The organism is Leptothrix mechoopdaensis (SeqCode) (assembly GCF_053893855.1).
Genome location: NZ_CM132699.1, coordinates 2,499,569 through 2,555,854 on the forward strand (window position 1 = coordinate 2,499,569; position 56,286 = coordinate 2,555,854).

General features: G+C 70.6%; 50 protein-coding genes and 1 tRNA gene (2 of these 51 only partly in view). 12 read left to right on the top strand and 39 right to left on the bottom strand.

What is annotated here, in order from left to right; all coding sequences use genetic code 11:
* The 5 genes in view from ACWA7K_RS10910 to ACWA7K_RS10930 are tightly spaced (at most 40 nt apart) and all read right to left on the bottom strand, a layout consistent with a single transcriptional unit that may run on beyond the window.
* Positions 1–294, bottom strand: partial view of a ligand-binding sensor domain-containing protein gene (locus tag ACWA7K_RS10910; RefSeq protein WP_456168430.1) — the start only. Its footprint begins 888 nt before the window's first position; only the first 294 of its 1,182 coding nucleotides appear in the window; its start codon is at positions 292–294; its stop codon lies off the left edge, out of view.
* Positions 291–1,367 (bottom strand): ligand-binding sensor domain-containing protein, encoded by a 1,077-nt coding sequence (locus ACWA7K_RS10915; RefSeq protein ID WP_456168432.1) that lies wholly within the window; start codon positions 1,365–1,367, stop codon positions 291–293. The genes ACWA7K_RS10910 and ACWA7K_RS10915 overlap by 4 nt, the downstream gene beginning before the upstream one ends.
* Positions 1,364–1,732 (bottom strand): c-type cytochrome, encoded by a 369-nt coding sequence (locus tag ACWA7K_RS10920; RefSeq protein WP_456168434.1) that lies wholly within the window; start codon positions 1,730–1,732, stop codon positions 1,364–1,366. The genes ACWA7K_RS10915 and ACWA7K_RS10920 overlap by 4 nt, the downstream gene beginning before the upstream one ends.
* Before the next feature lie 40 nt (positions 1,733–1,772).
* Positions 1,773–3,260 (bottom strand): sigma-54-dependent transcriptional regulator, encoded by a 1,488-nt coding sequence (locus ACWA7K_RS10925; protein WP_456168436.1) that lies wholly within the window; start codon positions 3,258–3,260, stop codon positions 1,773–1,775.
* A 16-nt stretch (positions 3,261–3,276) separates the two neighbouring features.
* Positions 3,277–4,824: a sensor histidine kinase gene (locus ACWA7K_RS10930; protein ID WP_456168438.1), complete on the bottom strand. Its 1,548-nt coding sequence runs from the start codon at positions 4,822–4,824 to the stop codon at positions 3,277–3,279.
* Here ACWA7K_RS10930 and ACWA7K_RS10935 point away from each other — a divergent pair.
* Positions 4,823–5,371 carry a tetratricopeptide repeat protein gene (locus ACWA7K_RS10935; protein WP_456168440.1) on the top strand — a complete coding sequence of 183 codons (549 nt, stop codon included), beginning with the start codon at positions 4,823–4,825 and terminating at the stop codon, positions 5,369–5,371. The two genes, ACWA7K_RS10930 and ACWA7K_RS10935, sit on opposite strands and share 2 nt — an antisense overlap.
* A gap of 470 nt (positions 5,372–5,841) precedes the next feature.
* Here ACWA7K_RS10935 and ccsA read toward each other — a convergent pair whose 3' ends face one another.
* From ccsA to ACWA7K_RS11010, 15 genes are all read right to left on the bottom strand, one after another.
* Positions 5,842–6,705, bottom strand: a complete 864-nt coding sequence (gene ccsA / locus ACWA7K_RS10940) for a cytochrome c biogenesis protein CcsA (RefSeq protein WP_456168442.1) — start codon at positions 6,703–6,705, stop codon at positions 5,842–5,844.
* Positions 6,702–7,706, bottom strand: a complete 1,005-nt coding sequence (locus ACWA7K_RS10945) for a hypothetical protein (protein WP_456168444.1) — start codon at positions 7,704–7,706, stop codon at positions 6,702–6,704. Before ACWA7K_RS10945 ends, ccsA begins: the two co-directional genes overlap by 4 nt.
* Entirely contained in the window at positions 7,703–10,339 is a 2,637-nt protein-coding gene (locus ACWA7K_RS10950; protein WP_456168446.1) for a cytochrome c3 family protein, read from the bottom strand. The genes ACWA7K_RS10945 and ACWA7K_RS10950 overlap by 4 nt, the downstream gene beginning before the upstream one ends.
* On the bottom strand, positions 10,336–11,487 hold the full coding sequence (locus ACWA7K_RS10955) for a 6-bladed beta-propeller (protein WP_456168448.1): 1,152 nt from the start codon (positions 11,485–11,487) through the stop codon (positions 10,336–10,338). Before ACWA7K_RS10955 ends, ACWA7K_RS10950 begins: the two co-directional genes overlap by 4 nt.
* Positions 11,484–12,518 carry a hypothetical protein gene (locus tag ACWA7K_RS10960; RefSeq protein ID WP_456168450.1) on the bottom strand — a complete coding sequence of 345 codons (1,035 nt, stop codon included), beginning with the start codon at positions 12,516–12,518 and terminating at the stop codon, positions 11,484–11,486. Before ACWA7K_RS10960 ends, ACWA7K_RS10955 begins: the two co-directional genes overlap by 4 nt.
* A gap of 11 nt (positions 12,519–12,529) precedes the next feature.
* Positions 12,530–12,913 carry a c(7)-type cytochrome triheme domain-containing protein gene (locus ACWA7K_RS10965; protein WP_456168452.1) on the bottom strand — a complete coding sequence of 128 codons (384 nt, stop codon included), beginning with the start codon at positions 12,911–12,913 and terminating at the stop codon, positions 12,530–12,532.
* Positions 12,910–13,527, bottom strand: coding sequence for a c(7)-type cytochrome triheme domain-containing protein (locus tag ACWA7K_RS10970; protein ID WP_456168454.1), 618 nt, complete (start codon positions 13,525–13,527; stop codon positions 12,910–12,912). The genes ACWA7K_RS10965 and ACWA7K_RS10970 overlap by 4 nt, the downstream gene beginning before the upstream one ends.
* Positions 13,528–13,537: 10 nt before the next feature.
* Positions 13,538–14,509 carry a hypothetical protein gene (locus tag ACWA7K_RS10975; protein WP_456210449.1) on the bottom strand — a complete coding sequence of 324 codons (972 nt, stop codon included), beginning with the start codon at positions 14,507–14,509 and terminating at the stop codon, positions 13,538–13,540.
* Entirely contained in the window at positions 14,506–15,447 is a 942-nt protein-coding gene (locus ACWA7K_RS10980; RefSeq protein WP_456168458.1) for a hypothetical protein, read from the bottom strand. The genes ACWA7K_RS10975 and ACWA7K_RS10980 overlap by 4 nt, the downstream gene beginning before the upstream one ends.
* On the bottom strand, positions 15,444–16,616 hold the full coding sequence (locus tag ACWA7K_RS10985; RefSeq protein WP_456168460.1) for a c(7)-type cytochrome triheme domain-containing protein: 1,173 nt from the start codon (positions 16,614–16,616) through the stop codon (positions 15,444–15,446). Before ACWA7K_RS10985 ends, ACWA7K_RS10980 begins: the two co-directional genes overlap by 4 nt.
* 10 nt (positions 16,617–16,626) lie before the next feature.
* The gene (locus ACWA7K_RS10990) at positions 16,627–17,106 is read right to left on the bottom strand and encodes a c(7)-type cytochrome triheme domain-containing protein (RefSeq protein WP_456168462.1); all 480 of its coding nucleotides are present in this window, start codon (positions 17,104–17,106) and stop codon (positions 16,627–16,629) included.
* A 65-nt stretch (positions 17,107–17,171) separates the two neighbouring features.
* A complete protein-coding gene (locus tag ACWA7K_RS10995; protein WP_456168464.1) occupies positions 17,172–19,292 on the bottom strand; it encodes a hypothetical protein in 2,121 nt (706 codons plus the stop codon).
* Positions 19,293–19,335: 43 nt separating this feature from the next.
* Positions 19,336–20,406 (bottom strand): peptidylprolyl isomerase, encoded by a 1,071-nt coding sequence (locus ACWA7K_RS11000; protein ID WP_456168466.1) that lies wholly within the window; start codon positions 20,404–20,406, stop codon positions 19,336–19,338.
* Positions 20,407–20,416: 10 nt separating this feature from the next.
* Positions 20,417–21,337, bottom strand: a complete 921-nt coding sequence (locus ACWA7K_RS11005; protein ID WP_456168468.1) for a hypothetical protein — start codon at positions 21,335–21,337, stop codon at positions 20,417–20,419.
* A 211-nt stretch (positions 21,338–21,548) separates the two neighbouring features.
* Entirely contained in the window at positions 21,549–22,694 is a 1,146-nt protein-coding gene (locus tag ACWA7K_RS11010; RefSeq protein WP_456168470.1) for a 6-bladed beta-propeller, read from the bottom strand.
* A 90-nt stretch (positions 22,695–22,784) separates the two neighbouring features.
* Here ACWA7K_RS11010 and ACWA7K_RS11015 point away from each other — a divergent pair, with 90 nt between their 5' ends.
* Both ACWA7K_RS11015 and ACWA7K_RS11020 read left to right on the top strand, forming a co-directional pair.
* On the top strand, positions 22,785–23,603 hold the full coding sequence (locus ACWA7K_RS11015; RefSeq protein WP_456168472.1) for a c-type cytochrome: 819 nt from the start codon (positions 22,785–22,787) through the stop codon (positions 23,601–23,603).
* Entirely contained in the window at positions 23,600–24,607 is a 1,008-nt protein-coding gene (locus tag ACWA7K_RS11020; protein ID WP_456168474.1) for a c-type cytochrome, read from the top strand. Before ACWA7K_RS11015 ends, ACWA7K_RS11020 begins: the two co-directional genes overlap by 4 nt.
* A gap of 25 nt (positions 24,608–24,632) precedes the next feature.
* On the opposite strand, the gene gudD is transcribed toward ACWA7K_RS11020, so the two are convergent.
* From gudD to ACWA7K_RS11045, 5 genes are all read right to left on the bottom strand, one after another.
* Positions 24,633–25,979: a glucarate dehydratase gene (gene gudD, locus ACWA7K_RS11025; RefSeq protein ID WP_456168476.1), complete on the bottom strand. Its 1,347-nt coding sequence runs from the start codon at positions 25,977–25,979 to the stop codon at positions 24,633–24,635.
* A gap of 6 nt (positions 25,980–25,985) precedes the next feature.
* Positions 25,986–26,972 carry a Bug family tripartite tricarboxylate transporter substrate binding protein gene (locus ACWA7K_RS11030; protein ID WP_456168478.1) on the bottom strand — a complete coding sequence of 329 codons (987 nt, stop codon included), beginning with the start codon at positions 26,970–26,972 and terminating at the stop codon, positions 25,986–25,988.
* 96 nt (positions 26,973–27,068) lie between these two features.
* Positions 27,069–28,100, bottom strand: coding sequence for a LacI family DNA-binding transcriptional regulator (locus tag ACWA7K_RS11035; RefSeq protein WP_456168480.1), 1,032 nt, complete (start codon positions 28,098–28,100; stop codon positions 27,069–27,071).
* A gap of 58 nt (positions 28,101–28,158) precedes the next feature.
* A complete protein-coding gene (locus ACWA7K_RS11040) occupies positions 28,159–28,860 on the bottom strand; it encodes a response regulator (protein WP_456168482.1) in 702 nt (233 codons plus the stop codon).
* The gene (locus ACWA7K_RS11045; RefSeq protein WP_456168484.1) at positions 28,857–30,344 is read right to left on the bottom strand and encodes an ATP-binding protein; all 1,488 of its coding nucleotides are present in this window, start codon (positions 30,342–30,344) and stop codon (positions 28,857–28,859) included. Before ACWA7K_RS11045 ends, ACWA7K_RS11040 begins: the two co-directional genes overlap by 4 nt.
* 118 nt (positions 30,345–30,462) lie before the next feature.
* On the opposite strand from ACWA7K_RS11045, the gene ACWA7K_RS11050 reads away from it, so the two are divergent.
* Entirely contained in the window at positions 30,463–31,686 is a 1,224-nt protein-coding gene (locus ACWA7K_RS11050; RefSeq protein WP_456168486.1) for a cytochrome-c peroxidase, read from the top strand.
* Positions 31,687–31,707: 21 nt separating this feature from the next.
* Positions 31,708–32,337 carry a tRNA-uridine aminocarboxypropyltransferase gene (locus ACWA7K_RS11055; protein ID WP_456168488.1) on the top strand — a complete coding sequence of 210 codons (630 nt, stop codon included), beginning with the start codon at positions 31,708–31,710 and terminating at the stop codon, positions 32,335–32,337.
* Positions 32,338–32,350: 13 nt separating this feature from the next.
* On the opposite strand, the gene ACWA7K_RS11060 is transcribed toward ACWA7K_RS11055, so the two are convergent.
* A complete protein-coding gene (locus ACWA7K_RS11060) occupies positions 32,351–33,742 on the bottom strand; it encodes an L-serine ammonia-lyase (protein ID WP_456168490.1) in 1,392 nt (463 codons plus the stop codon).
* 671 nt (positions 33,743–34,413) lie between these two features.
* Here ACWA7K_RS11060 and ACWA7K_RS11065 point away from each other — a divergent pair.
* Complete coding sequence (locus ACWA7K_RS11065) at positions 34,414–36,036, top strand: hypothetical protein (protein WP_456168492.1); 1,623 nt, start codon at positions 34,414–34,416, stop codon at positions 36,034–36,036.
* Positions 36,037–36,631: 595 nt separating this feature from the next.
* Here the strand turns inward: ACWA7K_RS11065 and ACWA7K_RS11070 are convergent.
* The 12 genes from ACWA7K_RS11070 to aceA form a co-directional block, all read right to left on the bottom strand.
* A complete protein-coding gene (locus ACWA7K_RS11070; protein ID WP_456210106.1) occupies positions 36,632–37,639 on the bottom strand; it encodes a hypothetical protein in 1,008 nt (335 codons plus the stop codon).
* A 623-nt stretch (positions 37,640–38,262) separates the two neighbouring features.
* The gene (locus tag ACWA7K_RS11075) at positions 38,263–40,098 is read right to left on the bottom strand and encodes a DEAD/DEAH box helicase (protein WP_456168496.1); all 1,836 of its coding nucleotides are present in this window, start codon (positions 40,096–40,098) and stop codon (positions 38,263–38,265) included.
* Positions 40,099–40,337: 239 nt separating this feature from the next.
* A tRNA-Pro gene (locus tag ACWA7K_RS11080) sits at positions 40,338–40,414 on the bottom strand.
* An 89-nt stretch (positions 40,415–40,503) separates the two neighbouring features.
* Positions 40,504–41,022 (bottom strand): MerR family transcriptional regulator, encoded by a 519-nt coding sequence (locus tag ACWA7K_RS11085; protein WP_456168498.1) that lies wholly within the window; start codon positions 41,020–41,022, stop codon positions 40,504–40,506.
* 34 nt (positions 41,023–41,056) lie between these two features.
* A complete protein-coding gene (locus tag ACWA7K_RS11090) occupies positions 41,057–41,422 on the bottom strand; it encodes an integration host factor subunit alpha (RefSeq protein WP_456168500.1) in 366 nt (121 codons plus the stop codon).
* 24 nt (positions 41,423–41,446) lie between these two features.
* A complete protein-coding gene (pheT, locus tag ACWA7K_RS11095; protein ID WP_456168502.1) occupies positions 41,447–43,897 on the bottom strand; it encodes a phenylalanine--tRNA ligase subunit beta in 2,451 nt (816 codons plus the stop codon).
* A gap of 48 nt (positions 43,898–43,945) precedes the next feature.
* Positions 43,946–44,989: a phenylalanine--tRNA ligase subunit alpha gene (pheS, locus tag ACWA7K_RS11100; protein ID WP_456168504.1), complete on the bottom strand. Its 1,044-nt coding sequence runs from the start codon at positions 44,987–44,989 to the stop codon at positions 43,946–43,948.
* Positions 44,990–45,122: 133 nt separating this feature from the next.
* Complete coding sequence (gene rplT, locus ACWA7K_RS11105; protein ID WP_456168506.1) at positions 45,123–45,479, bottom strand: 50S ribosomal protein L20; 357 nt, start codon at positions 45,477–45,479, stop codon at positions 45,123–45,125.
* Positions 45,480–45,506: 27 nt separating this feature from the next.
* Positions 45,507–45,710, bottom strand: coding sequence for a 50S ribosomal protein L35 (rpmI, locus tag ACWA7K_RS11110; RefSeq protein ID WP_009517525.1), 204 nt, complete (start codon positions 45,708–45,710; stop codon positions 45,507–45,509).
* Between the two features lie 116 nt (positions 45,711–45,826).
* Positions 45,827–46,351 (bottom strand): translation initiation factor IF-3, encoded by a 525-nt coding sequence (gene infC, locus ACWA7K_RS11115; RefSeq protein WP_305749229.1) that lies wholly within the window; start codon positions 46,349–46,351, stop codon positions 45,827–45,829.
* 97 nt (positions 46,352–46,448) lie between these two features.
* On the bottom strand, positions 46,449–48,368 hold the full coding sequence (gene thrS, locus ACWA7K_RS11120; protein WP_456168509.1) for a threonine--tRNA ligase: 1,920 nt from the start codon (positions 48,366–48,368) through the stop codon (positions 46,449–46,451).
* 236 nt (positions 48,369–48,604) lie between these two features.
* Positions 48,605–49,921: an isocitrate lyase gene (aceA, locus tag ACWA7K_RS11125; RefSeq protein WP_456168511.1), complete on the bottom strand. Its 1,317-nt coding sequence runs from the start codon at positions 49,919–49,921 to the stop codon at positions 48,605–48,607.
* A 319-nt stretch (positions 49,922–50,240) separates the two neighbouring features.
* On the opposite strand from aceA, the gene speB reads away from it, so the two are divergent.
* Together speB and ACWA7K_RS11135 are read left to right on the top strand one after the other, a co-directional pair.
* Positions 50,241–51,236: an agmatinase gene (gene speB, locus ACWA7K_RS11130; RefSeq protein WP_456168513.1), complete on the top strand. Its 996-nt coding sequence runs from the start codon at positions 50,241–50,243 to the stop codon at positions 51,234–51,236.
* A gap of 86 nt (positions 51,237–51,322) precedes the next feature.
* The gene (locus ACWA7K_RS11135; RefSeq protein WP_456168515.1) at positions 51,323–51,853 is read left to right on the top strand and encodes a hemerythrin domain-containing protein; all 531 of its coding nucleotides are present in this window, start codon (positions 51,323–51,325) and stop codon (positions 51,851–51,853) included.
* Positions 51,854–51,869: 16 nt separating this feature from the next.
* On the opposite strand, the gene ACWA7K_RS11140 is transcribed toward ACWA7K_RS11135, so the two are convergent.
* The gene (locus ACWA7K_RS11140) at positions 51,870–52,328 is read right to left on the bottom strand and encodes an Lrp/AsnC family transcriptional regulator (RefSeq protein WP_456168517.1); all 459 of its coding nucleotides are present in this window, start codon (positions 52,326–52,328) and stop codon (positions 51,870–51,872) included.
* A 147-nt stretch (positions 52,329–52,475) separates the two neighbouring features.
* Here ACWA7K_RS11140 and ACWA7K_RS11145 point away from each other — a divergent pair, with 147 nt between their 5' ends.
* The 4 genes from ACWA7K_RS11145 to ACWA7K_RS11160 all read left to right on the top strand — a co-directional run.
* Positions 52,476–53,804: an aminotransferase class III-fold pyridoxal phosphate-dependent enzyme gene (locus ACWA7K_RS11145; protein WP_456168519.1), complete on the top strand. Its 1,329-nt coding sequence runs from the start codon at positions 52,476–52,478 to the stop codon at positions 53,802–53,804.
* A gap of 17 nt (positions 53,805–53,821) precedes the next feature.
* Positions 53,822–55,138, top strand: a complete 1,317-nt coding sequence (locus tag ACWA7K_RS11150; protein WP_456168521.1) for an NAD(P)/FAD-dependent oxidoreductase — start codon at positions 53,822–53,824, stop codon at positions 55,136–55,138.
* Between the two features lie 145 nt (positions 55,139–55,283).
* Entirely contained in the window at positions 55,284–56,090 is an 807-nt protein-coding gene (locus ACWA7K_RS11155) for a gamma-glutamyl-gamma-aminobutyrate hydrolase family protein (RefSeq protein ID WP_456168523.1), read from the top strand.
* 91 nt (positions 56,091–56,181) lie between these two features.
* Positions 56,182–56,286: the 5' portion of a glutamine synthetase family protein gene (locus ACWA7K_RS11160; RefSeq protein WP_456168525.1), read on the top strand. The gene runs 1,263 nt beyond the window's last position; the window shows 105 of its 1,368 coding nt (coding positions 1–105); it begins with the start codon at positions 56,182–56,184; its stop codon lies beyond the right edge, outside the window.

The window sequence follows — 56,286 nt, forward strand, 5'->3', positions numbered from 1 at the left end:
GACGTGGAAGATGCCGTTCGACAGCAGCCCGGCCTTGGTGTCGTACAGCCGCACCGAGCCGTCGCGCGGGTCATGCCGCACGGCGCCGCCGGAGGTGCCGGCCCACAGCACCTCGCCGTCGAGGAACAGCCGCTTGACGTTCTTGTTGCCGACGCGGAAGTGGTTGAAGTGGCGCACCGCGAGCCTGGCCGGCGCACCCTGGGCCTGAGCCTGCGCCGCCGGCCACATCGCCGCCAGCCCGAGCCCGCCGAGCAGCCCGAGCGCCGCACGCCGATGGCATCCCGTTGCCGTCATGGTCCGACCCTCACGACACCGCCGCGCGTGCCGGCCCAGACGCGCTGGTCCGGCGCCACCGCGATCGCGTAGACATGGCGGTCGGGCAGGCCGTCGGCGGTGCCGAAGGTCTGCCACTCGCCACCGGGCATCCAGCGGCTCAGCCCCTGGTCGGTGCCGAACCACAGCGCGCCGTCGGCGGTCTGCGCCAGCGCGTAGACGATGTTGCCGGCCAGGCCGTCGCGCCGGCCGATCGAGCGCCAGGCCGTGCCGTCCCAGCGCGACGCGCCGCCGCCCCAGGTGCCGGCCCAGATCGAGCCATCGGCCGCCGCCAGCATCGCGAAGACGTAGTTCGGGTTGTAGGTCGCCTGCGTGCCGGCGCTGACCGTCAGGTCGTGGCGGCGGCGCGTGCCCAGGCCGGTGTTGTCCGAGAACGGCAGGCCCTCGTCGTTGGGCCCGCCCAGGCCGTCGGCATGGGTCCACGAGCGCCATTGCCGGCCGTCGAACATCGACACGCCGCCTTCGGTGCCGAACCAGACACGGTCCTGCGCGTCGACCGCCAGGCCGTAGACCCACTCGTTGACGAGTTCCTTCAGGTAGGTCGTGAAGGCACCCGTGCCGGCGTCGACCCGGTTGGCGCCGGCCCACGTGCCGATCCACAGGTCGCCGTTGCGCTGCTGCGCGAAGCAGTAGACCCAGTAGTCGGCCAGCCCGTGCATCGGGAAGAAGGTCTTCCAGCGGCCGTCGCGCCAGCGCGAGACGCCACCCGCGTTGGTGCCGAACCACTTGTTGCCATCGCGCGTGATGCCGATCGCGAAGACGTACTCGTTGGCCAGCCCCTCGGCGCGGGTGAAGGTCTGACGGCGCCGGCCGTCGCGCAGGTCGACCTCGTGGACGCCCGCCGAGGTGCCGACCCAGACGGCGCCGCGCGCGGCCTCGACCGCCAGCGAACGCACGTAGACCGCCGGGCCGACCTCGAAGACGTCCTGCACGCGCAGCTTGACCGACGTGACCGGGGTGGCCGCCCAGCCCAGCAGCGGCAGCGCCGGCAGGCCCGCCAGCACGGCACGGCGTGACAGCAGCGGCGCCGTCATCGCCTCACCTTCAGCGTGCGCAGATGGGCGACCAGGTCGAGCATCTCGCGGTCCTTGAGCTGGCCCTGGTAGGCCGGCATGGCGCCCTGGCCGTCGCGGATCACCGCCAGCAGCGCCAGGTCGGGCTTGAGCAAGGCCGTCGGGCTGCTGAAGTCCGGCGACACCGGCATGACCGGCTGGCCGCGCACACCGTGGCATTGCGCGCACAGGCGCTGGTAGAGCGCGCCGCCGTTGGACGGGTCGGCGGCCTGCGCCAGCCCGGCGCCCAGCAGCAAAGGCAGCAGCCAGGCCACGCAGCCGGCCGGCCGCCAGCCGCGTCGCGCGGAGATCAGGAAGGTCAGGAAGGTCGACAAGGTTCGGGGCATCCGGCGCCGATCTGCGAATCCCGTGCCAGCGGCGTCGGGGTCAGTCCCGAGCGTCCCGAGCGTCCCGAGCGTCCCGAGGGTCCCGGGGTTCGCGGGCCTCGCGGTCGTCCTCCTCCAGCTTGCGGTAGAGGCTCGACAGGCCGATGCCCAGTCGCTGCGCCGCGACGCGGCGGTCGCCGCCGGCCTCGTCGATGGCGCGGCGGATCAGGCCGATCTCGAAACGCCGGACCCGCTCGCGCAGCGTCGCCTCGGGCGGCGGCGCGGGCTCTGCCGCCGCCGGTTCGGCACCGCGGGGCGGCGTGCCGGGCGCGGGCGGCGCGGCGGCGGTCGGGCCCGACAGGGTCGCGCCGCGCACCACCTCGGGCGCCAGGTCGGCCACGGTGATGCAGTCGCCGTCGGCCAGGATCGCCGCCCGGTGCAGCACGTTCTCCAGCTGGCGCAGGTTGCCCGGCCAGGCGTAGGCCAGCAGCAGGTCCTCGGCCTCCGGGTCGATGCCCAGCACCTGGGTCGCGCCCGACGGCTGGGTGCGCTGCGCCAGCAGGTGGCGCAGCAGCGCGGGCAGGTCGGCGCGGCGTTCGCGCAGCGGCGGCATCGGGATCTGGAACACCGACAGGCGGAAGAACAGGTCCTCGCGGAAGGTGCCGGCCTCGACCATCGCCGGCAGGTCGCGGTTGGTCGCCGCGACGATGCGCACGTCGACCTTGCGGCTCTGCTCGGAGCCGAGCGGGCGCACCTCCTTGGCCTCCAGCACGTGCAGCAGCTTGGTCTGCAGGCCCAGCGGCAGCTCGCCGATCTCGTCGAGGAACAGCGTGCCGTGGTCGGCCTGCACGAACAGGCCGCGGCGGGCCTTGTCGGCGCTGGTGAAGGCGCCCTTGGTGTGACCGAACAGCTCGCTCTCGAGCAGGTTGTCGGGGATGGCCGCGCAGTTGACCGGCACGAACGGCCCTTCGCGCCGGGCCGACAGCTCGTGCAGCCGGCGCGCGGTGACGCCCTTGCCGGTGCCGCTCTCGCCGGTGATCAGCACGGTCGAGTCGGTCGGCGCGACGCGGCTGATCAGCCGCTCGGTGGCCAGCATCGCCGGGGCCTGGAAGGTGTAGGGCTGACCGGCCGCGCCGCCCACCAGCACCATCGAGCGCAGCGCCCGGTTCTCCTCGCGCAGGCCGCGCATGGCCTCGATCTGTTCGAGCCGGTGGACGATTTCCTCGCGCCGGACCGGCTTGGTGATGTAGTCCCACGCGCCGGCCTTGATCGCGTCGATCGCCGAGTCGACCGAGCTGAAGGCCGTCACCATGATGAAGGTCGCCGCATGGCCCCGTTCCCGGGCGCGGCGCAGCAGCTCGATGCCGTCCATCACCGGCATGAAGACGTCGCTGAGCACGACGTCGTAGGGGGTCTGGTCGAGCCGGTTCAGCGCCTCCTGGGCACTGGCGGCACTGTCGACGGCATAACCGGCCTTGCCGATGGCCGCGGCCATCACCTGGCGGACGGCGGGCTCGTCGTCGACCACGAGCACCTGCAGCTCGGGCATGGGAACACTCCTGGGATCACGCTGTGGCGCCTTCAGGCTCGACGCCCTCGACGGGAAGCCGCAGCGTAATGCACGGAACCGAAGCGTCATCTTGAGCAAACGCAAGAGTTCCACCCAAGGCCGCCGCCAACGCGGCACAGGTCTGCAGCGCCGGCGGCAGGCCGACACCGGGCAGCGGCAGGCTCAGGCCGACCTGCGGCGGCTCGCCGGGCAGGCGGCTGACGCGGATCGGCACGCTCGCCTGGCCGCTCGCGGCATCCGATCCGGCCCGGGCCGCGATGGCCAGTCCGGCGGCGTCCAGCAGCTGCATCAGCACCTGCTGCAGCCGGGCCGCACTCAGGTTCAGGGCCGGCAGGTCCGCATCGGCGACGACCTCGAAGCGCAGGTGGCGCAGGCGCCGGTCGTGGCCCGTCAGCTCGACCGCCTGGCGCAGCAGCGCGGCCAGGTCCAGCCAGCGCTGGTCGCCTGGCAGCGGCGTGGCCGCCTCGGTCAGGCGGTGCGCGGCCAGCGCGGCGCGGCGGGTCTGCGCGACGATCTCGCGCGCGGCGGTCGCCACGTCAGCGGGATCGGCGCCCGGCTCGTCCGCCAGCTGTTCGGCCAGCCCGCCGATCACCGCCAGCGGGTTGTTGATCTCGTGTGCCACGCCCGACGCCAGCGCGGCCAGCGCGTGCATCTTGTCGTCGTGGGCGCGCCGCTCGCGCTCCAGTTCGAGGTGGCGCTCGCGTTCGGCCAGATCGGCCGCCAGCTGGTTGACCGACACCATCAGCGCGCCGACCTCGTCGCGCCGCGTCACCACCAGCGGCTCGCCACGCCAGCCCCGCACCAGGCCGCGGGCATGGGCCTCCAGCCGGCCGATGTCGCGCGCCAGCCGGCCGGCGTAGAGCAGCACCGGCACGCCCATCAGCAGCAGCCCGGCGACGGCCAGCAGCGCGGTCTCGGCGGTCACCGCATCGAACTGGCGCTGGTAGACCTGGGTCTGCGCCTCGCGCTGCTCGACCAGCCGGTCGTGGCGCGCGCTCAGGTCGTTCTTCAGGTCGGCCAGCGTGGTCCGCAGGGCCTGCCACGCGCCGTCGCTCGGGGCCGTCTTCAGCGTCTGCCAGCGCTGCTCGAACTCGCGGTAGAGCAGCGGATAGCCGGCGTCCCAGGGCTTCAGGTCCTCGAACAGGCGCTCGCAGTTCTCGACATAGACCTCCAGATCCGGCGGCGCCGGCCGGGCCCGGCCCTGCAGCGCGGCGGCCTCGGCGGGGCTCAGCGGATGGACACGCGAGAGGTCCTCGCTGGCATCGAGCCGCGCCGTCTCGACGGCCGCCAGCGCCAGCGCCAGCAGCCGTTCATGCCGGCTGACCGACTGAAGGCCCTGCAGCTGCGTGTCCAGCTGCGCACGCTCGACCGACACGAACAGCGCCGATCCGCCCAGCATCAGCAACAGCGCCAGCAACGCCCAGCCGGCCTGCGCCCGCAACGACCGCCAGCGCGGCCAGCCGGCGGGGTCGACCGCAACGGCCGCTACCGCATCGGGTACACCGCTTGCAACGGCGCTTGTCGTTTCGGAGAGCCCTGTCATGACGTCTGTCGTTCGGTCCGTGGAGCGCGCTGCGCGCGTGGTCGTGATCCTGTCCGGTCTACTGTCGGCCGCCCTGCCCGCCTTCGCCGACGCGCTGGACGACGGCCAGGCCGCCATCCGTCGCAAGGACTACGCCGCCGCCATCAAGCTGCTCGAACCGCTCGCCCGCAACGGCCAGGCCGTCGCGCAGCTGCGTGTCGGCGAGTTGTACTACCACGGCCACGGCGTCGCCGAGAGCAACGACATCGCCTTGACCTGGTTCGAACGCGCCGCACGGCAAGGCCTGGCCGAGGCCCAGTACCACCTCGGCAACATGTATGCCTACGGCCTCGCCGACCCCGGCAACGACCGCGACCCGGCCCGCCTCGCCGCCCAGTGGTACTTCGAGGCCGCCCGCCAGGGCCACGCCAACGCGCAGTACAGCCTCGGCATCCTGTTCCTGACCGGCACCGGCGTGATCCAGGACCCGAAGGAAGCCGAACGCTGGATCCGCAAGGCCGCCGAACAGGGCCACGCCGACGCGGGCCTCTACCTCAAGGGCCGCTGAGCGCGCCGCCACGCCCAGAGTCGGGAAAGGCTTCCCGGATTCGGGAAGAGGCGGTTCCCGACTGTGGGCAAGGGATGGCGCCGCCGGAGGGCGGCGGGTCGTGGTGTGTTGGCGGCTGCAGGGGCGTGTCTCGCCAGGCCGCTGACCCCCTCCCCCCGGTGCCCGGGGTACTCCCCCTTGGCAGGGGGAGAGTTGAAGGCGAGGCGCTCATCGACACGGCAGTTCTCGGTCGACTCTCCCCCTGCCAAGGGGGAGTACGCCAACGGCGGGAGGGGGTCAGCGCCCTCCGCAACTGCGCCGCCCTCCCGTCACGTCACCACCCCAATTCCCCTCCTCCGGAGGGGTACGCCGTAGGCGGGGGGTGGTGGTCTTCGGGCTGTCGCGCCCTGCCACCAAACCACCCCGTCAGGCTCCGCCTGCCACCCCTCCGGAGGAGGGGAACGAAGATCCGTCGCCCTCCGGCGACGCTGTTAGATCGCGCCCTGGTGCGGACTCGTCGACACGAACGGCACGCCGAAGAAGGTCAGGAAGGCGAGCGTGAAGACGACCGACAGGCACAACGCGAAGCGCACGGGCGACGGGCGGAAGGTGACGCGGGCGTGCAGCGTGGCGGCCAGGGCGAGCCAGGTCAGGAAGGCCCACGTCTCGAGCGGGTCCCAGCCCCAGTAGCGGCCCCAGGCGTCCTGGGCCCAGACGGCGCCGACGGTCAGCATCGCGCCCTCGAAGACGAAGGCGAAGGCGGCGCAGCGGTGGGCCAGGGTGTCGCAGTGGCGTTCGCCGGGCAGCGCGGCGGTCCAGCGGCGGCCGGTGGGGCTCAGGCGCAGCAAGGGCACCGAGGCCCAGGCCAGCGCCATCAGCAGCAGGCCCAGGAACAGCTTGCCGACCAGCGTGTGCAGGTAGAGCAGCACCGTCTCGTAGGTCGGCGGCAGATGGCCCGGGCGCGGGTCGGCCAGCAGCAGCCACAGCGCCAGCAGCGCCAGCACCGGCAGGACGGCCGGCCAGAGGCGGCGCAGCGCCGGGCTGATGGCGGCGCCGACGGCGTAGACCAGCGACAGGCTCCACAGGTTGCTGCTGAGGATCTCGTGCATCGTCGTGAACGGCCCGTGCCCGAGCGTGACCCAGCGCAGCAGTAGCGAGACCGTGTGCAGCGCGATCGCCAGCAACGCCAGTGCCTGCGCCATGCGGGGCCATGCTGGATGTGCTGGCTCACTCACTGAGCCACCCCGCGCCGCCGACCGCATCACCGCCCAGACGCCCGGCAAGGCCGACGCCGCATACAGCAGCAGCGCGGCATGCAGCCAGGGCTGGTCGATCAGCGCGGATGCCGTGTTCATCGGGCTTCTTCCGCGACAGGCGCCAGACCGGACGGCCGCGCGAACTGCCGCGCGTAGTGCCAGCCCAGCGATGTCACGGCCAGCAGCGCCAGCCCCAGCAGCCAGGACAGGCTCAGGTCGTAGCTGACGCGGTAGCCCATCCACGTGCGCAGTTCGAGGTAGTCGAGCCGGCCGCCCTGCAGGTCGACCGAACCACCGGGCGACAGCGTCAGGCGCTGCTCGGCGCCGTCGTGCCCGGGCAGGCGCAGCACCAGCGTGCGGTCGTCGGGCAGGCGGAAATGGCCGGCGGTGTCGGGGTCGATCAGGGCTGGGTCGACCGGCAGCTGCAGCCACAGCGGCGGGCCGCCGGGCGGTTGCCAGTCGATCGACTGGCGCAGCGCCTGGGCCGGGAAGCTCGGCAGGTGCAAGGCACCGACCGCCGCCGCGCCGCCGACCGGCGTCCAGCGCAGCAGCGGCGCATAGCCCTTGTTCGGGCTGGTGTAGATGCGGTAGCCGCGCAGCAGCAGCGGGTGGTGGTCGCCGATGACGTCCTCGCGCGGGCGGCCGTCGGCATCGGTCCAGTGGACCCGGTTGCGGGTCGGGCCGCGCTTGAGGCCGGGCGCGTAGTCGATCTCGAAACCGCTGTGCGCGAAGCTCAGCTGCGCCAGCCGGTCGGGGTGCCAGCGGCCGGCCACGCCGTCCATCAGCGTGCCGTCCCAGGGCACTCCCTCGGTCAGCTCGAAGCGGCCGTCCAGCGCGGTCATGCGGCCCAGGCCGGCCGCCACGACCAGCCCGAGCAGCGCCAGGTGGAAGACCAGCAGCGGCACCTGCCGCCGCAGCGTCGGGTGCAGCGCGAGGGCGACCAGCAGGTTCAGCGCCAGGAACAGCAGCGCGACGATCAGACCGACGCCCAGCCAGTCGCTGCGGAAACGCCCGACCAGCACGGCCATGCCCAGCAGCGCCATGCCGGCCAGCGCGGTGCGCAGCGAGCCGAAGTGGGCGACCAGCGGCGGCACGCTCATGGCGGGTTGCTGCAGACGTCCTTCATCCAGTCCTTGCCGCTCAGCGCGCTGTTGCCGTTGGTGCCGAAGGTGGTGGCGGACGCGGCCGAGCCGCAGTTGGTGTCGGACCAGTTGCCGCTGGTCGCGAAGGTGCGGACCTTCAGCTTGGCGTTGAGGTAGTACGGCTCCTGGTTGTAGGCCTGGCCGGGCGCGTTCTCGCGCCATTCCTCGTTGCCGGCCCGGCCGGCCTCGGGGCCGACGTCGTTGAGATTGACGAGGAAGGCCTTGTTCTTCCAGCCGTGCGGCACCGCCGTGTGGCACCAGTCGCAGCGGATGCGGCCGATCTTGTTGGTGTGGAAGGCGTGCAGGTTGCCCTGGTTGCCATTCGAGAAGCCGGTCGTGCCGGCCCCGCCGGTGCTGGCGTAGGTGGCCTCGTTGTGGCACTTGAAGCACAGCGCGTTGGCCGCGCCGCCGCTGCCCACGCCGGTGTTCCACACGCCCTTGAGCAGGAAGGGGTTGGCCGAGCCGTGCGGGCCCCAGGGCGCGCCGTCCTCGCCGCCGTTGGGCACGACGGTGGTGGCCGCCGTGCTGCTGCCGTGGCAGTCGCTGCAGTACATCGTCTGGCTGCCGATCGCGTTGCCCCACGGCGCGCGGAAGGCGCTGGCACTCGGCGCCGAGCGGCCGGTGCCGTCCATCACCGGATGCCACGAGCGGTGGTTGTTGGTCGCGAAGTTGCTGCCCGCGCCCGAGTTGGCCGACGTGGTGTCGCCCTTGTGCGTCAGCGGCGCCTGGAACTCGCGCGCCTGGTTGGTGTAGACGGTCAGGTTGTTGGTGCCCGGCGCCGTGCCGCCCGCGTGACCCAGCGCCGGCCGGCTGCCCAGCGGGTAGGTGTTGTTGTCCGGATAGGCATGGTCCGAGTGGCACTTCAGGCAGACCTGGTACTCGCGCGTCACGTGGGCCGCGCTGACCGCCGTGTCGATGCTGTTGCCCGGGTCGCCGCGCTTGACGGTGTAGCCGCTGGGCAGTTGCTGGAACGAGGTCGAGCCATAGACCGGCTCGACGCCCCAGGTGCCGCGCAGCACGCCCGAGGCGATGTTGGTGTGGGTGTAGCCGGCGGCCTCGTCATGCCGATGCGTGCCGGCCGGATCGGGCGCGCCGGCCAGCCCGCCCAGGCCACCGCTGCCGCCGGTGAACTGGCGTGCCTTGATGACGCGGTGCGGGTTGTGGCAGTCGGTGCATTCGGCGTGGCGGCGCGCCAGCCGGGCGCGGCTCTCGATGAAGTCGGCGCCGCAGCGGTTGGCCGGGCCGTTGCAGTCGACGCCCGGATCGGTGAAGCGCCCGCCGATGTCGTGGACCTCGTCGGGCGCGTTGCCCTGGTCGGCGCTGGTGATGGGCATGCGCACGGCCGAGGCGAAGTCGGTCTCGATGTCGGGCACCTGCAGGTTGCTGGTCAGCACCGAACGGGCCGCGCTGGTGTGGCACTGGTAGCAGGTCTCCTCCAGCGCCGGGTTGCCGCCCTGGCGCGGTGCCAGCGGGTTGGCGGCCGGACGGGGCGCGTCGGTGCCCTCGCGGGTCAGGCGGCGCGCGCCGGGCACCGTGTGGGTGTCGTGGCAGTTCAGGCAGCCGGCCTTCCAGACCGGCAGGCCGGGCGGGAACTCGCGCAGCGCGGCGGCGGCGTCGCGGTAGGTCTCGTCGGCGACGTCGGGCCGGGCATGGGCGGAATAGGCCCAGCTGCCCGAGGCCAGGTTCTTGTCGTGACAGCTCAGGCAGACGATGTCGGTCGCGGCGCTGTGGCTGGCCGAAGGCGCGGCCTCCTGGAAGCGCTGGGCGCGCAGGAACTTCTGGTTGCCCTTGCTGGCGTCCAGCTCGCGGATGTGCGGGTCGTGGCAGGTGGCGCACTGCACCTGCCCGGCGCCGTTGACGCCGGTGGGCTGCAGCGGCATCAGCGGCTTGTAGCCGGGGGCGCGCACCCCCACCACGCTGCCGCTGCCGGCCGGCCAGCGCTGCTGGGCGTCGACGCCACGCAGCTCGCCGTCGCGCAGCGCCAGCGCGCTGTCGAAGGTCAGCGAGATCGGGTGGTCGTTGCGCAGGTCGGTGCCCAGGTTGCGGGTGAAGCCGCTGGTGGTGCCCTCGCCGACCGGCATCGTGCCGCCGGGGCCGGTGCCGGTCATCGGGATGCTGGCGCCGGCCAGGCCATTCAGCACGTTGACGTTGCCCAGCGCCAGCGTGCCGTCGTGGCAGGACAGGCAGAGCTTGCTGCTGCCACCGGGCAGGCCGCTGAAGCCGTCGACGATGGCCGCCGCGTCGAGCGATTCAGACGCATACGGCGTGTAGGTGCTGCCCGCCGGCACGCGCCGGTTCCACAGCGGCGCGCTCAGCGTGGTGCCGCCGGCATCGGTCTGGCTGGCGCCATGCGGGGTGTGGCAGAACACGCAGACCTGGTCGGTGCCCCCGGCGGCGGCGTGGGTCGTGCCGGGGCCGTTGACCGACAGGTTGTGGCGCGTGCCGCGGATGTCGGAGACCCGCTGCGCGCGGGTCGGCCCGACCCAGGCCAGCGCCAGCAGCAAGGCCAGCAGCCCGGCCACGGCGACGCCGCCCAGGCCCGGGCGCCAGGCCCGGCCGGGTCGCGACAGCAGCAGGTCGACGGCCTTCATCGGATCGCTCCGGCGCCGTCCGGCGGCGCCTCGGTGCCGGTCGGGCGCAGGCGCGCCAGCCGGGCGTTGAACATGTCGGCCACCAGCACGTCACCGTCCGGGGCCACCCACACGCCCGAAGGCAGCAGGAAGCGGGCCACCGGCGGCATGGCGGCAGAGGCCGGCCCGATCGGCAGCAGCAGCCGGCCGTCGGCGTCGTAGACCAGCACGGTGTCGTGGTAGGACTCGACCACGTAGACGCGCCCTGCCCCGTCGACCGCCACGCCCTTGGGCCGCACCAGCTGGCCCAGCACCATGCCGCGCGAGCCGATCTGGCGGACCGGCGCGCCGTCATCGGCCCGCAGCACCTGCACGCGGGCGTTGAGGCTGTCGGTGACGTAGAGCAGCCCGCCGGCCAGCGCCAGATGGGTCGGCGCGTTGAAGCGGCCCGGCTCGCTGCCCGGACCGCCGAAGGTGCGTTCGAGCCGCCCGGCCGCGTCGAACACCTTGATGTCGTGGGCGCGGGTGTCGGCGACGTAGAGCCGGCCGGTCGTGGCGTCGCGCGCCAGGCCGGTCGGGCGCTGCAGCTGGCCGCGGCCGATGTCGCCGCGTGGCTCGCCGCGTGGATCGAGCCGGACGACCCGGCCCAGCTCGGCATCGGCGACGTCCAGCCCGCCGTCCGCTGCGGGTGCCAGGCCCACCGGCGAGACCCAGTTCAGGCCCGGGCCGGCACGTTCCCACAGCGCCAGCGTGCCGCCGGCCAGGTCGAAGACGAAGATGGCGCGGCGCCCGGCGTCGCTGACGAACAGCCGGCCACCGGCCGCGCCGTCCCGGCCATCACCGCTGACGGCGCTGGGCCGCTGCAGCTGCAGCGGTGGTTCGTCGGCCCCGTCCAGCCCGGCGATCCAGCGACCGACGCGGCGCCACAGGCCGGTGCCGCCAGCCGGTGCCGGGCGCTGCAGCTCGGCCTCGCCGGTCAGCTGGCCGCCCCAGGCGTAACGGGCCGGCTCGGGCCGTGCCGGCCAGACCAGCGGCGGCGCGCCGGGCGAGCGGTCGACGCCGTCCATCGCGTAGTGCCAGGTGCCGGGCAAGGGCGCGCTGGCGCAGCCGCCGAGCAGTGTCAGCGTCGCCAGGAACGCCGTTGCGGCGACAGCGGCCAGGCGCTTCATCGGCCGCCCTCGATCAGCCGGAACAGCTGCACCGAGCCGAGCCGGTCGGCCACCGCGAGCCAGCCGTCGTCCATCGCCAGGGCGGCCGGCTGCTGCACCCGCAAGTCGGCGGCCGACAGCCATTGCGCCGGCTGGCCGGGCACGTGCAGCCAGACGGCGCGTTGCTGCGCGTCCAGCACGGCGACACGGCCGCGTGCATCGGCGGCCAGCGCAACCGGCTGGCGCAGTTCGCCGTCGCCCAGCACATCGAGCGCTCGGCCGTCGCGCAGGTCGACGCGGCGCACCCGCGCCAGCCGGCGTTCGAGCAGGTAGACGGTGTCGCGGCTGGCCGCGATGGCATCGGCCGCCGCGCCGGGGGCCGGTTCCGACCAGGGCTCGGCCCAGGTCGCGCCGCGCAGTTCGAACCAGCGCCCGCTGCTGTCGTCGGCCACCAGCAGCCGGTTGCCGATGCCGGCCAGCACGAAGCCGACCGGCGAGGCCAGCTCGCCCAGCCCGATGCGGCGGATCAGCTGCCCGCCCGGCGACAGGTTCAGCAGCTGGCGGCCGGGGCCATCGAGCGCCCACAGGCTGGCGTCCGGCCCGATCGCCAGCACCGTGCGCGGCGTGATCGCCAGCCCGGCAATCGGCGGCAGCACCGTCCAGGCCGGCAGGCTGGGGGAGATCCGGACCAGCCGCCCGAGCCCCGCATCGGCCACCAGCAGCTCGCCGGCCCGCAGCGCCAGGGCGACCGGACCGAGCAGCCGCACCGGCGGGCCGCCCTGCGGTGCCGCCAAACCCGGCAAGCCGGGCAAGGTCGGCAAGCCGCCAGCCCCCGGCAGCGCCAGCGGGCCGCTGCTGTAGCTGCGCCAGTGCTGCAGCGTGACCGGGCCGGACGGCAGGGTCGACCCGGGCGGCGGCGCATCGTCGGGCCGGGTCGGTGGGCCGGAACAGGCCGCGAGCCCCAGGCCACCGATCGCGGCTGCGGCGCCGGCCCCGATCAGGCAGCGGCGACGGCTCGGCGAGCTGGGGGAAGTTGGCACGAGCTGGTTCATGTCGACATTCCTCACCACCGCCCCGGGCCGGACGTCTGCGCGCCGCCCTGGATGCCGCTGGACAGGCCCTTCAGCCCCGAGTGGCACAGGTCGCAGCGGTCGGGGCCCCAGGCGACCTGGTTGTTGTGGCAGGCGCCGCAGAACTTGCCGTCGACGATGTCGTTCATGCGGACCTGGTTGGCGCCGGCCCGCATCTCGAAGCCGAGTTCCTGGTGGCAGACCTTGCAGCGGAAGCGGATGCGGTGGAACCAGTGCGGAAAGATCACCGGCCGCACGCCCTCGGCGTCGGAACGCTGGTTCAGCACGACATCGCCGTATTCGGCCTGCGCGGGTGGCGTCAGGCACAGGGCCAGGGCCATCACCCAACCCGCCAAGACGATGGCCCGGCGCGTCATGGCGAGCCTCCTGCCAGCGGCTTGACCGGGCCGACGTCCGGCCGGCCGCGCAGGCTGTCGTTGGGCACGCTGTGGCAGCGGTTGCATTCGGTCAGCGGGAAGGACACGGCGCCGTGGCAGACGCCGCACTGCTCGCCGTCGAGGATGCGCTGCATCGAGAAGCGCGTCGCGCCGGCCTTCTGCGGGAACAGCCGGTCGTGGCAGTTGGCGCAATCGAGCCAGAGCGTGTGCTGGCGGTGCGGGAACAGCACGGCCGGCATCGAGCCGTACTTCGAGATGATCAGGTCCTGGTCGCGCACGCGCACCGGCGTCGACGCGCTCAGGTTGGCACGCGGCTGGATCACGCCCTGGTCGAGCGCCTGGACCCAGCGCACCTGGTTGCCGGCGGTGTCGCGCGGCAGGGCCGCCAGCGCCTCGGCAGGCTGCTGCAGCAGGCCGATGGCCGGGTTGCGCGGATCGTGCAGCCCGTCGTCGGCGAGTGCGGTCCACGGCGACGCCGGCCGGGGCGCCGACGCCGCCACCGCCGCCGGCCGCGCCGGAGAGGTCTGGGCATGCAGCGGCCCGACCGCCATCAGGACGGCCCCGATCAGCGCGAGCCAGCACCGCTTCGTCATGCGCCCTTTCTCATCCGGGGATGTAGACACCGCCGGCGCGGATCGCCCGCACCAGTTCCTTGGTCGAGTTCTCGAGCGTCCGGATCGCCCCGGCGTGATCGCCCGCCTTGGCCTGCGCCTCGGCCTCGCCGCGCAGCGTGGTGGCCTTGTCGACGAAGGGCTGCATCAGTGGCGGCATCGCGCCCTGGGCGTCCTTGCGGTCGGCCAGCAGGACGGTGATCAGCATCTTGTGCGTGTCGTTGCGGTCGATCTCGTAGTCGTATTCCTCGCGCGGCGACGCGAAGTTCAGCGAGCGCACCAGCGTGTCGCCACGCCGCAGCGACTCGATCGACACACGCGCGCTCAGGTAGGCGCGGTCCAGCAGCGGCCGGGCCTCGTCGATGCGGCCCTGGCGCGCCAGCGCCTGCGCCTCGGCCAGCCGGCGCTCGATCTCGCGGGTCGCGTCGCGGGCCTCGCGGGTGACCGGGCGGCTGGTGGCCGACGGCGCGCTGGCGGCCTTCTCGTCGGTGATGCGCTGCTGCGCGGCCAACAGTGCGCGGGTGCTGTCCAGCCGGGCATCGAAGTCGCGCCGGGCCTTCTCGCCGGCAACCTGTTCGGGCTTGGCCAGCCGCACGCCGGCCATCATTTCGCGCGCCGCCTCGTCGAGCAGCCGCAACGCCCGCTCGGCCTCGCCGGCATCGAGCGCCTGGCCGGCCTCGCGGTGGATCAGCCGGGCGTTGTCACGCCGCTCGCGGGCGGCGGCATCGCCGCTGCGGTCGATCTGCTGGGCGGCCGACGAGCGCTCGATCAGGATGCCGATCGACTGCAGCCGGCGCGCCAGCATCGCCGGGTCGTAGGGCTGGGCCGACCGGGGCGGCGGCGGGGCCGAAGTGGCGGACGCGGCGGGGGCGGCGGCCTGCGCGGCCGTCTGCGCCCGCACGGGCGCGGACAACAGCGGCACGGCCAGCCCGACCGACAGGGCAAGGACAACAAGGGCCTTCATGGCGAGTTTCCGGTGGGCGCGGGCGTGGACAGCCCGGCGGTGGACAGGGCGCGCTGGACCTGCAGCACGGCATTGCGCAGGTCGGCGATGGCCTGATCGAGCTCGCCGGCCTGCTGGCGCTGCAACGCCTGGCCCTGCAGCGCCGACGCGGCGGCGGCGTAGCGTTCGACCAGCGCCAGCGCGGACGGCGCGGGCTTGAGGTCGCGCACCGCCAGCGGCAGCAGGTCGGCCAGCGCGTGGTACTGGTTCAGCGCCAGCGCATAGGCCTCGGCCGGCGTCGCGGCGCGCTGGGTGTAGTCGAGCGTCGCGTTCTGCACGCCCCGGTAGTAGCCGGCCAGCAGCAGCTTCTCGGCCCGCGACAGGGCCGCGATGGCGTCGTCGTGACGGCCCTGCGCACCTTGCTGGCGGGCGCTGTCGAGCAAGGCGGTGGCGCTGGCCAGGTCGGCGCTGTCCTGCGCGGACAGCTCGGCCTGACGGCCGCGCCAGGCCTCCACCAGCCGTTCGGTGCTGGCCTGCAGCTCGGCATGGCGGCGCTGTTGCTGGGCCACGCGGGCGGCGTTGTCGGGCACCAGCCGGCGGGCGTTGCCGAGGTGGCGCAAGGCGTCGTCGATCGCCTTGCGGGCCTGCACGAGGTCGCCGCGCGCCAGCAGGTCGGCGGCCAGCGCGTGGTGGACACGGCCTTCGTCGAGGTGCGCCTTGGCCTCGACATGGCCGCTGGCGGCGATGCGCTGGGCGGTCGGCGAATCGGCGATCAGCATGGCGGCCAGGCGCAGCTTCTGTTCGAGCTGGGTGCGCAGCGCGGCGTCGTCCGGGGCGGCCGTCTGCGCCTGCACCGGCAGGACCCCGGCACCGGCCAGCAGACAGGCCGCGGCCATGCGCTGCCAGCCCCAGCCGATGCGGGGGGCGCGGGGCAGCGCGACGGACCGGTCCAGGCTCAAGGCTTGCGCTCCGTCGCCGCCGCGCTGGCGGGCGTCGGCTCGGCCTTCTTCTTCGAGTGGCACAGCCGGCATTCGGACACCGGGAAGGCGACCTTGCCGTGGCAGACGCCGCACTTCTGGCCCAGCAGGATCGCGGCCATGCTGATCTGGTTCGAGCCCTTCTGCGGCATGAAGATCGCCGGGTGGCAGTTCGAGCAGTCGAGCCATTCGGTGTGCTGCTTGTGGGGGTAGACCACATCGGGCATCGAGCCCTTGACCTCGCGCACGATGTTGAGGTCCATGACGACGGCGGCGGCGTCCGGATCGAGCCGGTCCCAGCGCGGCGCGATGGCCTTGCCTTCGAGCGCCTTGACCCAGTCGACGTGGTTGCCCGCCGGGCTCTTGGGCAGTTCGGCGAAGGCGGTGGCCGGCGGCTGCAGCTGCAGCGTCATGTCGTTGGTCGGGTCGTGGATGCCGGAATCGACCGCCGGCCGGTTGTGGCGCGCGGCCGGCTTGAGCAGCCGGTTGAAGGCGTTGACCTCACGCGACGGCGCCGGGTTGGGCACCACCGCCCGGTTGGCCGGCGGCGCGGCGGCGGGCTCGGCGGCGGCGACGGCCACGGGCGCCGCCGCAGGGGCAGGGGCAGGTGCTGCGGCGGCTGCGGGCGCCGGTGCGGGTGCAGCGACCTTCACATCTGCCTTCACATCGGCCTTCACATCGGCCTTCGCCGCCTTGGCCGGCGCCGATGCCGCCGCCGCTGCGGGCTTGGCCGCTGCCGGTGCGGCGGCCGCGTCGGACGGCTGGCTGCCGCCGCTCATCATGTAGGCGACGACGGCGCGCAGCTGGTCGGGCGACAGGTCCGGCCGGCCGCCCTTGGGCGGCATGCCCTTGGCGGTGCCGGCGGTGGCGCTCTTGACCAGGCCGTCGAGGCCACCGGCGGCCTTGGCGCGCGGGGTCCAGTCGGCGGCATTGCCGAACTTCGGCGCGCCCAGCACGCCCGAGGCGTGGCAGCCGGCGCAGATGCCGTCGTAGACCTGCTTGGCGAAGGCGCGGTCGGGCGCCTGGGCGCGGGCCGGCGCGGTCAGGCCGAAAAGGCCGATCAGGCCGATGAGGCCGACAACGGCGGCGAGTGCCAGCGAGGCGGCGCCGAGCCGGCGACGGGTCACGGTGCGGGGGTGGTGGGCGTGCATCGCGGTCGACCTAGCGTTTGGTGGCGGGAGCGGCCGGTGCGGCCGTCGCGGCGGAGGCAGCGTTCGCGGCCGCAGCCGGCGAACTCGGCACGTTGACCCCGAAGCGCTGCAGCGTGCTCTCGTGGACCTGCGTCGGCGTGCCGGGCTTGCCGGCATGGCACAGGTTGCAGTTCTCGGCCGACCAGGCGACCTCGCCGTTGTGGCAGGCGCCGCAGTACTGGCCGTCGATGATCTTCAGCATGTTGATCTGGTTGCCGCCAGCCTTGAACTGGAAGCCCAGGTCGGCATGGCAGACCTTGCAGCGGAAGCGCACGCGGTGGAACCAGTGCGGGAACACGACCGGCCGCATGCCCGCCGCGTCCGAGTAGTTGTTGATGACGATGTCGCCGTATTCGGCGCGCGCCGGTCCGGCCAGGCCCAGCCAGAACGACAGCAGCGCGAGCGCCAGCAGGGACAGCCACCGCGCGCGGCAGATGCTCAAGGGTTTCAAGACGGTCTCCTGCAGGTGGGGATGGGGGTGGGATGCAAGGTCATGGACGGGCCGATGGCAAGGGTTCAGAAGCGCCGCAGCGCCCGCGCGCCGATCAGGCTGACGGGCCGGCCGTCGACCCGCGCGGCACGCGCCAGCAGGCGCAGTTCGAGCTGGCCGACGGTGTGGTCGAGCCGGTTCTCGATCGAGGCGGTGACACGCTCGCGCAGCGCGTCGATGTCGCCGGCCGCGCGGCTCTCGAAGGACTGGCTGTTCACGGTCAGCGTGGCCGTGTAGCGCAGCCGCGGCACGTCGGCCACGCGCAGGTGCTCGTAGCTCAGCGAGCCGCTGTAGAACGGCAGCCAGCCCGGTCCGCCGAGCCGCGTCTGGCCGGTGAAGACGTCGATCTGCGTGGTGTCGCTGCGGCTGCCCTGGGCGGTCAGGTTGCCGTTCCAGCTGCTGTAGCGGCTCAGGCCGGCGCGGCGGCTGAACTGGACGTTGAGGAGCTGGAAGCGACCCCCTGCGCCAGCAGTTGAGCCGGTCACGCCACCGCCCGCGCCGGCCAGCGTGCGCGAGTCGCTGTAGGACGCGCTGGCGTAGCCGTAGGAGGCCGTGTCGCCGCCGCCCGACAGGCCGCCCTGCCAGTACAGGCCGACCGTGTGGGCCAGCGCGCGCACGGTGCTGTCGACCTGGCTGTCGTGCAGGGCGCCCAGGCTCTGGCTGAGCTGCAGCGACAGGCTGCCGCCGTCGTCGCCCAGCCAGTCGCGGCCCAGGCCGTGGTTGAACTGCGCACCCTCGGTGCGGCGGGTGCCAGCCGGTGCCGTGCCGGCGGACGTGGCGACCACGCCGGTGCTGCGGCTCAGGCCCAGGCTGGCCGACACGCCGGGCGTGTAGCGCCAGGCGGTCGCACCGGGTGTCGCGGCATCGCCCAGCAGCACGCCGACCGGCGCCCAGCCGAGCGTGACGTTGCCGGTCTGCACCGTGCTGGCCGTCGACGGCACGACGCCCGGTGCGGCGGCGGAGGCCCCGCTCAGGTCGGTGTCGATGCGGGTGCCCGACCAGCCGCCCGACACGCGCCAGGCCGGCGTCAGCTCGCGTGTCGCGCCGAGCGCGAGGTTGGCGGCGCGCAGCCCGGACCGGCTGCGGCTGTCGATGCCGGCGGCGCGGCTTTCGGTGCCGGTGTCGGCCTCGATCAGCCGGGCGCTGCCGGTCAGCTGCAGCGGCGAGCTGCCGGCGCCGTCGACCTCACGGCCCAACACCGGCCGCCAGCTGGCGAAGCTGGCGATCTGGCGGATGTCGGTCTCGGTGTCCTGCCGGTTGCCGAGCAGGCCGGCATGCAGGCGCACCTCGTTCCAGGTCGCCAGCGTGTCGAGCTGCACGTCGCCCTGCGGCTGCCAGGCGTGGCGGGCGCTCACGTTCGCGTAGCGGCTGCGGTCCTCGCTGTCGCTGCGGGTGTTGCGGCTGAGCTGGCCGCTCCATTCGAAGCGGTGCGCGTCGCGCTGCTGCAGCGCCTGGGCGCGCAGGCTGTCGACCGTGTCGGTGCTGCCCGACAGGTTGCCGGTCAGCGTGTCCAGCGCGCTGTGTTCGAGGTTGATCGCGTAGATGTCGCGGCCGTCCAGCGGGCGCCAGCTCTGGTCGACCTGCAGGCGCCGCATGCGGTAGTCGCTGCCGACGTGGTCGCCGCGCACCCGGCTGTCGCTGACGTCGGCGCGCAGCTCGAACGGGAAGCGGCTCTGCGGGAACACCGACACGGCGACGTTGCCGGTGCCGGCGTGGCTGGTCGCGGTGGTCGAGCCGTCCGACTGGCGCGAGACGTCGCGCGCCACCAAGGCACCGAAGCCGCCGCGCAGCTGGATGAACCACGGCTCCCAGACGTGGGTCGCCCACTGCAGCTCGGCATAGCTCAGGCCCTGGGTGTTGCGGCGGCCGTCCTCCAGCCGCTGGCGGCGCAGGTCGAGCGAGACGCTGCCGCCCAGCCGCACTGGCGCGAAGCCCCAGACGATGTCGCCGGCCGGCGTCGCGTCGCGGCCGGCGGTCGGGCCGCCGTCCTCCAGCGCGCGGGCGGCCGATTCGTCGACCGCGCCGATCACCGGGCCGGGTGCCGGTCCGGGCGTGAACGCCGCCGCGTCGACCGGCGCGGCGCGCAGCATCAGCAGCGCGCTGGCGGCGGCCACCGGCAGCAGTCGACTGGAGCTTCCCCGGCGCATCGCTGACATCCGTGACACGCGGGTCCGTCCGGCCGGCCGGCGCTCAGCCGGCCCGCGCCCTGGGGTCCTGGGCCGGCAATGGCGCATAGACGCTCTCGTCGATCTGGACCGGCGTGGCCGCGCGCAGGCGCTCGATCAGCGCGCGCCAGCGGGCCTCGCCCTGGTCACGCAGCCACAGGTCGACGGCCCGCTCGCGGACCTCCGCCAGCGGCCGTTCGCGGGCCGCGCGGCGGTCGTCCAGGCGGATCAGCGCGACGCCTTCGAGCACCTGCACCGGCGCCGACAGCTGGCCCGGCTGCAGAGCGTCGACGACGCCGTGCAGCGCCTCGGGCAGCATGCCGCGGTGGATGTAGTCGAGCCGGCCGCCATCGGCGGCGGACGCATCGGCCGACTGCAGCCGCGCGGTCTCGGCGAAGTCGGCACCGGCCTTCAGGCGCGTGTGCAGCTCGGCCGCCTCGGCATGGGCGGCGTCCCAGACGGCCTGCTTCGAGCTGGCCTCGACCTTCAGCAGGATCACGCTCAGGCGGACCTGCTCGGGCTCGACGAAGCGGTCGCGGTGTTCGGCATGCCAGGCCCGCAAGGTGGCGTCATCCGGTGCCGCGACGGCCTTGACGCCGGCCTGCAGCCGCTCGATCAGCGCGTCGCCCTCGAACTGCGCGCGCCACGCCGCCAGCATGCGGTCGCGGTGATCGGCATCGAGCCCGGCGGACTGGCTCAGTCGCTGAGCCTGCGGCCGGAGCTGGGCCTCGACCCGCGCCGCATCGGCCTGCAGGCCCTGGCGACGGGCCTCGGCCAGCAGCAGCTGGCGGTCGACCAGCGCCTGGCCGATCTCGCGCTGGAAGGCGGCCACCTCGGCCTCGGGCGGCTTGGCGTGGTAGTACTTCTGGCGCATCGCCACGCCCAGCGCGCGGCGGTAGTCGCCCCGGGTGACGACCAGATCGCCGATGCGGGCGAACGGCTGCGCATCGGCCGCCAGCGCGGCGGCCGACGGCAGGCCGGCGGGGGCGTCCTGTGCCGGCGCCCGGCCCGGCCACGCCAGCAGGGCGGCGCACAGCAGCAGCCCGGGCAGCAGCCCGAGGGGGGTGCCGAGGGGACCGTGCCAGCGCCGTGTCATGCCGCGTTCCTCACTTGACGTGGCAGGTCGTGCAGACCGCACTCGACGCGTTCGAGATGCGCAGGAAGGTCTCGCCGGCCACCTGGCCGGTGCCGGCCGGGCCGGGCTGGCCGCTGGAGACGTGCGGGTCGTGGCAGCTGGCGCACTCGACCAGCGGGCCCAGGCCGCCGGTGGCGCGCTGGTACAGCGGCAGGTCGGTGCGCTGCTTGCCGGCGCCGCCGGTGTCGACCCAGAAGACCTGGTTGCCATTGATGGTCTGGGTCTGCGGCTGGCGGAAGTCGCCGTCGTTGCAGGTGCCCGAGACGGTGGTGCCGCTGCCGCTCAGGCCGCCACCGCAGTACTGGATGCCGATCGGGTGGTCATTGGACAGGTCGGTGCCCAGCAGGCCCGGGCCACCGCTGATGCGGCCGGTCGCGCTGACGCTGCTGCCGGTCCACGTGTAGGCGCGGCCGTCGACGCCGCCACCATCGGCCACCACGCCGCCCGAGCCGGGCGCGTTGATGACGTTGTCCATCGCCTGCGTGCCGTCGTGGCAGGACAGGCAGGCCATCGAGATCGAGCCGACCGGCGCGACCGTGCCGTCCAGCGACGGGGTCTGCAGCGTGTCGTAGGTCTTGTAGGTGCCGCCACCGGCCGGCGCACCCGCCGCGCCCAGGCGCTTGTTCCACAGCGGCGCGGGCGCGTTGACGTCGGCACCGTGCGGCGTGTGGCAGAACACGCAGATCTCGGCCGTGTCGGAGGTCGCGTTGCGACCGGCCAGTCCGGGGCCCGAGCCGAGGTTGTGGCGGGTGTCGGCGATGCCGGCCGAGACGCTGTCGGCCTGCATCACGCCGCTGGCCACCAGCAGCACCGCGCCCAGGCCCGCCAGCAGGCGACGCCAGCCCGGTGCGAGGGTCCTGGCTTTCCGATCGATCACGACGTTGTGCTGCATTCCATGCCTCCGCACGGCCTGCCGCGTCCCCCCGCCCGATCGGGCAAGCCCAGGGCGCGACATGGCACTCCGGTCAGCAGCTTCTGTGCCATTCGTCACGCGCCGTTCACCCTGCCCACAGGCACGCCGTCTTGAGCAAGGCCGGGAATGGGCCGGCCTGCGGCTCCCGCAATCAGGAAGGCGGCTTCCCGAGTTCGGGAAATCGGACGCGTCAGCGCGGCGCCGCCGGACCGGCCAGCAGCCCTGCCCCGGCGGCCAGCGCGGCCGGCCGGTAGATGTCGACCTTGCGATACCACTGGTCGACCAGCACGACCCGGCCGTCCTCGTCGACGGCGATGCCCGAGGGCAGCATGTAGCGGGCGGGCGCGTCGCGCTCGGAGCGTTCGCCGACGAACAGCAGCAGCGTGCCGTCCGGGTCGAAGACCTGGAAGTTGCCGAAGGCCGTGTCGACCACGTAGACGTTGCCGTCGCGGTCGGTCGCGATTTCCTTCGGCCGGGCGAACTGGCCGTACTGCTTGCCGACGCTGCCGAAGTGGCGCAGGAAGCGCCCCTGCGCGTCGAACACGACGACGCGGAAGTTGCCGCCGTCGACGACGTAGAGCCGGCCGTCGCGGCCGATCGCGATGTCGCGCGGCAGGTTGAACTCGCCCTCGCCGCTGCCGCGCCGGCCGATGTCCTGCCGGTGCGCGCCGGTGCGGGCATCGAACACGCGGACCCGGTGCAGCTCGCTGCCGACGCCGCCGATGTCGACCGCCAGCACGCGCTCACCGGCCGCGTCGACCGTCACGCTGGTCAGGCGCGAGAACCACTCGGCCCCGCCGATGCGGCGCAGGAAACGCCGGTCCGGCCCGTAGACCAGGATCGCGCGCGCGCCGATGTCGGCCACGTACAGGCGCCCGGCGGCGTCGACGTCCAGCCCGATCGGCTTGATCAGCTGGCCCTCGCCGTCCTCCTCGCCGATGCGGTGGTGCTGGCCGGCGGCGACGTCGAACACCCGGACATGCCGCGCGACCGTGTCGGACACGAAGATCCGGCCGCGCCAGACCGCCACCGCGTAGGGCTTGACCAGCGGCTCGCCGACCACCTGCTCGCCGGTCACGAAGCGGCGCAGCTCGCTGGCCTTGCTGCCCGGCAGGATGTCGGCGCTGGAGCGGATGCTGCGTTCGAAATAGAAACGCGGCTCGTCCGGCGGCGGCGGGAACACCGGCAGGTCGACCGGCGCGGCAACGGGTGCCTTGGGCGGCAACATGCAGCCGCCCAGGCTGCCGAGCCCGGCCAGTCCGGCCACCGACAGGCCGCCCAGCACGGCGCGGCGCGTGATCGGGAAGGAAGGGGTCGTGTCGATCGGCAGGGTCATCACCGCCTTGCCATGCACACGATGTGCCAGACACCGGCCGGTGCCGACGTGGCAGGCAACTTGCTCGACGCTCCCGCGATGAAACCCACGATGAAGCCCGCCCTCCAGACCCGTCGACGGCCCTTGCACGGGCGCTTCGCTGCCGCGCTGTTGAGCCTCGCCGCGCCGCTGGCCGTCGCCGGCGACCGGGGCGAGCGCCTGCACAGCGGCGCCGACGGCGCGGTGCTCTACCACCACTACTGCTCGGTCTGCCACGGCGACCAGGGCAACGGCCGCAGCCGCGCGACCGCCGCGCTGTCGACGCCGCCGCGCGACTTCACCTCGGCGGCGGCCCGGCGCGACCTGAGCCGCGAGCGGATCATCCGGTCGGTCACCTTCGGCGTGCCCGGCACCGCGATGGTCGGCTGGCGCACGCAGCTGTCGACGGCCGACATCGAGACGCTGGCCGACCACCTGCGCGCCACCTTCATCCAGCCCGATCCGGCCGCCGCCGCAGCGGCTGGCGGCGGCGCCGATGCCATCTCCGGCACCCGCGCCCACGGCGGTCACGCCCTGCCCGGCCCGCTGCCGGCCGGCGCGGCGCCACGGCCCTATCCGGACGGCCTGAAGGGCGACGCCGCCCGGGGCGCCGCCTACTACCGCGTCAACTGCGTCGCCTGCCACGGCGAACGCGGCGACGGCCAGGGCCCGCGCGCCTACTTCATCCGCCCGGTGCCGCGCGACTTCCTGACCCTGCCCGACCCGGCCGGCTGGGACCGCGCCCGCGTCTGGCAGGCCATCGCCGACGGCCGCCTCGGCACCGAGATGCCGGCCTGGCGGCAGGTGCTGGACGCCCAGCAGATCGCCGACCTGGCCGAGCACGTGCTGACGCGCTTCATCCAGTCGCCCCGGGCCGCGAAGGCGCCGTGAGCGGGCTGCTCAAGCGCCTCGCGGTGGCATGGCTGATCGCGACGGCCGGGTCGCTGGCCGTGGCTCAACCAGCCCCGGATCAAGACGCCCGCCACGAACGCGGCCGGCGCCTGTACGACGGCCTGTGTTACTTCTGCCACGGCTATGCCGGCGACGCCCGCACGCTGGCCGCGACGCTGCTGAGCCCGCCCCCGCGCGACTTCACCGCCTCGCCCGGCCTGGACGCCGCCCAGGTGCTGCGCGCGCTGCGCGAGGGCCGGCCCGGCACCGCGATGACCGCGTTCACGTCACGGCTGGACGACGAGGCGATGGCCGTGCTGGCCGACTACGTCGTGCGCGAGTTCGTCCAGCGCCGCGCGCGCCAGTCGCGTTATCACAGCGCAGAGAACGGCTGGCCCGACCACGACCGCCACGCCGCCGCCTTCCCGTTCGCAGAAGGCCGCATCGGCCTGGACGTGCCGCCCGAGACGCTCGGCGAGCGCGAACGCGCCGGCCGCGCGCTGTTCCTGTCGGCCTGCATCAGCTGCCACGACCGCAGCCGCCAGGACGACCCCGGCCCGGTCTGGCAGCCGCGCCCGCTGTCCTACCCGCGCCCGGGCTTCGCGCCCGGCCAGCACGCGATCGCCCCACCGCCGATCGACGCGGCCCGCGACGGCGGAAAAGGCTTCGACGCCATCTCCGCCCCGAGCGCCTACGCCCGCCACGACCGCGCCCCGGTCATCCCCGGCCTGACCCGCCGCGAGCGCCAGGGCGAGGCGCTGTTCCTCGCCAACTGCGCCTTCTGCCACGGCGCCGACGCGACCGGCCGCAACTGGATCGGCCAGTTCATGGAACCCCCGGCCCGCGACCTGACCGCCCTGCCCCCGGCCGCCCGCACCCCCGCCCACCTGCGCCGCGTCATCCGCGACGGCCTGCCCGGCACGTCGATGCCGGCCTGGCGGCAGGTGCTGCAACGGGAGCAGGTGGAGGCGGTGGTGGCCTATCTGCGCAAGCGGCTGAAGTAGCGACTGCCCTGGCGCCTGACGTCGGTCACCGGTCCAGCGCCGGCCGTTTCGGGTCGAAGGTCCAGCCGGGGATCAGGTACTGCATCGCGACCGCGTCGTCGCGGGCGCCGAGGCCGTGTTCGCGGTAGAGCTGGTGGGCGCGGTCGACCTCGGCCATGTCGAGCGTGATGCCCAGGCCGGGCTTCTTCGGCACGTCGACCAGGCCGCCGCGGATCTGCAGCGGCTCGGTCGTCAGGCGCTGGCCGTCCTGCCAGATCCAGTGGGTGTCGATCGCGGTGACGCGGCCCGGTGCGGCGGCGGCGACGTGGGTGAACATGGCCAGCGAGACGTCGAAGTGGTTGTTCGAGTGCGAGCCCCAGGTCAGGCCCCAGTCGCGGCAGGTCTGGGCGACGCGGACCGAGCCGGCCATGGTCCAGAAATGCGGGTCGGCCAGGGGGATGTCGACCGACTGCAGGCTCAGCGCGTGAGCCAGCTGGCGCCAGTCGGTGGCGACCATGTTGGTGGCCGTCGGCAGGCCGGTGGCACGGCGGAACTCGGCCATGACCTCGCGGCCGGAATAGCCGTCCTCGGCGCCGCACGGGTCCTCGGCATAGGCCAGCACGCCGCGCATGTCGCGCATCAGCCGGATGGCTTCCTTCAGGCGCCAGCCGCCGTTCGGGTCGAGCGTGACACGCGCCTTCGGGAAACGCTCGTGCAGCGCGACGATCGCCTCGATCTCCTCGTCGCCGCGCAGCACGCCGCCCTTGAGCTTGAAGTCGTTGAAGCCGTAGCGCTCGTAGGCCGCCTCGGCCAGACGGACCACCGCGTCGGCCGTCAGCGCGGGCTCGCGGCGCAGCCGGGACCAGTCGTCGGCGGCGTCGGGCTCGCGCAGGTAGGGCAGATCGGTCCGGTCCGGATCGGCGACGTAGAACAGGTAGCCCAGCATCTCGACCTGCTCGCGCTGCTGGCCTTCGCCGAGCAGCGCGGCGACCGGCACGCCCAGGTGCTGGCCCAGCAGGTCAAGCAGCGCCGACTCGATCGCGGTGACGGCGTGGATGGTCGTGCGCAGGTCGAAGGTCTGCTGGCCGCGACCGCCGCTGTCGCGGTCGGCGAAGCGGCGCTGGACCTCCTGCAGCAGCCGCTGCTGCGAGCCGAGCGGCTGGCCGACGATCAGCTCGCGCGCGTCCTCCAGGGTCTGGCGGATCTTCTCGCCGCCGGGCACCTCGCCGACGCCGGTGCGGCCGGCGCTGTCGGTCAGGATCAGCAGGTTGCGGGTGAAGAACGGCCCGTGCGCGCCGCTCAGGTTCAGCAGCATGCTGTCGCGGCCGGCGACCGGGATGACGCGCAGCGCGGTGATCAGGGGGGTGTCGATGGTGTGATCGGTGGTGCTCATGCGGCCTCAGTCGGCGGTGATCTTGCGGACCTCGATCACCTTCTTCCAGCGCGCGTATTCCTGCTGCTGGAAGGCGGTGAACTGCTCCGGCGTGTTGGCGACGATCTCCAGGCCGCTGCCGACCAGCTGGGCCTTGATCTGGGCGTCGTTGAGCGCCGCGACGACGGCCTCGTGGAAGCGGCTGCGCACGTCGGCCGGCAGGCCTCGCGGGCCGGCCACGGCCTGCCACGAATAGACGTCGACGTTCTTCACGCCGGCCTCGGCCATCGTCGGCACGTCGGGCAGCACGGCGGCCCGCTTCGCGCCGGTCACGGCCAGCGCACGCAGCTTGCCCGAGCGGATGTGCTGCAGCACCGAGTTGACGTTCTGGAACGAGGCGTCGACCTGCGCGCCGAGCAGGTCCGAGATCGCCGGACCGCCGCCCTTGTAGGGGATGTGCAGGCCGGTGGTGCCGCTCTCCAGCCAGAACAGCTCGACGGTCAGGTGGTCGCTGGAGCCGTTGCCGGACGAGGCGAAGGTCATCTTGTCCGGGTTGGCCTTCTGGAAGGCGATGACGTCGGCCAGCGACTTGTGCGGTGACGCGGCGGGGACGACCAGCACGTTGGGCGCCTGCACGGCCACCGTGATCAGGTCGAAGTCCTTCAGCGCGTCGTACTGAACGCCCTTGATCAGGTGGGGCACGATGACCAGCGGCCCGAGCGAGGTCACCAGGAAGGTGTAGCCGTCGGCCGGCGCCCGCTTGAGCGCCGCCGCGCCGATCGTGCCGGTCGCGCCGGCCTTGTTGTCGATGACGAAGGTCTGGCCCAGGCTCTTCGTCAGCGCCGGGCCGATGGCCCGGGCAATCATGTCGGTCGAGCCGCCGGGCGGGAACGGCACCACCAGCGTCACCGGTTTGGCGGGCCAGGACTGGGCATGCACGGCCGCCGTGAAGGCCAGGGACAGGAACAGGGCCAGGGTCAGGCCCAGGCCCAGCGTCGTCAGGATCTTCCGCATCGTGTGTGTCTCCAATGGTAGCGCTACCCAAAACAGTCCGAAGGGTAGCGCTACCAAGCTTGTGCGGCAAGCCGCGGCGCTTCCGTGTTTACCCGTTCAGACGCTGGCGCGGTCGACGATCGAGAAGCCGATGTCGACGACCCGTTCGGTGACCTCGCGGCCCTCGGCGCGGTCGACGATGAAACGTGCGGCCTGGCGGCCGATGGCGGCGCCGTCGATCAGCACGGTGGTCAGCGCGGGGTTCAGGTCGGCGGCGAAGTCGAGGTCGCCGAAGCCGACGATGCCCAGCCGCGACGGCACGTCGATGCTGCGCGCCTGCGCCTCGGTCATGACGCCGAGCGCGAGCAGGTCCGAGCTGCAGAACACCGCGTCGAGGCCGGCATCGCGCTGCAGCAGCTCGCCCAGCGCGGCCCGGCCGCTGCGCAAGGTGGTCGGCGACGGCACGACGATGACCTGGACCTCCGGCAGCCCGAGCGCGCGGGCGGCGGCGCAGAAGGCGTCGTGGCGGCGCTTCGAGCGTTCGTCGTCGCCGGCCACCACCGCCAGCCGGCGCCGGCCCTTGCCGTGCAGGAAGGCGACCACCGCGCGGCCGACGTCGACGTGCGAGAAGCCGACCAGCATGTCCAGCGGCGTGGGCGTCAGGTCCCAGGTCTCGACCACCGGGATGCCCGAGGCCAGCAGGCGCCGCCGGCCATCGGCCGAATGCAGGATCCCGGTCAGCACGATGCCGTCCGGGCGGCGGCCGATGATGGCTTCGAGCAGCGCGTCCTCGCGCGAATCGACGTAGCCGCTCTGGCCCAGCATCAGCTGGTAGCCCTGCTCGGCCAGCGCCGCCGTCAGCGACTGCACGGTCTGCAGGAAGACCGGCCCGGCGATGGTCGGCACGACCGCCGCGACCAGCTTGCTGCGGGTCGACGCCAGCCCGCCGGCCAGCAGGTTGGGCACGTAGCCGGTGCGGCGCACGGCATCCAGCACCCGTTCGAGCACCTCCGGCGAGACCCGCCCCGGCGTGTTCAGCGCCCGCGACGCCGTGATCGGCGCGACATCGGCCAGCCGCGCGACGTCATGCAGCGTGACGGCACCGCTGCCGCGACGGCTGCGCTTGACGGGGTCGGAGGGCTGATTCATCCGGGGATGGTAGGCGATGGGTAGCGCTACCGGATCCGGCCATCCACCCGTCAGGCGCTCAGCCCGGCAGGTCGAGCCGGTAGCCGACCCCGTAGACGCTGGCGATGCAGTCCGGACCGGGCACGCTGGCCTGCAGCTTGCGGCGCAGGTTCTTGACGTGGCTGTCGACCGCACGGTCGCTGACGTTGCGGAAATCGACGTGGATGGCGTCCAGCAACTGCGCGCGCGAGCACACCCGCCCGGGCGGCTGCAGCAGCGTGCGCAACAGCCGCCATTCGATGGGGGTGAGCGGCAGCACCTGGCCGCGCCAGCCGGCCCGCTGGCCGGCGTCGTCGAGCGAGAAGCCGCCGACCTCCAGGCCGGCCGCGCCCGACAGGCCGGCCAGCCGCCCCTGCGAGCGCCGCAGCAGCGCGCGCACCCGGGCGACCACCTCGCGCGGGCTGTAGGGCTTGCAGAGGTAGTCGTCGGCGCCGATCTCCAGGCCGACGATGCGGTCGATCTCGTCGACCCGCGCGGTCAGCATCAGGATGGGCACGGCCGAGTCGCGGCGGATCTGGCGGCAGACCTCGATGCCGTCGAGGCCCGGCAGGTTCAGGTCCAGCAGCACGGCGGCCGGCGCCTCGCTGGCGAAGGCCAGCAGCGCAGACGGGCCGTCGGCCGCGACGCGCGGTTCGTAGCCGGCGGCGCGCAGGTAGTCGCACAACACGGCGGCCAGCTTGGCCTCGTCCTCGACCACCAGCACCCGGCCCGCGTCGCTCATGGGCGCGGATCCGGTTGCAGCGGCAGCGTGACGCGCACGCGCAGACCGCCCAGCGTCGACGCGCCGGCCTCGATCTCGCCGCCGTGGCTGCACACGATGGCGCGGCAGATCGCCAGCCCCAGGCCGCTGCCACCGCGACGGCGGCTGCGCGACACATCGGCGCGGTAGAGCGGCTCGAACAGCCGGGCGTGGTCGGACAGCGGCACGCCGGGCGCGCTGTCGTCGATGGTCAGCACGAGCCGGCCGGCCGCGTCAGCACGCAGCTGCAGCACGATGCGGCCGGGCGCGTCGGTGTAGCGCAGGCTGTTTTCCAGCAGGTTGGACAGCAGCTGGCCGATGCGCTGCGGGTCCCAGTGCGCGAGTGGCGCTTCAGCCGAGTCTTCGCCCCTGCCGTCGTCATCCAGCACCAGGTCCAGGCCGGCCGCCTGCGCGCGCGGCTGCACGCGGGCCAGCGCCTCGCGCAGCAGGGCCCCCGGCTGCACCGGCACGAAGTGGCAGGGCAGCGCCCGCAGGTCGGACAACGCGAGCTGGTGGAAGTCCTCGACCAGCCGGGTCACGCGGGCGACCTCCTCCTGCAGCGACAGCATGGCGGCGACGCTCAGCGGCCGCACGCCGTCGACCAGCGCCTCGACCTCGCTGCGCAGCACGGCCAGCGGCGTGCGCATCTCGTGCGACAGCTCGGCCATCCAGCGCCGCCGGCTGGCTTCGAGCGTCTGCAGCGACGCGGCCATCGCGTTGATGTCGCGCGCCAGGTCGGTCAGCTCGTCGTTGCCCTGCAGCACCAGGCGCTCGTCGAAGGCGCCTTGCGCGACGCGCCGGGCGGCGTGCTGCACATCGCGCACCGGTCGCAGCCAGCGCCGCCCCGCCCACACGGCACCGGCGACGGCCAGCAGCGACAGCAGCAGCGCGCTGAACACGATGCCGCGGTACTGGCGCGCCAGGAAGGCCGCGTCGACATCGGCCGGCGCGAAGGGCGCGCGTGCCAGCTGCACCCGCGCGACCGTGTGGCCGTCGACGACGATGGGCCGGCTCGATGCCACGTCCTGCGGCGCGATCGGACGTCCGCCCAGCGGCTGGCCTGCCGCATCGACCAGGCTGAGCCGCTCCGGCGTGGGCAGGCCACCGGGGCGCGGCGGGGGGCGATCGGGTCGGTCGGGGCGATCAGGACGGTCATCCCGCCCAGGCCCCGGGCGTGGCGGCGGGCGGTCGGACGGCGCGACCTGCTCGAACAGCGGTCGCAGCAAGGCCGGCGGGCCGGCCAGTGCGGTCAGGCCCCGCTCGGCGACGGCTTCGGCGGCCACCTCGGCGAAACGGTCGAGCCAGTGTTCGTCCTGGGCGCGCAGGTAGTCGCTGAAGCCGGCGCGGAGGTTCCAGGCCACGGCCAGCGCCAGCACCGACACCGCCAGCAGCACGGCGCCCACCTGCATCAGGACGAGCTGGTGGACGAGCGACAGCCGCAGGCGGCGCGGTTCGGTTGGCGACATCCGATCGATGCTAGCGGCCGGCCTGCCGGGCAATGAGGAGGCCGCCTCCACAGTCTCTCCATGCTGGCTGCGCGGCGCGGCGGCAAGGTGGCGACTTCCCCGCTTTCGACGCCCACCCATGACGCCCCATCGAACCCTCCGTTCCCTGCTGGTGCCGGCGAGCCTGCTGGCCACGCTGCTGTCGGCCCTGACCCTGTTGTCGGCCTGCGGCGGCGGCTCGGCCAGCACGACCACCCCGTCGCCCGACGCCAGCGCCGATGCCGTGGCCGAAGCCGCACGCGTGGCCGTGGGCGACCAGCTCTTCCACGACCCGCGCCTGTCGGCCGCCGGCAACCTGGCCTGCGCCAGCTGCCACGTGCAGAGCCGCGGCCATGCCGATGCCGACGGCGTCTTCCTGCCGATGGGCGGACCGGCGCTGGACCGTCAGGGGCTGCGCAGCTCGGCCACGCTCGGCTACCTCAACAGCAACCGCCCGTTCGCGTTCGACGGCCAGGGCCGGCCGTCCGGCGGCTACACCTGGGACGGCAGGGCCGACAACCGCGCCGCGCAGGCCCTGGGCCCGCTGCTGGCCGCCAACGAGATGGCCCACGCCGACACCACGGCGCTGGTCGCGCGCTTGCGCACGCTGGCGTCCTGGCCGCAACTGCAGGCCGCCTCGGCGCTGGACGCCAGCGCCAGCGACGCGCAGGCCCTGCAGGCGCTGCAGCAGGCCTTGCAGTCCTACCAGGCGGGCGACCCGGACTACCAGCCCTACACCAGCAAGTTCGACGCGGTGCAGGACGGCCGCGCCGCCTTCACCGCCCAGGAATCACGCGGGCTCGGCCTTTTCAACGACCCGCAGAAAGGCAATTGCAGCCGCTGCCACAGCAGCACGCCGCCAGCCGGCCAGACGCGCGCGCTGTTCACCAACTTCGGCTACTTCGCGCTCGGCGTGCCGCGCAATCACAGCGTCGCCACCGCCGACCCGACCTTCTTCGACCTGGGCCTGTGCGGCCCGCTGCGGACCGACCTGTCCGCCCGCACCGACCTGTGCGGCAAGTTCAAGGTGCCCACGCTGCGCAACGTCGCGCTGACCGCGCCCTACTTCCACAACGGCGCGGTCACGACGCTGCAGGACGCGGTGTCGTTCTATGCCACCCGCGACATCGATCCGGCGCGCTGGTATCCGCTCGTCAACGGTGCCGTCGACATGTTCAACGACCTGCCGACGGCCTACCGCGCCAACGTCGACCAGCAGCCCCCGTTCGGCCTGCGGCCGGGCCAGCCGCCGCGCCTGAGCGCCCAGGATGTCCTGGACCTGACCGCCTTCCTGCGCACGCTGAGCGACGGCTACACGCCCTAGGCGTCATGCGACCATGCCGGCGTGAACGCACCGCCCCGCCTTGCCCCGGCCCCGTCCCGCCTGACCTGCGCGCGCTGCCTGCGTCCGCAAGCCACCTGCCTGTGCGCGCTGGTGCGCCCGACCGATCACCGCACCGAGGTGCTGGTGCTGCAGCACCCGCAGGAACAGCGTCAGGCCAAGAACAGCGTGGCGCTGCTGCGGCTGTCGCTGGCGCGCTGCGAGGTGGTCGTCAGCGAGCGCTTCGAGCCGGCCGCGCTGCAGGCCCTGCTGCACCGCCCGGGGCAGGACACGCGGCTGCTTTATCCGGACGTGAGCGCGGCACCATCGCCGCCTTCACCGCCGATCACACCCGCACGCCCGGTCCGGCTGGTCGTGATCGACGCGACCTGGCGCAAGAGCCTGCGCATGCTGCTCGAACACCCGGCCCTGGCCGCCCTGCCCCGCCTGTCGCTGGATGCGCCGCCACCGACCCGCTACCGGGCGATCCGGGCGGCGCGCCGGCCCGATCAGGTCTCGACGCTGGAGGCGACGGCCCAGGCGCTGGCGATGCTCGACGGCCCGTCCTTCGACGCCGGGCCGCTGCTCGACGCCTTCGAGGACTTCGTCGCGGCCGTCGCGGCACGCCGGATGCCGGTGCCGCCCGCCGCTTGAGGCGACCGGCCCTTCAGCACTCCACGACGTTGACGGCCAGGCCGCCGCGCGACGTTTCCTTGTACTTCGTCTTCATGTCCGCGCCGGTCTCGCGCATGGTCTTGATGACCTTGTCCAGGCTGACGTGGTGCGTGCCGTCGCCGCGCAGCGCCATGCGCGCCGCGTTGATCGCCTGCACCGAGGCAATGGCGTTGCGCTCGATGCAGGGGATCTGCACCAGCCCGCCGACCGGGTCGCAGGTCAGGCCCAGGTGGTGCTCCATGCCGATCTCGGCGGCGTTCTCGACCTGCTCGGGCGTGCCGCCCATGACGGCGCACAAGGCCGCGGCAGCCATCGAGCAGGCCACGCCGACCTCGCCCTGGCAGCCCACTTCGGCACCGCTGATCGACGCGTTCTCCTTGTAGAGGATCGCGATGGCGCCGGCCGTCAGCAGGAAGTCGACGACGCCGTCCTCGGTCTTCGCCAGCCCCGGGCCGCCCAGGAAACGGACGTAGTAGTGCAGCACGGCGGGCACGATGCCGGCCGCACCGTTGGTCGGCGCGGTGACGACGCGGCCACCGGCGGCGTTCTCCTCGTTGACCGCCAGCGCGTACAGGTTGACCCAGTCCAGCACCTGCAGCGGGTCGCGCAGCGCAGCCTCCGGATGCGCGCACAGCTGGCGATGCAGCTCGGCCGCACGGCGTTTCACCTTGAAGCCGCCGGGCAGCACGCCCTCGGTCGCACAACCCCGTTTCACGCAGCCCTGCATCGCCTGCCAGATCGTCAACAGGCCCGATCGCATCGAGCTTTCGTCGCGCCAGGCCGTCTCGTTGCGGGCCATCACGCCGGCAATCGACAGGCCACTCTCGCGGCAACGTTGCAGCAGCTCGGCACCACTGTGAAAGGGCAGCGCCAGCGGTCGCTTGTCAGCGCCCAGGTGCGGCTGGCCTTGATCATCATGGTTGACGACGAAGCCGCCGCCGACCGAGTAATAGGTCTTCTGCAGCAGCACCCGATCGGCCGCATCGAAGGCGGTCAGCCGCATCCCATTGGGATGAAAGTCCAGCGTCTCGCGCCTCAGGAACAGCAGGTCGGCCTTCTCGTCAAAGGCGACCGGATGACGCCCGGCCAGCAGGATGCGGCCCTCGGCCCGGATCTGCGCCAGCCGGGGCGTGATCTGGTCCGGATCGATGCGATCGGGCTCATGCCCTTCCAGCCCCAGCACCACCGCCTTGTCGGTGCCGTGCCCCTTGCCGGTGGCCCCCAGCGACCCATAAAGCTCACAGCGCACGCGGGTCGTGGCCGACAGCTGTTCCCCCGCCGCCAAGGCCCCTGCAAACAACGCCGCCGCCCGCATCGGCCCGACCGTGTGCGAGCTGCTCGGGCCGATGCCGATCTTGAAGATGTCGAAGACGGAGACGGCCATGTCGGTTTGCGTCTCGTTGGCGGGACGGCTGGTTGTCGCTCTGAAGCGGCATTGCAGCGCGATCGATGGCGGGTGGTGGAGGGTGTTAACCAGCAGGGGGCGGTGGGTGAGACTGGCGCGGGGGGCGAGTTTCGGGGTATCGGCCGGAGGCTGGGGGAGTGGGGTGAAGGGCTTGGGCGGTGAAGTGAGGGGGAGGCTTGGGAATTGGTTATTCGGAGTGGAGGGGGCGGGCGTTGATGATTGGGGGAAAGGGCGTTGTGCAGCGGTTGCTGTCGGTCATGCCTACAACACGGATGTTCGGTGACTGCGTTAGATTGGACATTGAGGAGAGTGCCCCGCCAGATGCAGATCCGGTGCACCGAGATCCCGCGAATACTGTCGTCATTAAGCGTCGCGTCGTGACCGAACAGCAAGAAGGCGCCAGACTGGAAGGCGAGCTTCGCAAGGCGGGCTGGTGAGTACGGAGAGGATGAGAACACGATATAAAGTCATCCGGGCATAGCCCGCCTTCTCACGCGCAGCGACTAGCGCCTACTGGCGCGTCCCAGTTGTCCGCCCAACCCTCACCGAATCCCGGAGCGCCTGCCCTACGCGTACGCTCTTTTCTTGAGCCTGCCCGATCAGGGCAGCCAGGCTAACCCGGCTTTTGTGCCGCACCCGTGTAAGGCTCGATGAACTCTTCAGGTATCGACACGAGCGCATTGCTCACCATGCTGGGTCTGATAGCCGCCGTCTGGGCCGTAGTGCCAAGCACCGCAAGGCTCAGCTTCCGGCTCAGTCTCACATGGTTCGACTGGCTTGTTGTATGGACAGTGCTACTGACCATCCATGGGTTCTTCTTCGAGCCCGTTCTGAAGCAACTCGGCTTCCCTCATCTAGGCCCGTGGCTATGGGGATTTGACAAGAGCGCAACGCAGTACTCGCTGTTCCTGTTGCTGGCGGCCTTCGTCTATTGGCGCTCCAGCAGAACCAAGCTCACGCGCTGGAACATCGGGCTGTTCGACGAGTTGACCACGGCACTGCTCCACTCAGGTAAGCATGAGGAGCTCTCGGACTTGCTGCAGCGACACCTGCGCTCAGCGCTGGACCTTGCGCAAGCTAGAACGGTACGCAGCCAGGTTGCCGACTTTATTAGACCTGCGCGCCCGAACTTCCAAGTGCTGTTTGGGGAGGACGGAACCATCACGTTCGGCACAGGTGGTCCTACGAAGTGGTTGCCGGTCCAGTGGTTCAGTTTACGAGAGTGGTTTGCTGACCTCGTCGGTCCTTCGCGACGTGTGCAACACCGCGCAAGTAGCGTCGTGCGGCGGCTACTTTCGTCACGTCGCCTCGTCGCGCAACTGGCGGCCGCTCGACCTTTCCTCTGCATCGAAGTGATGGAGGCGGCCGTTCGCCTCGAGGAAGGTTTCCAGGACGAGTTCTTCCGAGCACTGCTCGCCAACGATGCCAGCATCTTCTATAGCGAGATCAAGAACAACGATAACCACGAGGGGCGCGGACGCCGCCTGCACCTACCGACGGAGAACAGATTGCTTCGGTTCTACTTCGTCGATGCACAGGTTGCGGGTCGCTTGGGTGTGTATCGGTCTGTTGGAGAGGCTGTCCTCGCACGCATAGAAGGTGACGACGTACTCGAAAGGAGGCTCAATGGTCGTCCACTGACCTTTGACGAGGTCGGTAAGCACACCGACCCGGTCCATACGGGCCTTTGGTTCTTCAGAGTCATGGTCCTCGAGGGCTTGCACCAAAGACTCCCCGACCATCTATGGCTTCACTACATGCCCCACTTTGCAGGTCGCCTAGTAGACCGGGCCCGGGAGATTCGACCCGACGACGAGACGCATGAGTTTCCAACGCCCCTCGCTTATCTGTTGTATGAGGTGGTTGAGACGACGGTGACCTGGGTCAGAGAGGCCGTCGTCCTCACGGCTCCCGGGCAACGGGTAAGCGCCGACCAGCTCGACGGTGACCACGTGTTCATTGCTTTCGAGGCAGCCGAGGCCGTCGGTCGGGTCCTGCACCCGATACTCGCTTCGTCTCGCGTGACATGGCGCCTAAAGTCTGAACTCTTTGGCGTCGCTCTATCTGCCTTGCGGGATCTGGAGCAACTCCGGCACCTTGAACCGCTGGCAACAGTTCTGCGACGTCACTTGATTGAGCCGTATGAATTTCGGGAAACACATGAGCAGCTATCTGTTCTGCAGCAGTGTTTCGCTGATCAAGACCATGTGCTCAGGGGGCACTTAGGACGCTTTGAGGCGGAACTTGATGCGGCCCTGGCCGCGGCTCGTTGAGCACTCATCTTGGCGCAGCTAGCCGCAGCGGTCGAAAGGCCGGTTCTGGCGGCCCGCGACGTTCGCCTTCTCGGAGCGAATGACCGGCCCCAGTCTGTTGCTGCCGGGCACCGGCGGGCGCCCAACTCACGGTCGCAAATCCATCACCTTCATTGACGAGATCCGCCCGATGCCGTCTCGCTGACCGGTTCGGGAGGTGCAGCGGTAGTTGCCGACCCAGAGGGTGGTAAGTCACCTGATCGTCCATAGCCCGACAGGACGAACCGGCCCTACCGACCCACGGCAGACATCTTCGACGAAATTGACTTCCGATTGAAGTCCGTCAGCGTTCGACATGATTGGCGAATGGAAGCGCGGGAATCAATCAGCCTTCAAATCGCAGTCTCCAACGTCCGAAAGAGCAGTTCGAATCTATGTACGCGGCATCTGCATTTCGGCCCTGTACCGGGAGTTGCGTACGAAGACCGGTGCAGGTAAAAGCGGCGCAGAAAAACTGACACTGCCAAGGCGATCATATATGACGACGGTGCACTGGTAATACGTGAACGAGCCACATTCCCCTTGGGGACGTCGACCTCGGCCTCACCAATCACCGTCACGCAGTCTTGCGGATCGCAAATTTTGGCCGAAAAGGAACGAACTCCTTATAGCGACGGGACCAAAGTTCAAGTTCTGTTTCCTGAGCTGCCTTCAAAAGATCAGGATTAACAGTCATTCCGAGTGCGTGAATTTCAAAATCCAACAAAACGGCCTGCGCAAGTTTTTGGAGCCGATCAATGTCGCTGGGGTTCAGATCTGCCATCTTGTCCAACCGGGCCACAGCGTGCGTGATGGCGATGTAAGCCCGAGTGATGGGCGCGGGGTGAGGTTTGGTCGCGTCTGGTGTTTCATGCGACTCTCCCCAAGTAAGATATTCAAACAGTCCTCTGACACCGACTGCGAAAGCCTGCAGATATGTCTCGCGCCGCACCTTCCTAAAAATTTCGCTTGAATGCATGACATGGCCAAGCGCGAACTGGGCGCCGTGTATGTCAGCGTCAATCTCCATGGTTCTCTCTGGTAGCAGCGGATGGAGCTTAGGGTCGAACCAAGGCTCAAACGACGCGAACTTCTCAGTCCAGTCCGGTATAGGCAGCTTGCCGTTCTTCTCCTTATAGTTCAGGTGACCGCATACAACATGCGCTGCTTCGTGCCAGTGCGCCATAAAGATGGCGCAGGTCATGCTCATTCTGTGGAAAAGATCCCGGTCCACATCAAGCATTACGTTATGCCGCTTAATGTATACCTCAATTCCGGGCTCAAGAAATTCAAAGCAAGGCACCAACAAAGCCGGTCTGCTAAGCTTGGCATAGTAGTAATCGTCACCAGGGACCTTGGCGACCTCAGCCAAAACACTCGACTCATCAACAATCGAGGTGGCGAATCGTGCAGGCTTGATCATTCCGTTGACAGCTTCGACTATCAAGGAGTCGTCAGCACAATCGCGCAAGAACTGCTCCTTTGTGAATGGCTGCGGCTTTGCGAGGGCGCTTGCAAGATTGGCTTTTGCTTGAAGAGCTTTTAGCTTGATCTTTCGTATCATATTCATTTGTTTAGCCCGCATTCACGCAAAACCTCAAGCGCCGCGATGCAGCAAAGTTGACCAATAATTTTAGCACGACATAGTCGAAGCAACGTTGACCGTCGCTCATCGACGTCGACTGAGTCATGAAAATGGAAATTTGTTCTGCTGACGCTTACAGCGGCACTTGATTTGCTTCGACAGCAATTTTTACCAATACCAGGCTGCCGAATACTCCCGTGAACGCCCACTCATCCACCACCGTGCGGCTCGGTGATGGGTACGCACCTAGTGAATACAGGTTGACCCGATCCGCTCGCCGAAGTGAGTATTTTTCAGTGTGGAAGGAAGCGGACAGATGAACACTTGTGGCGTCGATCTGATAGGCCGGAGGCGCCGACACAGGCATAGTGAGGAGTTCAAGTCGATGGTGTGGAACTGGATCCGACGCAATCGAGTGACTGCTGACAGCAGTGCACCGGCCGGTCGACGACACCGTGCCTGAATGACTGCTTCCCATCGGCGCCGCCGCTCAAGTGGCGCGGCGTGAACGGCTGGACTCAGTCTGTTGCAGTCATCCACCGCCCCCCATATCCCTCAACCACAAACCCAAACGCCAATCAACTACACCACACCCCCCGCAAGCCGCACCCGATCCCCTCGCCTCAGCCCGCCTCAACACCCCTCCCCCGCTCCGCCAGCCTCTCCACAAACCCCCCTCGCCCACTCACCCCGATCACCAGCCGCTGCGTCGCCCGCGTCGCCGCGACGTAGAACAGCCGAGCCTCCTCACGCTCGTCCTCTCCATTCACCGGCATCAGCCCGACACCGGACAGCGCGACGACCGGGAACTCCAGGCCCTTGCTGACCTTCATGGTCATGACCTTCACCGAATCGTGGTTCGGCCGGAAGTCGCCGGACTTCTTGCGGACCTGCATCGGCACGCCCTTGCCGCGCAGCGCGGCGGCGCAGGCGTCCATCGTCGGGTAGTCGCGGCAGAGGATGGCCATGTCGCCCCAGGCGTGGCCTTCCTGGTGGGCGGCGTGCAGGTGGTCGGCGATGGCCCAGGCCTCGTCGCGCAAGGTCGGCAGGCGGATGACGACCGGCTCGTCGCCCTCGCGGCCGTAGCTGATCGGCTTGACCAGCGGCACGCCGTCGTCGTCGCGGTCCTCGGCGGTCAGCAGGTCGGCGGCGACCATGCTGGCGACCTTCAGGATCTGCTTCGTGTTGCGGTAGTTGATCTTGAGGATCGTCGTGCGCCCCTGGGCCTGGATGCCCACGCTCTTGAAGCTGAACTGCCGTGACGTGCGGCGTTCGTAGATGCTCTGCGCGTCGTCGTAGAGCAGCAGCAGGCTGTTGGTGCTGGGGTCGACCATCTGCGTGACGAGCTTGAGCCACTCGGGGCGGAAGTCGTGGCCCTCGTCGATCAGCACGGCCTGGTACTGGCCGGATGGGATCTGCCGCCGTTCGACCGCGCGGATCACGCCGTCGACCATCTCCTCGAACATGCCCGGCCCCTGCGCCGGCAGGGCCTGACCGAACGCGACCAGCTGCTGGCGGCACCACTTGTGGAAGTTGCGGGCGTGCACGCGGTCGGCCAGGCCCTTGGCGGCGAAGGTGGCGTCCAGCTGGGTGGCGAGCGGCTCGTTGAAGCAGAGCACGAGGATGGGCTTGGACGTGGGCGTGAAGGTCCGCGCCAGGTACTCGGCGCGGTAGGCCAGGATCATGGTCTTGCCCGAGCCGGCGACGCCGTGGATGACCCGGTGGCCGTCGCCCAGGCTGCGGGCGAGCTGTTCCTGCTGCAGGTCCATGACGCGCATGACGCTGGGCAGCTCGGCGGCGGGGTCGTCGTCGTCGAACAGGCTGTCCTGCGTCGGCACGCGGACCTCGGGGAACATGATCCAGCGCACCCGGTCGAGCTGCGGCAGGCTCATCACGCCGCCGAAGGCGTGGGCGAACATCTGCCAGAGGCGCTGCTGGAAGGCCTCGGGCTCGGCGGATTCGAGCATCTCGTCGGAGCAGATCACCAGCTCGGGCGCGATCGCCTGGTCCAGCCCGGCGGCCTCGAACTGCTTGCGGGTGATGCGGGTCAGCACGACGCCGTGTCCCCAGGGGAAGGCCAGCTTGCCCTGGTGCGGGCCGGACGGCTGGATCAGCTGCGGGTCGCGCTCCAGCGCGTTGACCACCTGGATGGCGCAATGCCGCGCCTGGGCCAGCGGGTTGATCACCACCTTCACCTGGCCGTCGGGGACGATCTCCCAGGCTTGGCGGCTGGCCTTGTGGATGGTCTCCAGCCGCCAGTCCTTGGTCTCCAGGATCAGCACGCCGCGACGCGGGTGGAGGATCACGAAATCGGGGTGGGACTGCTTCGGGCCGACGGGGACGTCGTACCAGAGCAGGTAGTCGTCGTCGAGCTTCTGCTCCAGTCGCTCGGCAAACCGGCGCTCGCCGGAGGTCATCCGGGAGGCACAGGCCGAGAGCGCGGGGATGAGGGTGGCCATCGCCCGATCTTAGATTTGCCGGATCGGGCCGCCAGGCGCGAACGCTTGAGCGCTTCGCGAACTTCGTCATCCAGTTTGACGACTTCCGTGCCGTGCGGCGGCGGTTTCGGGAGGGCCATTTCCGAAGGCGTCTCAAGCGGGGTCGCTGATGCTCGCCTGGAATCGCCAGATGGCCTGCTTTTCAGCGCCACAAATCAAAACGGGCTAGCTCCTTGTGAGAGCTAACCCGTTGATTTCTTTGGTCGGGGTGGCGGGATTCGAACTCGCGACCCCTTGCACCCCATGCAAGTGCGCTACCAGGCTGCGCTACACCCCGACTGAGCCAAAAAGTATATGTCAGGGGACTTGTGTCTGTCCAGACTCCTGGCGAACTTTCCTCGATCTCGTCGCGGGACGAGACGCGGTTCAGTCGTCCAGGTCGAGCAGGCTGCGGATGGACAGCAGTTCCTCGCGCAGCGACAGGCGTGGGGCGTCGGGCAGGACGACCGTGGTGGCGGCCTCGGCCGGAGGCATCGACAGCGCGGCGCTGGCGTATTGGGGGGCGCGCGGTGCAGACGGCAGCGGCGGCATGCCGATCATCGGCGCGTGCAGGTCGAGATCGTCGTGGGACGGATCGTCGGCCGGACCGGAGGCGCCCATCGGCAGCGACGCACCCGGTGCGGCCACCGCGCCCAGTTCGATCAGGCGGTTGCGGGCGCCGCTGATGGTGAAGCCCTGTTCGTAGAGCAGGTCGCGGATCCGGCGGATCAGCAGCACCTCGTGGTGCTGGTAGTAGCGCCGGTTGCCCCGGCGCTTCATCGGGCGCAGCTGGGTGAACTCCTGTTCCCAGTAGCGCAGCACGTACGGCTTGACGCCACAAAGCTCGCTGACCTCACCGATGGTGAAGTAGCGCTTGGGCGGGATGTCTGGGAGCGAATTTTCCATTGAAATCAATGGGATTCAGGAGTCTCGCAAGACTTTACTCGAACTCTCCAGGCGGCGGTGCCTCGCCTTGCACGATCGCCTTGAGTTTGTGGCTGGCGTGAAACGTGACCACCTTGCGGGCGCGGATCGGGATCGCCTCGCCGGTGCGCGGGTTGCGCCCGGGACGAGGCGCCTTGCGACGGACCTGGAAGTTGCCGAAGCCCGACAGCTTCACGTCCTCGCCGCTGACCAGCGCGTCGTGGACGAACTTGAAGTAGGCCTCGACCATGTCCTTGGACTCGCGCTTGTTCAGCCCGAGCCGCTCGAACAGCAGGTCGGCCAGCTCGGCCTTGGTCAGCGTCGGCGTCTCGAGCGAGATCACGCGGTCCAGGGACTGCGCCTGTTCAGGGGTGTCGGCCATGTCGTTGTGCGCTCTCGGTCAGGATCAGGCACCGCGCAGGCGTGCGCCCAGGCGGTTGGCGACGGTGTCGACGACGGCCTGTATGGCGGCGTCGCTGCGGGCATCGGTCAGCGGGGCGGCGTCGTCCAGCAGTTCCAGGCGGACCGCCAGGCTGCGTTCGCCCGCCGCGAAGCCGGCCACGCCGGCCGCCGGGCGGTAGACGTCGAACAGGCGCGCGGCGCGCACCAGACCGTCGGTCGGCGCGGCCAGGATGGTGTCGATCAGCGCGTCGTGGCTGACGCTCTCGCCGACGATCAGCGCCAGGTCGCGCGTCACGGCCTGCTGGCGGGCGACCGGCACGTAGGCGGGCACGGGACGGCGCAGCAGCGCGGCGGCGTCCAGCTCGAACAGCACCGGGGCGCTCGGCAGCTCGTAGGCCTGACGCCAGCGCGGGTGCAGTTCACCGACATGGCCGATGACGACGCCGTCGAGCACGACGCGGGCGCAGCGGCCCGGGTGCATCGCCGGGTGTTCGGCCGCCTCGAAACGCGGCTGCAGCGGGGCCAGCAGGGCTTCGACATCACCCTTGACGTCGTAGAAGTCGACCGCGCGTTCCTTGGCGCCCCACTGCTGTTCGTCGACGGGGCCCCAGGCCAGGCCGGCGACCCGCAGCGGCTGGTCAACGCCGGCGACGTCCTGTTCGCTGCCCTGCACCGACGGGTCGCGGCGGAAGACACGGCCGAACTCGAACACGCGCACGCGCGGCGACCGGCGCGAGAGGTTGTGGCGCAGCACCTGCACCAGGCTGCCGAGCAGGCTCGAACGCATCACCGACAGCGGCGCGGCGATCGGGTTGAGCAGGCGGATCGGGTCGGCGTTGCCGGCCAGTTCGTGTTCCCAGCGCGCCTCGACGAAGCTGAAGTTGATCGTTTCCTGGTAACCCAGCGCGGCGGCGGCGCGACGCACCGCATGCGGGCTGCGGCGGTCCTCGGTGCGCACGCGGGCGGTGACCGGGGCGTTCGGCGGCGTCAGCGGCAGCTGGTCGAAGCCGATCACGCGGATCACTTCCTCTATCAGGTCTTCCTCGATCTGCAGGTCGAAACGCCAGCTCGGCGGCGTCACGGTCATCACGCCGGGCGCGGACTCGAAGGCCAGGCCGAGGCGCTCGAACACCTGCGCGCACTGCGCCTGCGTCACCGGCATGCCGATCACCTTGGCAGCGCGGTCGACCCGCAGCGCCACCGGGCGACGCTCGGGCAGCCGGGTGGTCTGGTCGTCGATCGGGCCGATGCGGGTGTCGGCGGTGCCGCAGATCTGCACGATCAGCGCGGTGATGCGCTCGATGTGCTCGACCGTCAGCGCCGGGTCGACGCCACGCTCGAAGCGGTGGCCCGCATCGGTCGAGAAGTTGTAGCGGCGCGAACGGCCGGCGACCGCCTCGGGCCACCAGAAGGCGGCCTCGACGTAGACGTTGCGGGTCTCGTCGCCGACCGCCGTGGCGTCGCCGCCCATGATGCCGGCCAGCGATTCGACGGTCTGCGTGCCGCCGTGTTCGTCGACGATGACACCGACCTGGGCGTCGAGCGTGACGGTGTTGCCGTTGAGCAGCTTGAGCGTCTCGCCCTCGCGGCCCCAGCGCACCACCAGGCCACCCTGGATCTTGTCGCGGTCGAAGATGTGGCTGGGCCGGCCGAACTCGAACATCACGTAGTTCGAGATGTCGACCAGCGCGCTGACCGGGCGCTGGCCGCAGCGGGCCAGGCGTTCGACCATCCACGCCGGCGTCTTGGCCTTCGGGTCGATGCCGCGGATGACGCGGCCGGAGAAGCGGCCGCACAGGTCGTCGGCCTCGATGCGCACCGGCAGGCGGTCGTCGGTGGTGACGTTCGCCGGCGCGAACACCGGCCTGGCCAGCGCCGTGCCGGTCAGCGCGGAGACCTCGCGGGCGATGCCGTAGACGCTCAGGCCGTGGCCGAGGTTGGGTGTGAGCTTGAGCGTGAACAGCGTGTCGTCGAGGTTCAGGACCTGGCGGATGTCGGCGCCGATCGGCGTGTCGGCCGGCAGTTCCAGCAGGCCGCCGTGGTCGTCGGACAGCTTGAGCTCGCGGGCCGAACACAACATGCCCTGGCTCTCGACGCCGCGCAGCTTGCCGAGCTTGATCACGAAGGGCTTGCCGTCGTCGCCGGGCGGCAGTTCGGCACCGACCAGCGCCAGCGGCACGCGGATGCCCACCCGCGCGTTGGGCGCACCGCAGACGATCTGCAGCGGGCCGTCCTGGCTGTGCGCGCCCGCATCGACGGTGCACACGCGCAGGCGGTCGGCGTTGGGATGCTGCTCGGCGGTGACGATCTCGGCCACGACGATGCGGCTGAACGGCGGGGCGGCACGCTGCTGCTCCTCGACCTCCATGCCGGACATGGTCAGCAGGCGGGCGAGGCCGTCGCTGTCGAGGGCGGGGTTGCAGAACTCGCGCAACCAGGATTCTGGGAATTGCATGGCTTCAGGAGACGACGGTGATCGGTGGGACGGCGCGGACGCGAGGCTTCACTGGAACTGCGACAGGAAACGCAGGTCGCCTTCGAAGAACAGGCGCAGGTCGTTGACGCCGTAGCGCAGCATGGTCAGGCGGTCCGGACCCATGCCGAAGGCGAAGCCGATGTGGCGTTCCGGGTCGAGGCCGAAGTTGCGCACCACGTTCGGGTGGACCTGGCCGGAGCCGGCGACTTCCAGCCAGCGGCCCTTCAGCGGCCCGCTCGAGAAGGCGATGTCGACCTCGGCGGACGGCTCGGTGAACGGGAAGAAGGACGGCCGGAAGCGCAGCTCGAGGTCGTCGGTCTCGAAGAAGGTCCGGAAGAAGTCGGTGAAGACGGCCTTGAGGTCCTTGAACGACACGTTCTCGCCGATCCACAGGCCTTCGCACTGGTGGAACATCGGCGAGTGGGTCGCGTCGCTGTCGACCCGGTAGGTGCGGCCCGGCGCGATGACGCGGATCTCGGGCATCGGCTCGACGCCGGCGTGGCGGGCGGCGTGCTGGCGCGAGTAGCGCACCTGCATCGGCGAGGTGTGCGGGCGCAGGCACAGCGGGCGGCCGGCCTCGTCGTTCATGTCGACGTAGAAGGTGTCCTGCATCGAACGCGCCGGATGGTTCTCCGGGTTGTTCAGCGCGGTGAAGCTGTGCCAGTCGGTCTCGATCTCCGGGCCGTCGGCGACGTCGAAGCCCATCGACGCGAAGATCTGCTCGATGCGCTCCATCGTGCGCGACACGGGGTGCAGACCACCGCTGCCACGCTGGCGGCCGGGCAGGCTGACGTCGAGCGACTCGGCCTTGAGCTGCGCCTGCATCTCGGCTTCGGCAAGCGCCTGGCGGCGGGCAGTCAGCGCGGACTCGATGCGCTGCTTGGTCTCGTTGATCGCGGCGCCGCGGGTCTTCTTGTCCTCGGGCGACAGCGCGGCCATGCCCTTGAGCAGCTCGGTCACGCGACCGGTCTTGCCGAGGAAACGCGCCTTGGCGTCCTCGAGTTGCGCCGGCGTGCCGGCAGCGGCGAAATCCGCCTCGGCGGCCTGGACCAGGGTATCGAGATCGTTCATCACGGACGGGTCAGCTGGATGGGTCTTGTGCCCGCCACCGATCGGCGGCGGACACAAAAAAGGCCGAACGCGGGGTCGGCCTTGGGGTGCGAGGCACAGGGCGCCGACCGGAGCCGGCGCCATGCTGTCAGGCTCAGGCGAGCTGGGCCTTCACCTTGTCGACGATGCTGCCGAAGGCAGCCGGATCGTTGATGGCCATGTCCGACAGGACCTTGCGGTCGATGCCGATCTGCGCCTTCTTCAGACCCGCCATGAAGCGGCTGTAGGTCAGGCCCAGGGCACGGCTGGCGGCGTTGATGCGCGCGATCCAGAGGCGACGGAATTCGCGCTTCTTGGCACGGCGGTCACGGTAGGCGTACTGGCCCGCCTTCATCACCGCCTGCTTGGCGATGCGATAGACGTTCTTGCGACGACCGCGATAGCCCTTGGCCAGGGCGAGGACCTTCTTGTGACGAGCGCGGGCGGTAACACCACGTTTGACGCGAGGCATGTGTTGACTCCTTCAGTGCGTGGTGGATTACAGACCGGCGAACGGCAGCATCTGCGCCATGTGACCCATGTTGGTCTCATGAACGTTGACGGCTCCGCGCAGGTGGCGCTTGTTCTTGGTGGTCTTCTTGGTCAGGATGTGGCGCTTGAACGCCTGACCGCGCTTGACGGTGCCACCCGGACGAACGCGAAAACGCTTCTTCGCGCTGCTCTTGGTCTTCATCTTGGGCATGACTGCTCCTTCTGGGTTGTTCCCGTGAGGCGCCGCGAAACATCTCCGCGGTCTTGGTTGCCTACGGGCACTGGGACGCTGCGGCGACCAAACCGCAACGACCTCATCTCAATCGATCACTTCTTCTTCTTGGGCGCCAGGACCATGATCATCTGGCGGCCTTCGAGCTTGGGCATGTTCTCGACCAGGCTCACGTCGGTCAGCTCGTCGCGGATCCGCTCGAGCAGGCGCATGCCGATGTCCTGGTGCGTGATTTCCCGACCGCGGAAGCGCAGGGTGACCTTGCCCTTGTCGCCTTCTTCGAGGAAGCGGCGCAGGTTGCGCATCTTGATCTGGTAGTCGCCCTCGTCCGTGCCCGGACGGAACTTGACTTCCTTGATGTCGATGACGTGCTGCTTGGCCTTGGCCTCTGCCGCCTTCTTCTGCTCCTGGTACTTGAACTTGCCGTAGTCCATCAGACGACAGACGGGCGGGTTCGCCGTGGCAGCAATCTCGACCAGATCAACATCGGCTTCGGCCGACAGTCGCAAGGCTTCCTGGATGCTGACGATGCCCAGCGGCTCGTTCTCCGGTCCGTTCAGACGGACCTCCAGGGCAGTGATCTCGCGGTTCAGCCGATGCTTGCGCTCGACGTTGGGCATCCGGCGGTCAAGAAAAGTAGCGATGGTTCGTTTCCTTCGGGGCTTGCGCCCAAGTTGATGAATGCGCCGTCAACCAAGCCGATGGCTCGACCCGGTATCACTGCTCCGGGTTGAGTTCGGCCGAGATCTTCTGGGAGAAGGCCGCCAGGGCCATCACACCGAGGTCCTGGTTGCCTCTGGCGCGCACTGCAACGGTGCCTGCTTCCCTCTCCTTGTCACCGACAACGATCAGGTAAGGCACCTTTTGCAAGGAATGCTCGCGGATTTTATACGTGATCTTTTCGTTGCGCAGGTCCAACGTGACCCTAAGCCCTTGTTTCTGCAGCGCTCCGGCCACTTCCCGGGCGTAATCGGCCTGTCCGTCGGTGATGTTCATGACGCTGACCTGAACCGGCGACAGCCAGGTCGGCAGTGCGCCGGCGTGCTGCTCGATCAGGATGCCGATGAAGCGCTCGAGGCTGCCGACGATCGCGCGGTGCAGCATGATGGGCCGGTGACGGGCGCCGTCCTCGCCGACGAACTCGGCGTCGAGCCGCTCGGGCAGGTTGGGGTCGACCTGGATCGTGCCGCACTGCCAGGGCCGGCCCAGCGCGTCCTTCAGCGTGTACTCGATCTTCGGACCGTAGAACGCGCCCTCGCCCGGCAGGTACTCGAAGTCGCAGCCGGACGCCTTCAGGCCCTCGGCCAGCGCGGTCTCGGCGCGGTCCCAGCTTTCCTCGCTGCCGATGCGCTTCTCGGGCCGGGTCGACAGCTTGTAGATGATGTCGGTGAAGCCGAAGTGGCGGTAGACCTTCTGCAGCAGCGTCGTGAAGGCGATCACCTCGGACTGGATCTGGTCCTCGGTGCAGAAGATGTGGCCGTCGTCCTGCGTGAAGGCGCGCACCCGCATGATCCCGTGCAGGCCGCCGGTCGGCTCGTTGCGGTGGCACTGGCCGAACTCGCCGAAGCGCAGCGGCAGGTCGCGGTAGCTCTTGATGCCCTGCTTGTAGATCAGGATGTGGCCGGGGCAGTTCATCGGCTTGAGCGCGTAGTCGCGCTTCTCCGACTCGGTCACGAACATGTTCTCGCGGTACTTGTCCCAGTGGCCGGTCTTCTCCCACAGGCCCTGGTCGAGGATCTGCGGACCCTTGACCTCCAGGTAGCCGTTGTCGCGGTAGACGCGGCGCATGTACTGCTCGACCTCCTGCCACAGCGTCCAGCCCTTGGGGTGCCAGAACACGGTGCCGGGCGAGTGCTCGTCGATGTGGAACAGGTCGAGTTCGCGGCCGAGCTTGCGGTGGTCGCGCTTCTCGGCCTCCTCCAGCATCGTCAGGTACTTCTGCAGGTCGTCCTTGCTGGCCCAGGCGGTGCCGTAGACACGCTGCAGCATCTCGTTGCGGTGGTCGCCGCGCCAGTAGGCGCCGGCCACCTTCATCAGCTTGAAGAACTTCAGCTTGCCGGTGCTGGGCACGTGCGGGCCGCGGCACAGGTCGGTGAACTTGCCTTCGGTGTAGAGCGAGACGTCCTCGCCGGCCGGGATGCTGGCGATGATCTCGGCCTTGTAGGCCTCGCCGATCGACTTGAAGTAGGCGACCGCCTCGTCGCGCGGCAGCACGCGCCGGGTGACCGGCTCGTCCTTGGCGGCCAGCTCGGTCATCTTCTTCTCGATCGCGGCCAGATCCTCGGGCGTGAACGGGCGCTTGTACGAGAAGTCGTAATAGAAGCCGTGCTCGATGGTCGGGCCGATCGTGACCTGCGCCTCCGGGAACAGCTCCTTGACGGCATAGGCCAGCAGGTGGGCGGTCGAATGGCGGATCAACTCCAGCCCGTCGGTGTCCTTGGCGGTGACGATCGCCAGCGCCGTGTCGGCCTCGATGCGATGGCTCAGGTCGACCAGCCTGGCGGCCTCGCCGCTGCCGACGCGCCCGCCAAGAGCGGCCTTGGCCAGGCCGGCGCCGATCGACGCGGCCACCTCGGCCACCGTGACCGGGCCGTCGAATTCGCGGCGCGAGCCGTCGGGCAATTGGATCGAGACCATCTGGAAAACTCCGTGTGCGACAAGAAAAAAGCGCGGGGTCGCCGCGCTTTCTCGAGGGGGAGAGGGGGGTTGCGGACGGCGACCGGCGATCAGGCCCGGGTGGGGCCGCTGTTCGACGTTCGCGGTGTCATAACCATGGTGCCTTTCCCCGTTCCTTGTCGTGTCCGAAAACCGGCGATTCTAAGCAGAAAGCCCAGGGGATCGCCCTGGGCCTGCGGTCAACGGACCCGCTCAGTTCAGTGGAACTGCTCTTCCTCGGTCGAGCCGGTCAGCGCCTTGACGCTGGACGAGCCGCCCTGGATCACGGTGGTGACGTCGTCGAAGTAGCCGGCGCCGACTTCCTGCTGGTGCGACACGAAGGTGTAGCCCTTCTCGCGGGCGGCGAATTCCTGTTCCTGCACCTGCTCGACGTAGTGCTTCATGCCTTCGCCGCGGGCATAGGCGTGGGCGAACTGGAAGGTGTTGTACCAGTTGATGTGGATGCCCGCGAGGGTGATGAACTGGTACTTGTAGCCCAGCGCCGAGAGGTCTTCCTGGAAGCGCGCGATCTGCTTGTCGTCCAGGTTCTTCTTCCAGTTGAACGACGGCGAGCAGTTGTAGCTCAGCAGCTTGCCCGGGCAGGCGGCGTGCACGGCCTGCGCGAACTCGCGGGCGAAGCCGATGTCGGGCACGCCGGTCTCGCACCACACCAGGTCGGCGTAGGGCGCGTAGGCGACGCCCCGGCTGATGGCCTGCTCCAGGCCGTTCTTGACGCGGTAGAAGCCTTCCTGGGTGCGCTCACCGGTCAGGAAGGGCTGGTCGTTGGCGTCGTGGTTGCTGGTGATCAGGTTGGCGGCTTCCGCGTCGGTGCGGGCCAGCACGATGGTGGGCACGCCCATCACGTCGGCGGCGAAGCGCGCGGCGATCAGCTTCTCGATCGCTTCCTGCGTCGGCACCAGCACCTTGCCACCCATGTGGCCGCACTTCTTGACCGCGGCGAGCTGGTCCTCGAAGTGAACGCCGGCGGCGCCCGAGGCGATCATGTTCTTCATCAGCTCGAAGGCGTTCAGCACGCCGCCGAAGCCGGCTTCCGCGTCAGCCACGATCGGCAGGAAGTAGTCGACGAAGTCCTTGTTGCCCGGCTCGATGCCACGCGACCACTGGATCTCGTCGGCGCGCTTGAAGGTGTTGTTGATGCGGCGGACCATCGTCGGCACCGAGTCGTACGCGTACAGCGACTGGTCGGGGTACATGGTCTCGGAGGTGTTGCCGTCAGCCGCCACCTGCCAGCCCGACAGGTAGACCGCTTCCAGGCCGGCCTTGGCCTGCTGCATCGCCTGGCCGGCGGTGATCGCGCCGAAGGCGTTGACGTAGCCCTTCTTGGCGCCGCCGTTGACGAGATCCCACAGCTTCTCGGCACCACGCTTGGCGAGCGTGTACTCGGGCTGCAGGCTGCCACGCAGGCGGACCACGTCGGCGGCGCTGTAGCCGCGCTTGACGGTCGCCCAACGGGGGTTCTGTTCCCAGTCGGTGATCAGCGCGTCGATCTGTTGCTGGCGGGTCGGTTGGCTCATCGGATGCTCCGGTTCAAGTGACAGGAAAGGAGAAAGGGGGTGACTCGATGGCTCTCAGCTTAACGAGCAGCGGCCCCTTTCGACAAGACTTATGTCTTATATAAGACACATGTCATGAATTCAATGAAATCAACAGCTTGCGTTTGATTTTTTACGATGCGGGACAGGTTTTCTCGTGGCGGAAGATTTTGCGGCGGCGCAGCATGGCGCGCTTTCACGATGCGGAAACGCGATTCATCAGAACGAAATGCCGGCCCGTGCGATCCTGCCGCCCTCGCCGACTGACATCCCAAGCGCCCTGACCGCGCCGCCGTCCGCCATGACCGCCTTCGCCTATCTCAGCAACGACACCTTCCTGAAGGCGCCCGCCGCCGCGCCGCTCGGTGCGGCCGACCCCGCGCCCGAAGCCGCCTACGGCATCGCCGGCATCACCTGGGACGGCGCCGTCACCAACCGTCCGGGCGCGCGCTTCGGGCCGCGCGCGATCCGCGTCGCCAGCCACATGCTGTGCGACGGCATCCACCCGCTGTTCGACAACAGCCCGCTGGGCGAGCCGGGCATGAGCCCGCCGGCCCTCGTCGACCACGGCGACCTGGCGCTGCCCAACACCTCGCTGCAGTCGATGCGCGACGCGCTGGAGCTGCAGGCCGCGCTGCTGATCCGCCAGCGCCACATGGCCTGGCTGGGCGGCGACCACTCGGTGACGCTGTCGCTGCTGCGCGCCTACCGGGCCTGGCTGGGCCGCCCGCTCGGGCTGCTGCACTTCGATGCCCACTGCGACACCTGGACCGACCACTTCGGCGAACCCAGCGGCCACGGCACCTGGGTCTACGAGGCGATCCGCGAAGGCCTGGTCGACCCGGCCGCCTGCGTCCAGATCGGCATCCGCTCGGCCGGCACCCGGGAGGCGCGCGAGTACGTGCGCAGCTGCGGCGGCCAGATCTTCACCGCCCGCGAACTGCGCGGCCTGGACGGCGCCGGCCTGTCGCCGGTGCTGGCCGCCATCCGCCAGCGCTGGCATGAACGTGGCCTGCCACCGCTCTACCTGAGCCTGGACATCGACTGCCTGGACCCCGCCTTCGCGCCCGGCACCGGCACGCCCGAACCCGGCGGCCTGACCAGCAGCCAGGTGATGACGCTGCTGGAATCGCTGGCCGACCAGCCCTGGGTCGGCATGGACTGCGTCGAAGTCGCGCCGGTCTACGACCACGCCGAGCTGACCAGCCTGGCGGCGGCGACCTTCGTCTGGACCTATCTGTGCGGGCGCCTGCACCACGACGCGCAGCAGGCCGCGTCCGCCCCGGGGACGGATTGACGCCACGGCTTGACGCCGCGCAAGCCGCCCCCGCGCGGGCTCCGAACAATGGCTGCATCCCCTTCCAGCCCAGACCGGAACCCGCCATGAACCGCCCGACCCCGCGCACTCCCCAAGACCGTCCCGTCGATATCGTGCCGCTGACGCCGCTGGAGGTGCTCGATGACGAGCATCGCCAGATGGTGCTGATGCTGGCCCGGCTGGACCGCCTGGTCGACCCGGACCTGGGCCTGCCCGAGACCGAGATCCGCGCGCTGGCCCGCGAGGTCCACGCCTTCTTCGGCGAACACGCGCGCCAGCACCACGCGCTGGAGGAACTGCACGTGTTCCCCGGCCTGCTCGCCAGCGCCGACGAGCGCCTGCGCGGCCAGATCGAACGCCTGGTGCAGGACCACGGCTGGCTCGAACAGAACTGGCTGGAGCTGGCGCCCAACGTGTCGGCCATCGCCGACGGCCTGGTCGGCGGAGACATGGACCTGCTGCGCGAGTCGGTGGCGCTGTTCAACGCGCTGTACCACGACCACATCCGCGTCGAGGAGACGTTGGCCTATCCGGAAGCCCGGCGCCGCGAGGCCGAACTGGCCGCCGCCGTCGCCTCGCGGCTGCTGGCCGGCTGACCCTGGCCCGGCCTGATCAGACCTCCAGCGCCGTCGTCTTCTTGACGGTGCGCAGCACCAGCATCGAGTTCGAGCGCACGACGCCGGGCAGGCGGCCGAGCACCTCGGCGTGGAAGCGCTCGAGGTCCTGCGCGTCCTGGTAGGTGTAGCGGATCAGGTAGTCGTTGCTGCCGGCGACGTAGTAGCAGTCGAGGATGGTCGGCTCCTGCCGCACCGCTTCCTCGAAGCGCTTGAGCGTCTCCATCGAGGTGCGCTCGACGTTGACGATCGTGAACGAGGTGCCCGACTGCCCGACCGCACGCGGGTCGAGCAGCGCCACGACCTGGGCGATGACGCCGGTCTCCTCCAGTCGCCGGACCCGCCGCAGACAGGCCGACGGCGACAGGTGGACCCGCTCGGCCAGCTCCACATTGGTCATGCGCGCATCACGCTGCAAGTGGCGAAGAATGGCGCGATCGGTGGGGTCGAGTTGCACGTTTGAGCTCATGGACGCGATCTTATTGCGCCGTCAAGCCAGATCACGCAACGTCATGCCTGAAGGCCGGGCCAGCCCGGTCGCACAACGCAACCCGCTTGCGGCGGCTCTTGCCTAGACTGGCCCGATCCTCACGGAGCCACACTCATGACGCAGCACCCGCACACCGACCTGCCGGCGATGGACGCCTACTGGATGCCGTTCACGGCCAACCGCCAGTTCAAGAAGAACCCGCGCCTGCTGGCCCGCGCCGAAGGCATGCACTACTGGACGGCGGACGGCCGCCAGATCCTCGACGGCGTCGCCGGCCTGTGGTGCGTCAACGCCGGCCACGGCCGCTCGCGCATCTCCCGCGCGATTGCCGAACAGGCCGCCGAGATGGACTACGCACCGCCCTTCCAGATGGGCCATCCGAAGGCCTTCGAGCTGGCCGAACGGGTGGCGGCGCTGGCGCCGGCCGGGCTGAACCGGGTCTTCTTCACCAACTCGGGCTCCGAGTCGGTCGACACCGCCTTGAAGATCGCCCTGGCCTACCACCGCTCGCGCGGCGAGGCCTCGCGGACCCGGCTGATCGGCCGCGAGCGCGGCTACCACGGTGTCAACTTCGGCGGCATCTCGGTCGGCGGCATGGTCGCCAACCGCAAGATGTTCGGCAGCCTGCTGGCCGGCGTCGACCACATCCGCCACACCCACGACCCGGCACGCAACGCCTTCAGCCGCGGCCAGCCGGCCCACGGTGCCGACCTGGCCGACGACATCGAGCGCCTGGTCGCGCTGCATGACGCGTCGACCATCGCCGCCGTCATCGTCGAACCGGTGGCCGGTTCGACCGGCGTGCTGATCCCGCCGGTGGGCTACCTGCAGCGCCTGCGCGAACTCTGCGACAAGCACGGCATCCTGCTGATCTTCGACGAGGTCATCACCGGCTTCGGCCGCACCGGCTCGCCGTTCGGCGCCCAGACCTTCGGCGTCACGCCCGACCTGATGACGCTGGCCAAGGGCATCACCAACGGCTGCGTGCCGATGGGCGCGGTGCTGGCCAGCCAGAAGATCCACGACACCTTCATGAGCGGGCCGGAGCACGTCATCGAGCTGTTCCACGGCTACACCTACTCGGCCCACCCGCTGGCCTGCGCGGCCGGCCTGGCCACGCTGGACACCTATGCCGAGGAGGGCCTGCTGACCCGCGCGGCCGAGATGCAGCCGACCTTCGCCGACGCGCTGTTCACGCTGCGCGATGCGCCCAACGTGATCGACATCCGCACCATCGGCCTGGTCGGCGGCATCGAGCTGGCGCCGCGTCCGGGCGAACCGGGCAAGCGCGCCTTCGATGTCTTCCTGGACTGCTTCGAGCGTGGCCTGCTGATCCGCACCACCGGCGACACGATCGCGCTGTCGCCGCCGCTGATCATCGAGAAGCAGCACATCGGCCAGATCGTCGAAACCCTCGGCGCCGCGCTGCGCCGGGTCGCCTGACACGCCGGGGCGAGCCGATGGGCCGCCTGCTGAACATCGACCGCGACCTGTCGCGCGACTCCTACTACGCCGCCACGGCGACACGCGACCAGCACTGGCCGGCCCTGGCCGCCGACCTGCGCTGCGACGTCGCGGTGGTCGGCGGCGGCCTGGCCGGCCTGTCGGCCGCGCTGGAGCTGGCCGAACGCGGCCATCAGGTCGTGCTGCTGGAGGCGCGTCAGGTCGGCTGGGGCGCGTCGGGCCGCAACGGCGGCCAGGCCATCCACGGTCTGGCCTGCGACCAGACGGTGATCGAGCAGCAGCTCGGCCTGGACGCCGCACGGCAGGTCTGGGCGATGTCGCTGGAGGCCGTCGGCCGGATCCGCGAACAGAGCCGCCGCCACGGCATCGACTGCGACTGGCGCAGCGGCTACCTGGGCGTGGCGACCAGCGCACGCAAGGCCCGCGACCTGAAGGCCTGGACCGGGCGGATGGCCGATGTCTACGGGCATCGCTTCGAATGGCTGGCGCCAGACCGGCTCGGCGACTTCATCCGCAGCCCGCGTTTCCACAGCGGCCTGCACGACCCCGACTCGGGTCACCTGCACCCGCTGAAGTACGCGCTGGGCCTGGCCCGGGCGGCCGCGCGGGCGGGGGTTCGGATCTTCGAGAACACGCCGGTGAGCCGGCTGGAACGCGGCGCGCCGGCGACGCTGCACACCGCCCAGGGCCGCGTGGTGGCCGATCAGGTGCTGCTGGCCGGCAATGTCTACCAGCAGGGCCTGGCGCCCGAGCTGGAGGGCCGGATCATGCCGGTCGGCACCTACATCGTCTGCACCGAGCCGCTGCCGCAGGCGCAGCTCGACGCGCTGCTGCCGCGCGGCACGGCGGTCTGCGACAGCAACTTCGTGCTCGACTACTTCCGGCCGACCGCCGACCGCCGCATCCTCTACGGCGGCCGGGTCAGCTACAGCATGGTCACGCCGCCACGGCTGGCCGAGGCGATGAAGGCGCGCATGGTGCGCACCTTTCCGGCGCTCGCTGACGTGCGCATCGCACACGCCTGGGGCGGCTTCGTCGACATCAGCCTGAACCGCGCGCCCGATTTCGGCCGGCTCGCGGCTGAGCCCGGACAGGCCGCCTCGAACGTCTACTACCTGCAGGGTTTCTCGGGCCACGGCCTGGCGCTGACCGGGCTGGCCGGCCAGCTGGTCGCGCAGGCCATCAGCGGCGACGCCTCGCGCTTCGACGTGTTCGCGCGGCTGAAGCACCGGCCCTTCCCCGGCGGGCCGCTGCTGCGCATGCCCTCCTTGGTGCTGGCGATGGCCTGGTTCCGGTTGCTGGACCTGCTTTGATGAGTCTCCGGACAAGCCCGATGACACCCGCGAAAGGCGTCTGGCACACTCGATGCAACAGTCCACATGACCTTCCGATCAACCGACTGATCCCACATCAGCAAGCCCAGTGCACCGGCTCAACAAGCCGGTCGCAGCAAGCCCAATGAGCCCCTCTCCAGCGCCTCGCGCGCACGCTGCCTCCCGCCAGCCGGTCGTGCTGGTCCCGGCCTGCAACCGCATGATCGGTGCGCATCCCTTCCATGTCGCCGGGCAGAAATACGTCGATGCCGTCAGGCTGGCCGGTGCCCTGCCGCTGGTCGTGCCCTCGGTGACGGCCGACCAGCTCGATGCCCTGCTCGACCTGGCCGACGGCGTGCTGCTGACCGGCTCGCCGTCCAACGTCCACCCCAGCCATTTCGGCGAACCGGTACACGACACCAGCCTGCCGCTGGACCCGGCGCGCGACGACTGGACGCTGCCGCTGATCCCGAAGGTGCTGGCGCGCGGCATGCCGCTGTTCGCGATCTGCCGCGGCTTCCAGGAAGTCAACGTCGCGCTCGGTGGCAGCCTGCACCAGGCCGTGCAGGAAGTGCCCGGCCAGCACGACCACCGCGCGCCGGGCGATGCGCCGGTCGAGGTCCAGTACGGCCCGTCGCACCCGGTCCGCCTGTGTGCCGGCGGCCTGCTCGAACGCCTGCTGGGCGACGTCGCCGATGGCGGTGACATCACCGTCAACAGCGTGCACGGCCAGGGCGTCAAGCGCCTGGCCGACGGCCTGCGCGTCGAGGCCCGCGCGCCCGACGGCCTGGTCGAGGCCTTCACCCGCGAGGGCGATGCCGGCTTCCTGCTCGGCGTGCAATGGCACCCCGAATGGCGCGCCGCCGACAACCCCGTTTCCCTCCAGTTGCTGCAGGCCTTCGGTGCCGCCTGTCAGGACTACCGCGACCTGCATCGCCCACCGAGCCGTTGACCTGTCCTTCCGGACGGGTGATGGCGTCGCAGCCTCGGCGCACGGGCCTTCGAAGGCCTGGCAGCAAATGCGACGCGCAACGGGAATCCACATGGTCACGAGAGACAACTTCACCTTCAGCGAACTCGAGAACTGGCTCAACGAGCGTCGCGTCACCGAAATCGAATGCCTGGTGCCGGACCTGACCGGCGTGGCG

Bases quoted from the DNA above. Each gene is read 5' to 3' on its own strand.
- rpmI (WP_009517525.1), bottom strand. From the start codon at position 45,710: ATGCCCAAGATGAAGACCAAGAGCAGCGCGAAGAAGCGTTTTCGCGTT.
- ACWA7K_RS10950 (WP_456168446.1), bottom strand. From the start codon at position 10,339: ATGAAGGCCGTCGACCTGCTGCTGTCGCGACCCGGCCGGGCCTGGCGC.
- ACWA7K_RS10945 (WP_456168444.1), bottom strand. From the start codon at position 7,706: ATGAGCGTGCCGCCGCTGGTCGCCCACTTCGGCTCGCTGCGCACCGCG.
- rplT (WP_456168506.1), bottom strand. From the start codon at position 45,479: ATGCCTCGCGTCAAACGTGGTGTTACCGCCCGCGCTCGTCACAAGAAG.
- ACWA7K_RS10985 (WP_456168460.1), bottom strand. From the start codon at position 16,616: ATGCACGCCCACCACCCCCGCACCGTGACCCGTCGCCGGCTCGGCGCC.
- ACWA7K_RS11045 (WP_456168484.1), bottom strand. From the start codon at position 30,344: ATGTCGCCAACCGAACCGCGCCGCCTGCGGCTGTCGCTCGTCCACCAG.
- ccsA (WP_456168442.1), bottom strand. From the start codon at position 6,705: ATGAACACGGCATCCGCGCTGATCGACCAGCCCTGGCTGCATGCCGCG.
- ACWA7K_RS11150 (WP_456168521.1), top strand. From the start codon at position 53,822: ATGGGCCGCCTGCTGAACATCGACCGCGACCTGTCGCGCGACTCCTAC.
- ACWA7K_RS10935 (WP_456168440.1), top strand. From the start codon at position 4,823: ATGACGTCTGTCGTTCGGTCCGTGGAGCGCGCTGCGCGCGTGGTCGTG.
- aceA (WP_456168511.1), bottom strand. From the start codon at position 49,921: ATGAGCCAACCGACCCGCCAGCAACAGATCGACGCGCTGATCACCGAC.
- pheS (WP_456168504.1), bottom strand. From the start codon at position 44,989: ATGAACGATCTCGATACCCTGGTCCAGGCCGCCGAGGCGGATTTCGCC.
- ACWA7K_RS11090 (WP_456168500.1), bottom strand. From the start codon at position 41,422: ATGGCCGACACCCCTGAACAGGCGCAGTCCCTGGACCGCGTGATCTCG.
- ACWA7K_RS11075 (WP_456168496.1), bottom strand. From the start codon at position 40,098: ATGGCCACCCTCATCCCCGCGCTCTCGGCCTGTGCCTCCCGGATGACC.
- pheT (WP_456168502.1), bottom strand. From the start codon at position 43,897: ATGCAATTCCCAGAATCCTGGTTGCGCGAGTTCTGCAACCCCGCCCTC.
- ACWA7K_RS10915 (WP_456168432.1), bottom strand. From the start codon at position 1,367: ATGACGGCGCCGCTGCTGTCACGCCGTGCCGTGCTGGCGGGCCTGCCG.
- infC (WP_305749229.1), bottom strand. From the start codon at position 46,351: ATGCCCAACGTCGAGCGCAAGCATCGGCTGAACCGCGAGATCACTGCC.
- ACWA7K_RS11155 (WP_456168523.1), top strand. From the start codon at position 55,284: ATGAGCCCCTCTCCAGCGCCTCGCGCGCACGCTGCCTCCCGCCAGCCG.
- ACWA7K_RS11070 (WP_456210106.1), bottom strand. From the start codon at position 37,639: ATGCGGGCTAAACAAATGAATATGATACGAAAGATCAAGCTAAAAGCT.
- ACWA7K_RS10975 (WP_456210449.1), bottom strand. From the start codon at position 14,509: ATGAAGGCCCTTGTTGTCCTTGCCCTGTCGGTCGGGCTGGCCGTGCCG.
- ACWA7K_RS10930 (WP_456168438.1), bottom strand. From the start codon at position 4,824: ATGACAGGGCTCTCCGAAACGACAAGCGCCGTTGCAAGCGGTGTACCC.
- ACWA7K_RS11015 (WP_456168472.1), top strand. From the start codon at position 22,785: ATGAAGCCCGCCCTCCAGACCCGTCGACGGCCCTTGCACGGGCGCTTC.
- ACWA7K_RS11050 (WP_456168486.1), top strand. From the start codon at position 30,463: ATGACGCCCCATCGAACCCTCCGTTCCCTGCTGGTGCCGGCGAGCCTG.
- ACWA7K_RS11010 (WP_456168470.1), bottom strand. From the start codon at position 22,694: ATGACCCTGCCGATCGACACGACCCCTTCCTTCCCGATCACGCGCCGC.
- ACWA7K_RS11035 (WP_456168480.1), bottom strand. From the start codon at position 28,100: ATGAATCAGCCCTCCGACCCCGTCAAGCGCAGCCGTCGCGGCAGCGGT.
- ACWA7K_RS11145 (WP_456168519.1), top strand. From the start codon at position 52,476: ATGACGCAGCACCCGCACACCGACCTGCCGGCGATGGACGCCTACTGG.
- ACWA7K_RS10920 (WP_456168434.1), bottom strand. From the start codon at position 1,732: ATGCCCCGAACCTTGTCGACCTTCCTGACCTTCCTGATCTCCGCGCGA.
- ACWA7K_RS11005 (WP_456168468.1), bottom strand. From the start codon at position 21,337: ATGCAGCACAACGTCGTGATCGATCGGAAAGCCAGGACCCTCGCACCG.
- ACWA7K_RS10955 (WP_456168448.1), bottom strand. From the start codon at position 11,487: ATGAAGCGCCTGGCCGCTGTCGCCGCAACGGCGTTCCTGGCGACGCTG.
- ACWA7K_RS10965 (WP_456168452.1), bottom strand. From the start codon at position 12,913: ATGACGCGCCGGGCCATCGTCTTGGCGGGTTGGGTGATGGCCCTGGCC.
- ACWA7K_RS11135 (WP_456168515.1), top strand. From the start codon at position 51,323: ATGAACCGCCCGACCCCGCGCACTCCCCAAGACCGTCCCGTCGATATC.
- ACWA7K_RS11030 (WP_456168478.1), bottom strand. From the start codon at position 26,972: ATGCGGAAGATCCTGACGACGCTGGGCCTGGGCCTGACCCTGGCCCTG.
- gudD (WP_456168476.1), bottom strand. From the start codon at position 25,979: ATGAGCACCACCGATCACACCATCGACACCCCCCTGATCACCGCGCTG.
- ACWA7K_RS11065 (WP_456168492.1), top strand. From the start codon at position 34,414: ATGAACTCTTCAGGTATCGACACGAGCGCATTGCTCACCATGCTGGGT.
- ACWA7K_RS11060 (WP_456168490.1), bottom strand. From the start codon at position 33,742: ATGGCCGTCTCCGTCTTCGACATCTTCAAGATCGGCATCGGCCCGAGC.
- ACWA7K_RS10995 (WP_456168464.1), bottom strand. From the start codon at position 19,292: ATGCGCCGGGGAAGCTCCAGTCGACTGCTGCCGGTGGCCGCCGCCAGC.
- ACWA7K_RS10960 (WP_456168450.1), bottom strand. From the start codon at position 12,518: ATGAACCAGCTCGTGCCAACTTCCCCCAGCTCGCCGAGCCGTCGCCGC.
- thrS (WP_456168509.1), bottom strand. From the start codon at position 48,368: ATGGTCTCGATCCAATTGCCCGACGGCTCGCGCCGCGAATTCGACGGC.
- ACWA7K_RS11040 (WP_456168482.1), bottom strand. From the start codon at position 28,860: ATGAGCGACGCGGGCCGGGTGCTGGTGGTCGAGGACGAGGCCAAGCTG.
- ACWA7K_RS10925 (WP_456168436.1), bottom strand. From the start codon at position 3,260: ATGCCCGAGCTGCAGGTGCTCGTGGTCGACGACGAGCCCGCCGTCCGC.
- ACWA7K_RS10970 (WP_456168454.1), bottom strand. From the start codon at position 13,527: ATGACGAAGCGGTGCTGGCTCGCGCTGATCGGGGCCGTCCTGATGGCG.
- speB (WP_456168513.1), top strand. From the start codon at position 50,241: ATGACCGCCTTCGCCTATCTCAGCAACGACACCTTCCTGAAGGCGCCC.
- ACWA7K_RS11000 (WP_456168466.1), bottom strand. From the start codon at position 20,406: ATGACACGGCGCTGGCACGGTCCCCTCGGCACCCCCCTCGGGCTGCTG.
- ACWA7K_RS11085 (WP_456168498.1), bottom strand. From the start codon at position 41,022: ATGGAAAATTCGCTCCCAGACATCCCGCCCAAGCGCTACTTCACCATC.